Here is a 56,994-nt window from a genome sequence, read left to right on the forward strand (position 1 = left end):
GCCTTTCTCAAATATCTCTTTTCCGTTAATTTGCATTTGGGTTTCCTTTTATTGGAATGTGGGTTTGCCAGCATTATATCGTAATATATTTTTAAAATTCTCGCAGAAATTATCATTTTATAAAACTACTATTTTAAAAGCGTAATTTGTTTTAAAGCCTTTTTCGCGCACTCCCTTAGATCCTCTTCACTTAATGAATCGCCTACCGTATCATCACCCCTCAACTCTTCGTCTGGTTCGAATTCATCGATATCGGTAAGAAGCCTGTTTAGTGGCTCATAATATTCATCAGGGAAATTTTTATCATTCATAAATTTATCCCAATATATCTTTTCGAATTCAAATACGTCGATTCTGTTTTGCAAAAAATCCTCTATTATTTTTATATATTCCTCTATCATTGACCCTCTTTCGGTATATTTTTAATCGCCCGCCGCTCTAATGCTTAGAACTGACCATAAATCACTACCTATATTCACGCCTTCGCATAAATTTTTTATAATTGTTAAGTCGTTAGAAGAAATTTTTATATCATATTCATACATTTGAACCAAAAAATCTTCCAGCGCTATACCATATTCTCCAGCCTTAACCAGCTCTTCCAAATAAATTACAAAGTCGTACCGACCGACTCCGGCAAATTTATCTTCGTAATTACAGAACAAATTTAAAAATATCGGATCGCCATATCTCATTCGCCACTTTCCTTAAATTTATTTATCACTGCTACCTCATAATCTTCTAGCTTCGAATTTCTATTTGAATATCAAGCAAGTCATCGTGATCTGGGTATTTAGCGGTTTCTGAGAGCGTAAATTGTATCACGTCTAGCAACTGCCTAGCCAGATCGCTGTATTTTTTCTTGAATGCATCAAAATGTAAGAAAATTAGCTTTAAATCGTCTCGAACGCCCTGCTTATTTTTTAACCCATATCTCGAGTTTTCTTCTTTTTCTTCGATGTATTCGCTATAGCTTTCCCATTCGTCCTTATCTTCGTATTGCTCCCATTCTTCCTCGCTGTAGTCTTTCCATTCTTTAAATCGTAGAAACCAAAAGAAGTCCGCGAATGCATCAGGGCCGATACGCAGCGGCAAGGCCAACTTTTCAGATAGATAGGAGTATAACTTATGCTCTATTTCTTTGGGGCAATAATTATGCCACTCATCAATATATCTTCTGTATTTTTGCAACTCGTCAAAGTCAATCACTACTTCTATCATTTTTCCTCACCCCAACTATGCTAACGCATATTTTCTTAAAATTCTAAAAATCAAACAAACGTAAATTAACGCAAACTCGCCTTTATTAAATTTTAGTACAAATCAGACCAAAAAGGCACATACGGGCATTTTCCGACCGGCTCAAGAGGATTTTTGCTAAATTCCCTCAAAAAGTAGTCATATAAATTTTTCCCATAATAGATGACGTCGGTATAGTATATAGATAAGACCGGTGGATCCGGTAATTTAATACACGGCATATACCTATGAGAATATATAGGTATAATCTTAGGCGCTATTTTGGCTGCTTCTAGTATAATGGCTCGCTTGCGAGATTGGTCTTCGGGCATCGGACCCCATTTTTGCGTATTCCAATAGCCCTCATTTGGAAAAATTTCATCAATAGGATCGTTTTTTAAATATTCAAAGACGTAGTTCATAGCCTGCTTTATCTCCTTTATATTTTCATCGCTAAAGTCTCTCCAATTATAAAATTCTACCGAAATAGGCAATGTATATGATAAGAAGCCTCTTAGACTTTTTGGAAATTTAAACTCATAAATTTGCTCTATTTTGTCTATTTCGCTCTCTTTCAAACCATCGCTCAATTCTATGCCGCTCTTTTCTAGCAGCTCTTTTATTTGCTTATACATATTCTATTTTATCCTTATAAGGCTTTTAGTCGTAGTTGAAGTCATCTAAATCATATCCGAAAATTTTGATTGTTTTTAAGGCCAACTCCCTGACCTCTATCCAGGACTTATTGTGATAGACCAAATATTCATAATCATCTACGTATAACGATCTATCGTCCTTAAAGTTTTTAAGAATAAGAGACTTAAGCTCTCTTAGTGCATCCCTTTCGTATGACAAGAAATAAAATTCAAATTCCTCCAATAGGGCATTAGCGCAGGAATCACATAAAAAATATACCATCTCCTTAGGATTTTCGCAATCTTCATCTGTAGTGTGCACAAGATATTTATCCTGATATTCCAAAGAAGCCATTCGCCACAGATAAAACATAAGCCCACCTTTATAGAATATCTCTTTTCCATTAATTTGCATTTGGGTTTCCTTTTATTGGGATATGGGTTTCGTCTAGCATTCTAAACTCACATATTTTAATAAAATTTTCGGTCTTATATACAGTTCTATCTGCACCATTATGTCTATAGCAAAATTTTGTCCTATTTCTATAAATTCGCCATCTTTATTTCTTCTGATGTTTAAGGACTCGATGCATTCGGCGGTAAATTCCACAGCTGTCTCCCTGCCTGCTTTTATAGTAATTTCCACCCATCCCTCGACTATACAATATGTAAATATTAGCCCGTCTATTTCGAACGTATATTTTCCAATATCGCTATCTATTTCATCCGGGTAAAAACCAAAAAAATCGCTCATCTCTACCGTATCGGGGTATGTTTTTATATATGTCATTTTATGCCCTTTCGTCTCTATCCACCGTAATTTTTGCTTTTGCTAAATTATACACCATATTTGCGAAGCAAAGATCATTTATATTAATTTTCATAGAAAAATTTGATTTTATAAAAATTCTCATCCCCCGATGCAACCGCCATCAATAGGCTTTTTATACGGCGAAATCTATCGAAAATATTCGGCTTTGTATCTTCTTGATATTTATACGTTTTAAAACATTCGCTTTTTGCGTCTATATCTACGTCGCGCCAACTTCCGTTTAGAAATATATCATTAGAGATAGAAATAATGCCTTGCATTATTTCTGGGTCCAACTCTTTGTTTTTATAATGCCGCAAAATCTTTTTTAAATCGGCTTCCAATTTCCAATATTCGTCATCGGACCATAGATTATTATCTAAAATCATACCTATGAACGAATTTGCATCATATCTATCATCAAATGCGGTATTTCGATAAAAATTTACAAGATTCATTGTATTAATCCTTTGGAACATACCAAAAACCGTTATTGTCAAGCTTTTCTTTGAATACGATGCTGTTGCATAGAACCTTTAATCTTTCAAATCTATCATATATGCTAGGCACTACGCCGTCGCTGTTTTTCGCACACAATATATTGCTTACATAAATTTCCGATTTGTCCTCCATGCCGATAACATCATTAAATATCGCTAGTATTGCGATGAAAATTTCTCTTGGAAGCGTTTTTTTATGATAAAAGCTCAAAATCTGCATTAAAGTTTTATCTAACTCCCAATAGTCGCAATCCGACCAAGATTTTTGATAGATAAACTTTCCGACAAACGAATTGATGCTAAATTTATCAGAATTCGTTGAATTTTGGTATAAAAACTCTAAGTCCATTAATCACCGTCCTTTTTCATTTATTCATTAAATTTAGCCATCTTTATGGCGAATTTGCGTTTATAAAAATCTATTATTTTCTATTTGATAGCTCTTTAGATAGAATTTCTGAATCAGGATACAATTTTTTCAAAAATTCTATCTCTTCTTGATCTAGCTCATCTAAAACCTCTTCTGTCGGTCTTTCGCTTAAAATTTTTCCATAAACCAAACTCAATCGCTTATATGCGCGCGGGTTACCATTCTTTTCAAATTGCCTTATTATAGCAATTCTGCACTCTTTTGTTATTTCGGTATCGCCCATAAAAAGATCTTTTATATCGCAAGAGGCGCTTTGCTCTTTATATAGATAAAATATCCACGCAAATAATATTATAACGGCGGCAATAAAGTAAATCTTATTTTTCATGAAAGCTCTTATTCTTTTGGTTTTTTATCCGCGTAATATAGATGCATGACTTCATCCATGTTAATCTCTTTTTCCTTTCCGATCCGCTCGGTACATAATGTGAAATTTCCCTCCCTCAAAACGCACTTTTTTAATAAACCAACTATAAAGTCGTTATTTGTGCATAGATCTAAATTCCCGGAATGAAATTTTTTAATAAAATTTAGTTCCTCTTTGTCTAATTCTTGCTGCGCCTTTTGATCTATACAATATCTATCTAAAAAATATCGCTCATAAAAATAGAAAAGTCGCCTATATGCCCCGCTGTTGCCATTATTAGCTCGTCGTATCAATTTTAATCTGCATTTTTGCTCCATACGATTGTAGTTTTGCCTCAACATATCGTTAATATCACAAGGTGAAAAACTTAGCACCGAAAGAACAATATAAATACAAAGAAATATACTAAGTATGATGAGAAAAAATTTCATTTTATATCCTTACTTATTTTTGGTTTTTTAGATATAACCGATCAATCATAGAATTTGCGATTTAATTAGTAATATAAAGTGGTGTCCTGCGTTGGATTCGAACCAACGACCCCCTCATTAAAAGTGAGATGCTCTACCTACTGAGCTAGCAAGACATCCTAAGAAGTGGCGCGACGAATGGGGCTCGAACCCACGACCTCCGCCGTGACAGGGCGGCATTCTAACCAGCTGAACTACCGTCGCACCAAAAATCACACTTGCGGTGCAAGTGCTAAAGAAGTATGAAATCCAAGGATTTCAAAATGGTGGTCGCTGTAGGGATCGAACCTGCGACATCCACCTTGTAAGGGTGGCGCTCTACCAGCTGAGCTAAGCGACCATTTGGGTTTAAAAAAGAAATGTAATTATATATCTAATACGATTAATTTTCACTTAAACAATGATGAAAAGACTGAAATTGTGCTATACTTGCGACATAAAATTTTATCAAAGGCTCGGTAAATTTAGATGAAAAAGTTGCTTTTCGCCCTGTTTTTAGCGCTTCAAGCCCCCGCTTACTCGCCGAACGAGATCGTAAACGCCATCGCCGCAGTAGCGCAAAACGAAGGGGTGAAGCCCGAGATCCTCTACACCATCGTCAAAATCGAAAGCGACTTCGAGCCCTACACGATCTCCTTTTTGACGAACAAAGCAAATGCCGATTATTTTGCGGGCCTGCGCAATCAAAATATCCGCATCAAGACGAGCAACTACAGCCTAAATTCCAGCAAATGGGTCGTTACGATCATACCGGCAAACGAAATTTACGCCGTGCAGATCGCCAAGTATCTGTACGAGGACGGCTTTAGCATCGACGTGGGGCTTGGACAGCTAAACGCCGTAAATTTTAGTCAAAATGAGATCGATTATATATTCAACCCGATGTACAACCTCACCAAATGCGCCAAAATCCTGCGCAAATGCTGGAACGCCAAAAATAAAAATATCAAAGACACGATCGAGTGCTACAACTACGGCATGCGTAAACGCTACTCAAACCCTTACTACAAGCGCTTTTACGAACATTATGAGAAATTTTTCGGTAAGCCCTATTAAGAGTTAGTAAAATTTCGCTAAAATCGCGCAAATTTTAAAAAAGGATATTTCATGATACTGATCGCAGGACCCTGCGTGATCGAAAGTCGCGAGCTGATAATGAAAGTCGCGGAAAGTTTACGCAAATTTAACGAAATGGACGGGGTGGAATTTTACTTTAAAAGCAGCTTCGATAAAGCCAACCGCACCAGCATCTCAAGCTTCCGCGGTCCGGGATTGCAGGGAGGCTGCGAAATTTTAGCCGAAGTAAAGGAAAAATTCGGCTATAAAATTTTAACCGACATCCACGAAAGCTACCAGGCAGAGCCCGTCGCGCGCGTCGCCGACGTGCTGCAAATACCCGCGTTTTTGTGCCGCCAAACCGATCTGCTCGTCGCCGCAGCTAATACACAGGCGGTAATAAATATCAAAAAAGGTCAGTTTTTATCGCCGCAGGCGATGAAACACAGCGTCGAAAAGGTGCTGCAAACCCGCAGCGCGCGGGCTTATACTCCGCAAAACGGCGCGGTATCCAACAATACAAACACCGCTCAAAACAGCGCCTGCTCCGATGATGCCGAAATTTGCGGCGCGCAAAACGGCGCTCAAAGTAATACAGATAGCGGATCTTCGGCGCTAGGCGCTCAAAATTCTTGCAGTACCGGTCAGGACGCACAAAATTTTATTCATACTTGCGGCGCTAAAAGCGGTGCCGAAAATGCCGCTAAAGGTACGGCGATGCCTTGTGCCGCACAAAGCGATAACGAAGCGCAAAGCGCCTCACAGCCAAACTTATCTCATACTTGCAACGCGCAAGACGGCTCGATAAGTGCCGCGCAAAGCGCCTCACAGCCGAGCGGCGAAGGGATGCACGATCTGGCGCGCCGTTACGGCGTCTGGCTCACCGAGCGCGGCAGCACTTTCGGCTACGGAAATTTGATCGTCGATATGCGCTCGCTGCCGATTATGCGCGAGTTTGCACCGGTCATTTTCGACGCGACGCACAGCGTGCAGATGCCTAGTATCGGCGCTAAGAGCGGCGGCGACTCGCGCTTCGTGCCGTATCTCGCGCGAGCGGCGGCGGCCGTGGGCGTGGACGGCTTTTTTTACGAAACGCACCCTGATCCCGCTAAAGCGCTTTCGGATGGGCCGAATATGCTAAATTTGCAGCAGCTAGAGCGCGTCGTAGCGCAGACGCTCGCGATTCAAAAAGCGCTCGGATTTTAGAGCGGGCGGCTATAAAAATTTCAAATTTAGGCTAGCAAGCTTAAATTTTAATTTCGCACCGTTGCGCACGCTAGCCGATTTTCGTACTTTGCGCTAATAAATTCTATATGCAAGGGCGTGCTTCAAGCGCAGCGAGTTTGTATATCGCCCGCTAAAAATTTCAAATGTATTGCGATAAAATTTAGCGTATTTATAAAATTTACCCCGCGAGCTTCACTAAGCCTCGGGGCTTCGATAAAATTTATGCAGCACAGGGCGATCGCCAGGCCGCGAGCGGGGCAGTTTCGCGCCGCTAAATTTACAATTTTAAAAGCCTTCTTTGCAGAATTTAGCTATAAATTTTGCACCGAATTTCGCAGCCGACAAAGTAAAATTTAATCTAAATTTACGCTCAAATTCCGATCGTCCAATCCGCGCCATTACACGACTCACTGTATGAAATTTAAGCCGAGATTAATGGGGGGGGGTATAATTCAAATCCTAATTTCTTTTAAAGGATATTTCATGGGTTACATAGGAGTCTAACCTTCTAAAAGGCGAAGAGATAGTTGCGAAAGCTAAAATTCACTGGGCAGTTTTCATTCCCGCTATCGTTTTTTTAATCATTGCGTTGCTTATATTTAGCAAAGGCGATCACGAAATTTTCGTCATATTATTTGGAGTTTTTATACTGGCGTTGCTTAAAGGATTGATTGTTTTTAAAACAAACGAGCTTGCCATTACAAATCAGCGTATAATCGGTAAAGCGGGCTTTGTCAGTCGCGACACCGTAGAGCTGAAATACGAGAAAATCGAGAGCCTATCTGTGGCGCAAGGCGTCCTTGGGCGAATTTTTGGCTGCGGTACCGTAGTGGTGCGAGGTACCGGCGGCACGGCGGTTAGCTTCCCGTATATCACCAATCCCGTAGCATTTAAAAACAAAGCGATGGAAAAGATAGGCTAGGCTTCACCTTGTATATAAATTCAGATAGATTATAAATCTTACATCCTAAATTTATCTCGAAAATAAGTGCGATTGACTAAAATTAAAATTACATCCATCGCACCTTTAAATTTTAATCTAAATAACGTAGTTCAATAAGCACTGTGTCGTTTTTTTAAAATTCCAAAAAATTTTACCGTCATATTAAGACACCACATTTAGTATTTTATCTAAAATTTTGTTTTTGTCGCTATAATGCGGTTCCTTGACCTTTTCGTCTAGTGGCTCAGGACGTTGCATTCTCAGTGCGAAAACGCGTGGTTCAAATCCCGCAAGGGTCGCCATTATGGACTTATACAAGCTCCCTGATTTTAAACGATAAATTTATCTATGATTTTATCATGGACTTTCATACAGCCCATCTGATTTCAAATAATAGATTTTATCCGCGATTTTATCGATGAAGTTTTTATCGTGCGAGACGATGATCTCGCTTACGTCAAGCTCCGCCAAAATCCCCGCCACACGCTCCTGCATCGCTTCATCAAGCGCCGTCGTAGGCTCGTCCAGTAGCAGTATCCTAGGCTCGCACACCAGCGCGCCCGCAAGCGCCACCAGCTTTTTCTCGCCGCCGCTTAGATGAAAGGGCACTCGCTCGCGCAGATGTTCGATTCCCAAGCGCCGTAGCGTCTCTAGCGCCTTGCGCTCGATCTGCTCTTCGCTTAAAATTTCAAGCTTTTTTAGATGGTCGTTTTTGCTGCCCTGCCTTAAAATTTCCGCCTTACGACCAAAAAATTTAGAAAAAATTCCACGCCTTTGCTCCACATTTCGTGCTCGTTTTAACCGCTCATTTTGCGCACGCAGGCTAAATGCGACGTCCTCAAACACGCTCGCGCATAAGAATTGATCGTCGCTGTTTTGAAATAAAAACCCGATCTCGTGGCGAAATTTTACAAAATCCTCCACACACTCGAGCTTCTCACCGAAAAGCTCGATTTCGCCCTCGTCCCATTGCCTTAGGCCGCCTAAAATTTGAAGCAGGCTCGTCTTGCCCTGCCCGTTCGCGCCCAAGATCGCCACTTTTTCCTTATGCCCTACGCTCAAATTTACGCCGCGAAAAATTTCTCGCTCGCCGTTTTTAGCACTTATTCCATACGCCTTAAGCGAACAGCTCATAAGATAGCTCCGATTTTAACAGATACGCACGCCAGTACGAACGCCAAAAATGAGGCCTCCGAGACGCCCAAACCATCGTGACGTTCGTAAAATAGCCTACCGCAAAAGCCTCGCGCGCTCATCACCAGGCTTAAATTTCTTGCTTGCTCAAGCGCCGAAATCGCTAAAATTCCCACTAAATTTGCATAAATTTTATAGGTGAAAATTCCGCTCGTCCCCACAAATCCGCGCATCCGCAAAAGAGCTTGCAGTCTCGCCAGATCCGAGCGTAAAAAATTTACGAATCGCCCGCAGCAATACACCAAAGAGCTTAGCTTTTCGCCGAGCCCAAGCCCGTAAAATCCGCGCGCGAAAAAATATTCATCCTTGCCGTAAAATAGCAAAATCGCAAACGCCATTATCAAATTCGCGCGCAAAAATATCACACCCGCAAGCTCGTAGTTGCCGACTATGGCGGGGCTTAACGCGCTTAAAATAGCAAAGATATTTAATACTGCAAGCCTTGTGCAGACCGCACGCGCAATCGAAATTTTAAGCGCAAAAAGAAGTAGCGGCGGGGCAAAAAACGCTGCGTAAAGCTGCCCGCTAAGTCCGACGCCGAAGCTGAATATAAAAAACGCGAGCAGTGATACGGCGGGGCTCATTTGCGCGCTCTTTTCGCTAGCCACATCAAAGCAAAAAAGCCGAAAATCAAGGCCAAACAAAGCGCGATTTTAGGCGCCTCAGCGGACTGGCTTTGAAACGCCATGCTCCTAATATCGCTCTTAGAGCTTTCTTTCGGCGAGATGCTTTGCGAGGCGGAATTTTCCAAAGGCTCGGAAGCGCTTGAAATTTTATTTTCAGGCGTACTAGCTTTCGGCGCGATATTTTCGGGCGCGCTGCCTTCGGACGCAGAATTTTTAGCGGCATTCAAATTTTGCGGCACAGGATTTTTAGAAACGTCAGAATTTTGTGGCGTGGAATTTTCAGGATCACCGGAATTCTGCGGCGTAAAGTCCTCGGCGCTAAATTCCATCTGCGCGCCGTGCCCTGCACCTCCGTAAATTTGAATAGTAAAATTTTTAGCGGGTATTCGTATACTCGCAAGTCCCTCTTTATCGGTCCTAGTGCGCAAAATTTCGCGCCCGTCCGCGCTAATTAAAACTTCGCAATCCATGCAGGGAGAATTTTTATAAAAATAGCTATAAATCTCCACCTTATCGCCCTCTTGAGTCGCAAAAAGATGAAGCGCATGCGAAAATGCGAAGGAGCTCAAAACCGCTAAGAAAAATAGCGTTCTCATCGTCTCTGTCCGCCGTAAAATTTCGCAATAAAGCTAAGCGCAAAAAGGGTGATGATTCCTTCCAAAACAGCTAGAATTGCGCCTTCGAGCGAGATGAGCGTCGCGATAGCAAAAAACTCCCGTCCGCTGATGAAAAGCACGAGATCAAGAAGCAGCATCGAGCAGACGATCGGCACGAAACCCGCCAAAAATAGATAAATTTTTTGCGTGCGCGCTTTTAGCTCTTGCGCTTTTGAGGCGGCGGCAAAGAGCCCGCCCAAAACCGCCGGAAAGCCGATGACTGCGGTATTTACGCCGAGCACGCTAAGCCCTCCGAAGCCGAAAAACACCCCTTGCAAAAACAGCGCGACGAAAATCGCCAAGATCGCGCGCGAGCCCAAAAATGCGCCCACGAGCCCGCTTAGCATCAGGTGCATGGAGCTGACGCCCACGGGCAGGTGCACGAAAGAGGCGACGAAAAACAGCGCGCTAAAACATGCGATCCTAGGGATCTCAGACTGCCTTACGCGCCATAAAATCGCCGCTACCGCAGGCGCCGTAACCGCCCAGCCTGCGAGTAGCACGGGCGCGCTCAAAACTCCTTCGCTAATGTGCACGGCTCGCCTCCTTTAAATCGCCCCTGTTTTTTAGACGCGCAAAAATGCAGGAGCTAGATAAATTTAAGGCATTTGCGACCTTTGCGATAATCGCTTTGATTGCTACAGATCTTGCTTTTACGGCTTTTGCCGCGGCAAAATTTGCGGCTGTAAAACTCACAGCTTGCGTCCTATCTGCGGCGGCTGTCAGCGCAAGACTCGGAGCGGTCTCAGAGCTGCTTGCGGAACCAGTAAATTTGATAAATTTTACAGCTCGCATGGCGCAAGAATTTTCGCTCGCTACTTTTGTAAGAGCGACAAGCGGATTTTGCGACGCAAAATTTAAAGCCCTGATCGATCTCGGCGCAGTGCTCGCGCGGCAAAACAGAGCTTGCGAAATTTTAAAAGGCAGGGCTTGCAAAATTTCAAAAAACGAAATTTTGCGCGCGGGTATTTTACGCTCGTAAATCCACGGATGTGAAATTTTACGACTCGAAGCTACTAAGAGCGGATTCCTACCGAGCAAAATTCCACGCAGCAGAGCTTCGTTACTTAAAATTTTACTCGGCGAAATTTTGTCATTTAAAATTTTATCCGCAAAATTCGCTGGAAATTCTACACCCAAAAGCAAAACGCGCGAAAATAAAATTTCAAAGCCCTGCTCAACCGTAAATTTAAATTTATCCGCAGCCGCGCAAATTTCGCCCGAAAAAAGAGATCTCACCGAGCCGCTCCCCTATTTTTTCAGCTCGTCTGCCTTGATCCAAAGCACGGCTCCCAGCTCATTTACGGGCTGCTCGCTTCCTTTGGCGGCTTCCTCCTCGCTAAGAGCCGCAAAGCCCCACCAGCCGGCAACCGGCATCACGAAGCTAAACTCGCCCGCGCCGTTGGTTTTAACGACCTGCGTGACATGCGCCTCGCTAGGGGCTTTGTAGCCTTTATCGTTATATAGCTCGATCTCCACGTCCGCGCCTGGGACGGGCCTTCCGTGCAATAAAAAAACTCCGCTAAATATCTCGCCCGCATACAGCGCATAAGGCCGCACTAGCGGTACGATCTCTGCCTCTAGCCCGAGCGGCTTATCCCAGCCTTCGCCCGCGCCGTAAGCATCGACGTAGGTTTTGGTGATATGGCGGATCATCTTGCGCTCAGCCGGCTCGGCATAGGGTTTCGGATCGAAATAAAACGCTAAAAGCGATGGCTTGTCAGCTTTAAATTCCGCCGTGAAATAGGAATTTTCACTCTTTTTCTGCTCTTTTAGGCTGCCTAGGAGCGATTTTTTCTCGCCGTCAATAAAAACGCCGAATTCTGCAGGCTTTTGTAGATTCATAGACTCCTGTAAAAACGGATGGGAGAATTCCAAATTTAGCTTTAAAGTAGCATCTTTTTGATCCTCTACGACATTTTTATCCGTTGTAAGAACGCCAAAATGCGCGAATGCAAGGCTCGCCGCAAAAATTCCCAAAAAAGCAAATTTTGCCTTCATGTAATACCTTTCATAATAAAATATTACGGAATTGTATCACTTTTTTTCATCCGTATTGCTTAAATGTGGGTTTATTTTGAGTATTTAAAGCAAACTTTAGTTAAAATGTCGCAATTTAAATTACCAAAAAGAGGCAGAAAATGATAAATTTAAAACTTATCGAGACGAATTTCGACGAATTTAATAAAAAACTCATCGCCAAAAAAGTCCCGCCGCAAACTCTGCAATCGCTACTGGATGCCTACAACGAGCTAAAATCCAAAAAGAGCGATCTTGAAAACCTCCAAGCCGTGCAAAATGCAAAGAGCAAGGAGCTCGGCCTCGCCGCGCGCGAGGGCAAAGACGTAGGCGCGCTAAAATCTCAGCTTGAGGAAAACAAGCAAAAGATCCAAAACCTAAGCGAGCTCGTAAATGAGCGCGAACAAAGCTTAGAAGCGATCGCCGCGTGCGTACCGAATATCATCGACGACGACGTACCGATCGGTGCGGACGAGAACGAAAACGTCTGTATCAAAAAGGTACTTGATCCGCGCACGTTCGACTTCGCGCCCAAGCAGCACTTCGAGCTCGGCGAGGGGCTGGGATGGCTTGATTTCGAGCGCGGCGTCAAACTCAGCGGTAGCCGCTTTACCGCGATCCGAGGTCTTGGCGCAAAACTGAATATGGCTCTCATCAATTACATGATTGAATTTAACAACTCGCGCGGTTTCGAGCTCGTAAATATGCCGTTTTTGGTGCGCGATCAGATCCTCTACGGCACGGGTCAGCTGCCTAAATTTAAAGACGACCTCTACCGCGTTGACGACGAGGAGCAAAACCTCTACCTCATCCCTACGAGCGAGGTTACGGCGACGAATCTCTTTAACGATGAAATTTTACGCAGCGAGGAGCTGCCGATCAAGCTCACCAGCTACAGCCACTGCTTTCGCAAGGAAGCGGGCTCGGCGGGGCGCGATACGCGCGGCATGATCCGCCAGCACCAGTTCGAAAAGGTCGAGCTCGTCGCCATCACGCGCCCCGAAGATAGCGCAAAGATGCTTGAGGAGATGATTTCATGCGCGAGCGATATGCTAAGCAGCCTTGGTCTTCCGCACAGACACATGCTGCTTTGCAGCGGCGATCTTGGCTTTAGCGCCGCAAAGACCGTGGATTTGGAGGTTTGGCTACCGGGGCAGAACCAATACCGAGAGATCAGCTCGATCAGCAACTGTCGCGATTTTCAGGCGCGCAGAGCCAAGATCCGCTTCAAAGACGGCAAGAAAAACAGCCTCGTTCACACGCTAAACGGCTCCTCGCTCGCGGTCGGTCGCACGCTGATCGCGGTGATGGAAAACTACCAGCGCAAGGACGGCAGCATCGAAATCCCGCGCGTTTTAGAAAAATATATGTAGGCGGCCCGTGCGAAAGCCCTACAAAAACTCAAATTTTAATGCCCGCTTCGCAGCTGCGGGATTTTGCGCTGCAAAATTTAAGAAACGCGGCGTTAAATTTTTCGCGCCGCAAAACGCAAGATTTTTTGCAACAAAATTTAGTAGCACGAAATTTTGCGGCGCAGAGCCCAGGGCTCACGATGCCGCGCTTCGCGGTTTTAAATTTTGCAATGAAACGCTTCTTCATACGCGACAAATTCGGCAATCACGGCACTCGCATTTTAAATTTCACGGCGCGAAATTTACGACCTACGGAACGGAATTTTTAGGGGCGAACTTTCGTGGCGCGGAATTCTGCAAATCAAAATTTATGGCACGCGGCGTCAAATTTTACAAAGCAGAATTGCGCGAGACGGATTTTTTAGCTCGCATTGCGAAATTTTATGCGGCTAAATTTCACGGCGCGAAATTTCACGAGATGAAGTTCCAGACGCCAAATTTAGAGCTTAAAATGAAATTTAACGCAGCGAAATTCGGCGAGGTAAAATTCCGCGATGGCGCGCTTTTTAAATTTATCGCCGCAAAAGGGCTGCGACGCAGTCCTAGCCTTTACGCCGCCACGCCCTTTAAATTTATCGCGCTGCAAAACGCGGGATTTTTTGCAACAAAATTCAGCGAAACGGAATTTTGCGGCGTAAAATTTCATAAAACAAGATTACGTCGCGCAAAATTTTATACCGCGGAATTTGTGGCGAAGTGCGAGAAATTTCGCGGCGCGGAGCGGCACGGAGCGGGTGCGTGAAAATCGCACTTTTCGGCGGCAGTTTCGATCCGCCGCACGCAGGACACGACGCCGCGGTGAAGGCGATCTTATCAAGTCTAAAGCCCGATTTGCTGATCATAATGCCGTCGTTTCTAAACCCGTTTAAAAAGAGCTTTTCGGCGCCGCCGCAGCTGCGGCTTAGATGGTGCCGCGCGCTGTGGAGCGATGCTCCGCACGTGGAAGTGAGCGATTATGAAATTTCGCAAAACCGCTCGGTATCCACGATACAAAGTGTGAAATTTCTGCTCGAAAAATACGACGCGAACGGCAAAATCTCGGCGGAGACGGCAAGCAGAGCGAGCGAGACCCCGGCAACCGTAACGAATAAGGCTCTACCTAACGGCGCAAATATTGCGAATAAAATTTCTGCCGGTGCTTATACTTCGGGTAGTACAGACGAAATTTTACCCGAGAAGACGGACGGGGCTTTGTCGTGCGATATATGTAAAATTCTAAGCGGCGACACCTGCTACGCCGATATTACGGGCGGGACGAGCATCCCCGCTAACGCAAAAAACGAAGCTCTGCAAGACGGAATGGCGAATCAAATTTCGGTTGGTAGCAAAAGCGAAATGGACGGAATTTCACAAAGTAACGCGGGCAGCGAGGACGGCGCGAGTAAAATCCAAAACGCAGATAAAATTTCAAATGCGAGCGAAATTTTAAACGCAAAAAACCGCGAAATTCCAAGTAGCATAGCGAGCGAGAGTTCGGATGCGGATGAAATTTCGGGCGCGAATAAAATTTCAAGTGGCGACGCAGACGACGTATGCAACGTAAGCGGTAGCGCAAATGAAACAAACGGCATGGGTAGAGCAAATAACGTAAGTAGCGCAAGTAAAGCAAATGATAACGCAAACGGCGCAAATGATACAAACGGCGCAGGCCAAGCAAACAACACAAGCGATGTGAGCGACATAAATGATACAAACGACGCGCATAGCGCAGGCGACGCAGTAAATTGCATAGGTAGCGCAAGCGGCACGGATACAACACCAAAGCTCTACATCGTCGTGGGTGCCGACAACCTATCGGAGCTTCATAAATGGCGCGATTTTAGCGAGCTGCAAAAATTAGCGGAGTTTGTCGTGCTTACGCGGCCCGGCTACGAGATCCCGCGGCAGTGGGCGAGCCTAAGGAGGATCGAGATTGCCGTAGATGCGAGCTCAAGCGGTTTTAGGCGAGATTTCAAAGACGAAATCCCGCCCAAGATCGCAGCAGAGGTCATAAAATTTTATAAAAGGAAAGATATGCAAGATCCAAAGCAAAGGGCGGAGCGGATCGCCGAAATTTTAAACGAAAAGAAAGCCGAAGACGTCCAGATCATCGATATGGAGGGGCGCGAATATATCGCGAAATTCGTAGTTATCGCCACTATGCTGACCGCCCGCCACGCAGCCTCGCTCATCGAGGAGCTAAAAAGCGTGCTTAAGCCGCTCGGCGAGGAGTTTTTGGCTATCGAAAGCGGCGATGAGTGGAGCGTCGTCGATCTCGGCGACATCATAGTCCATCTCATCAGCGAGGCTTACCGTGCCAAATACAATATCGAGGACTTCCTCGACAAGCTCAAAAAAGAGCAATTTTAAGGAGGGAGCGTGCCGAGACAGACCTGGAGCAGCAAGCTCACATATATCTTAACCGTCGCAGGCGCCACGATCGGCTTTGGTTGCACGTGGCGATTTCCGTATTTAGTCGGCGAAAATGGCGGCGGCGCCTACGTGCTCGTGTTTTGTATCGCGATGATCGTGCTTGGAATCCCGATGATCTTAGTAGAAAACGTCATCGGACGTCGCGCGCTAAGAAACTGCGTCGATGCCTTTGCAGCGCCTAAAAAGGACGGCTCACGCATAAAGCCCGCATGGAAGATCGTAGGCGTCATGGGCGTAATCGGCGCGTTTGGAATTTTAGCCTACTATATGGTTCTCGGAGGCTGGGTGCTAACCTATATCGTAAACATCGTAAGCGGCAACTTCGACCTCTCCGCGCGGATCACCGATCCCGCATTCACGCAAAAATTCTACGCAGATCACATCGAAAATAGCCCGCTCGGCGTCGGAGCTTACACGCTCGTTTTCATAGTGATCAACTGGTATATTTTGAAAAATGGCATCATCGAGGGGATCGAAAAATTCGTAAAATTTCTAATGCCCGCGCTATTTTTATGCTTCATCGCCGTAATTCTTACAAATTTAACGCTAGAAGGCGCAAAGGAGGGCGTGAAATTTTATCTCGGCGTCGATTTTGCAAAGATCACGCCCAAGCTTTTGATCGACGTTTTGGGTCAGGTCTTTTTCGCGCTCTCGCTCGGTTTCGGCGTGATGATCACGCTATCTAGCTTCCTCAATAAAGACGAGAAGCTGATGCAAACAGCCACCATCACCGCAGTCGTAAATACCCTCATCGCCGTGCTTGCGGGCTTTATGATCTTCCCGTCGCTCTTTAGCGCAGGGCTTGAGCCGAGCAGCGGCTCGTCGTTAGTTTTTAAGAGCCTGCCGATCGCGTTTTCGCACATGCCCTTCGGCAACGCCGTTGCGGTGGTCTTTCTCTCGATTTTGCTCATCGCCGCGCTTACGACGTCGATCACGATCTATCAGGTCATCATAAATTTCGTCGAGGAGCGCTTCGGCTTTTCAACGCTAAAGGCGGTAAATTTAACGCTCGGCGGCGTCTTCGTGCTCGGCAACCTGCCCTGCATACTCTCAAGCAGCGTACTTGCGGACGTTAAAATTCTAGGGCGCTCGGTTTTCGACGCTTTCGACTTCGTAAGCGCGAACGTATTTTTCGTGCTAACGGCGCTTCTGTGCTGCATCTACGTGGGCTGGGTGCTAAAAAAGGATGCGATCTACGAGCTCACCAACGAAGGCGATCTAAGCGCGCGGCTCGCAGGAGTTTGGTTTTTGTACGTCAAATTTATCCTGCCGCTCATCATCGCGGTGATCTTCGGGTACGGGATTTTCGGCTAAATTTAAAGCCGCGAGAGTTTTAAATTTTAAATTTGCCTGCGGCGGTGCGATAGAATTTTAAAATTCCATCTGCTCCGTTACATACGCTACGGCGTAAGTTTTTACTCGGTGCGACATATTGTATTGAAACTTGCGGCACGGCGGTCTTGCGACTAGGTGCGAGACACTGCACCGCAGTTATAATATAAATTCAGCGCAGGCGTAGCCTGCCCCTTGTAAAGCGTCGTCGGGAGTTAGGTGGGGTTTGGGGCGGGAAGGGGAGCGACCTCGCAATCCAAGCCCCCTTCCCGCCCCAAGAAAAGCTTGGGGGCGGCGCGGCGGAATTTTAAAATTTTATTCGCCTCAGCGCAGCGCGTTAAATTTTAGAATTTTAAAATCTATCGCAGCGGCGCCGTATCGCGAGAGATAAAATTTAAAATTTAGCTGCAATTTAGGGGTTTGCAATGCTTCTGTTTTTTCTTACGATATTCCCGATATCGCTGATGCCGGGCATCAACATGACCTACGCGCTAAATCTCGGCATCGCGCGCGGCTATCTTAAGGCGCTGCCCGCGCTGCTCGCGCAGGTGCTGGGCGTCACGCTCGTGGCGCTTGCGTGTATATTCGGCGTCGCGGGCATTCTGCTTGCGCACCCTGCGGCGCTTAGCGCGATTAAAATTTTAGGCGGCGCGTACATTTTCTATCTGGGCATCGCGACTTTTTTAGCGCGCGGAAATTTTAAGCTGCAAAAACAAAAGCGCAGCGAAAATATCTTCCTACAAGGCTTCGTAGTCGCGGTCTCAAACCCCAAGGCGTGGATATTTTTCACCGCGCTCTTTCCGCCCTTTTTAGATGCGGACAATCTTTTCGGCGCGCGTACCTTCGCTCTCGTGGCGATCTTGTGCGCCAGCGAAAGCATCTGCCTTAGCATCTACGCGCTGGGCGGAGCGGTGCTAAAAAATCTGCTAAAAACCCATCTGAAATATCTCGAAATTTTCTGCTCGGTGCTGATGTGCGCGATCGGGCTGTGGATGATTTTGGGCTAAATTTTGATTGGACTTGGCGCCCTGGTTTTAATGAAATTTTAAATTTAAAAGATAGATTGAAAAGCGGTATTGCTGCGGCTAAATCTCAAGAAAAGCCCTTAAAAATTTAGCCGCTAGCTTTGAATTAAAATTTTAAGCGATCAATCGCGTGCGCTAAACGCCGCGGCGATTATCGTCCAGGGTTAGCTTGCGGTGCGTCTAAGCGATTTGCGGGCGGCGTTCACGTCCATTGCAGCAAATCTGCGTCCATGGCGAACATGCGGCACGTTTAAGCGATTTCGGTGCTACAAATAGTGAGTGCTGTCCTATTCGCGCCGTGTATGCAGCCAATCCACAGCGAACCTACGGGCGCTTAAGAGATTTCAGCTTTGTGTACTGCGCGAGCCGTATCCGCTCTACTCGGATTATACGTTTAAACGGATTTTAGCTCTGCGGGTAGCACCGCTTCCGTTTGTGACGTGCCCGCGTAAATTTAAAATTTACGCAAGCAAAGCGCGACGGACCCAGATTTTTGTATCGGCGCGTCCGCTTAAATTTTAAAATTTAATCTCTGCCGTGAAGCTCGTCGATGTAAAATTTCACCGAGCCGAGACCCTCTTTTTTAGCCCATTCGTAGGCGCTTGAGACGAACTCCCAGTTGATGCCTGCGTAGAATTTCTCCAGATATTTTGGGCGCGCATTGTGCTCATCGATGTAATACGCGTGCTCCCAAACGTCCACGACTAGAAGCGGCACGAGCCCTTCGCTCACCGGTGTGGCGGCATTTTGGGTCGCTTTGATGCAAAGCTTGCCTGATTTCGGATTGTAAGCGAGCCACACCCAGCCAGAGCCGAAATGCGCCATAGCAGCAGCCAAAAACTCGCTTTTAAAATCCGCAAAATTTTCCGCTAGCGCCGATTTCAGCTCCGCAGACGACTCGCTAGGTTTTGCGATGCAATCCCAGTAAAAATCGTGGTTGTAAACCTGCGCTGCGTTGTTAAAAAGCCCGCCGCTAGCAGCCGTTACGATCTCGTAAAGCCCCTTGCCCGCAAACTCACCCGATTCGGTAAGTTTATTTAAATTCGCCACATAGGTCGCGTGGTGCTTGCCGTGGTGATAATCACAGGTTTGCTTGCTTACGACCGCGTTGTACGCCGCATCGAACGGCAACTCTCTAAGTTTAAACATCTTTCTCTCCTTGAAATGATTTGAAATGATTATATCCTAAAATTTCTAAATGATTAATAAAATTTATTATTTAGGATTAATTTTAAGACGAATTTCAATCTAAGCTCGCTCCTGTTATAATCGCGCTTCAAATTTAAAATTTAGGCGGTTTATGAACACCAAAGGCTTTGCTTCTGTCCTCATCTGAGCGTTTTTGAGTGCGACCGGGCGCACGGGTTTAAGCACGCTGCTAGTACGCACGAATCGCTGCTCACCGTCATCTGTGTAATTGCGAGCTTTTTATATTTATGCCTGCTTTTAAATACATAGTGCGACACCCACATACGTCCTATACACGGGCCTCGGCACGCTTTTATCGCTTCACTCTAAACGATAGTCGCACTAAAAGAGGGCTCGGAGATTAGCCTACTTCGCATATTTTTTATATTCACGCTAAGCTTATGACAGGGATCGGCACGATCGGTGCCGTGATCTTAAGCATATTCGTTCGCTGCGAGAAAATTTCGGCGCGCAAAGCGCCTACTATTTCTCATAATTTCAAGCGCCGCGATGCTGAAATTAATTTAGAATTTTGGCGAATTTAGCTAAGCTTAGCGCTAAATTTAACGCAAAGGAAAACTATGAAAATCATCGAAGGCTTGCTTGCTCTTAAGGGCAGCGAAAAGATCCTAATCATCAACGCCCGCTTCAACCACATCATCACCGATCGCCTAGTCGAGGGGGCACACGATGCGTTTTTGCGCCACGGCGGCAAGGAGGAAAATTTAAGCCTGATGCTGGTGCCGGGCGCTTTTGAGATCCCGCTCGCGCTTGAAAAGGCGTTAAGCTCCAAGCTCTACGACGCCGTCGTCTGCCTAGGTGCGGTGATCCGCGGCTCTACTCCGCATTTTGACTACGTAAGCGCCGAGGTAAGCAAAGGTATTGCAAACACCATGCTAAAATACGGCGCGCCCGTGACTTTCGGCGTACTGACTACCGATAATATTGAGCAAGCGATCGAGCGTGCAGGCTCAAAGGCCGGCAACAAGGGCTTTGAGGCGATGAGCGGCGCGATCGAGCTTCTAAGTCTATTTCGCAATATAAAGGCGTAAAATGGCCACCAGACACCAAGCCAGGCTCGCTGCGATCGCGCTGCTTTACTCCCGGGATATGAACGGCGGCGGCGAGGACTTTGCGGACGAATATCTGGAAGAAAAGCGCATTCGCAACGAGCAGCGCAACTGGACGCTGGCGCTTCTGCGCGGCGCTAGCGAAAATCTCGCCGCGGTCGATGCGCTGATAGATGAAAATTTAAAGGAATTCAAGCTCGCCGAAATTTCTGCTCTGGAGCGCGCGATACTGCGGCTCGGAGCGTATGAGCTGCGCTTTACGGACACCGACGCGGGCATCGTCATCAACGAAGCGATCAACTCCGCCAAGGAGCTTGGCATCTCGTCTAAATTTATTAACGGCGTGCTGGATGCGCTAAAAGATGGCCCCGTAAACATCGCGACAAATAAAATTTCCGAGCCGACTGCGACGGCAAGCGTAAATTCCGAGCTGTCCACAGCGACAAGCGAAAATTCCGAGCCCGCTGTGGCGAAAAACTCCGCTGTTTCGCACAGCGACGATACGGCAAAAAATTTCATCCCCGCAGGCGCGGACGGCGATACGAAAAATTTTACGAGAGCAAAGAGGAGCGGCGCGCCGAAAAATTCTACGGCGAGCAGAAGCAGGCCGTCTAAAAAGCCCGCTAATTTGAAAACTCGCAGCGCGTCTGCAAAAAAATCCACCGCGAGCAAAAAATTTAAAACGGAGAGAAATTTCAAGACCGGGGATAAATTTAAGACGGAGAAAACGGGCAAAAATTTCAAAACGGGCGAGCGAGGTAAAAATTTTAAGGCAGGCGAACGAGGCAAAGACGCCGCGCCGAAAAAAGAGGGCGCGGATAGAAATTTCAGAGTCGGCAAAAGCACAGCACCGAAAAAGGGCGCTGCGGGTAAAAATACTGCGCCGAAAAGTAGGGCTGGGCGCAAAAGCTCTATCGCGCCGAAAAAATCTGCGGACGGCAGAGGCGCTCTCTCGAAAAGACCCGCAGGCAGCAAAGGCGCAGTGCGCGGCAAGGATAAGCGGTGAAGCTCTGCGTTGCGCTTGATCTGGGCTCGAAGCAGCAGTGCTTACAGCTGGCGAGCGAGCTTGCGGGTTTAGCCGATAAAATTTGGCTAAAAGTGGGCTTGCGAGCCTATTTGCGCGACGGAGCGGGCTTTGTGGAGGAGCTAAAAAAGCTTGGAAATTTTAAAATTTTCCTCGATTTAAAGCTTTATGATATCCCAAACACGATGGCTGACGCCGCCGAGGAGATCGCTAAAATCGGCGTAGATATGATAAACGTGCACGCAAGCAGCGGCAAGCGCGCGATGGCTACCGTAATGGAGCGGCTGGACAAACTCGGTTCGCGTCCGCTAGTGCTTGCAGTTTCGGCGCTAACGAGCTTCGATCAGGCGGAATTTAACGCGGTTTACGAGCAAAATTTGGATGACGCCGTGCGAAAATTTAGCGTGATGAGCTATGAAGCAGGGCTTGACGGCATGGTCTGCTCGGCGTTCGAGAGCCGCCTGATAAAGGACGCTACGAGCGCAAATTTTATCACGCTCTGCCCTGGCGTGCGGCCGTTTGGAGAGAGTGCAGAGGATCAAAAGCGAGTGGCGGATCTGGGCGTTGCGCGCGAGGCGGGGGTGGATTTTATCGTGGTCGGTCGCCCGATCTATCAAAGTGCCGATCCGCGCGAAATTTGCGAACGAATTTTAAGGCAAATTTATGAGTTATAAAAGCAGTGCTTTAATAAAGAAAAATAAGCGCGAAAAACTTTCCGACATATTTTTAATAATATTTCTAAGTTATAAGGAGGAATTATGAAAATTTTAGATCAAATAAAATCTATTGACGAAAATATTTGTGAAAATATAGATAAAAATTCGATATTAAACGATCGTGGTTTTCTGTCGCAAAATATTCTTTCTCAACTTAGAAATTTAGTAGAGCATTGTTCAATGTATATAAATCTATGTCTTAACGGATTAGATGACAACATAATCCTAGAAGAAGCAAAGAAAAAAATACCGTCAATACCAAACAGGGTAGGAGGTATAAATAACGATTTTAGATTTATAATAAAATTTCATAATTTACTTCAGATATCAGAATCTCACTATACACATGATAAAAATAATTCAGAACGATTGATGTTAAAATATTATGAATACATGTTACGTTTAAAAAAACTTTGTATAAAAAAATTTAATTTGAAAATTCTTAGTAATTTACATAAAATTCCTTTGGAGTTGGATAAAAACTTAGATGAATATTATGAAAAAATATTATCAAAGTTAAATCAAATAGGAGATTTTAGATTAAAAAATCAAGAAGTTATAAAAAATAGATATTATGTATGGAAGGTTAAACCGATTTTTATAAAAGAAGAGATGTTTTACGAGATCACTTTGACCAACGCTACGGATAATGTTAGTAAATTTAGTCGCATAGTGGCTTTTAGTAAAACAAGCATAAATAGCAATTATGCAATAAAAGCAGTACTTGATAAAACCAATATATTTATTCAAAATAAGAGTATGCCTATTCTACTTATATCGGATATTATAGTATCGATAAGACCATGCGAATTTGAAAATTTTGCTAAGATTTTTACAAAAACGGTTAGCAATTTTGGTTCAAGCACTGAAATACAGAGGATTAATGACTATATTACAAGAAATGGCTGCAATTTACTTGATATCATTTATTTTGAAGACAGCGAATATGATAAATTTGAACAAGAAATTATTAGTGGACGTATACAGACATTTTTTCTAAATATCTTAAATAAATGTAGAGAGACTTGTTTAAACAATTTCAGAGGTTCCAATGTTTTAAGATATTTGCTCTATAAAATGAATAACAAAATTATAAAAGAACAAATTTTAAAACCAAAATATAATTACTCGACAGGCTTAATAAATGATAAGCCAAATTATATATTATCTAATTTATATTTAAAGTATGAAAGCATTCCTTTTGACGATATGCCGTTTGTTTCAAGTCTGTGCGGACACAATCTAAAAATATCGGACTTGCTTGAATGCATTGAGTATAAAAATAGAGAGCACGAGTTTCTGGCTAGGTTTATAATTCAAAATACCCAAGACAATGGAGTTTTATATACAAAAAAAGAGGAGTTAGCTCATTTTAATGATTTGGATGATTTGATTCAGAATTTTAACAACTTACTTTATGAAAAACATAAAGATCGGGAGATTTGTAGTTGGAATGGAAATTATTACATTAAAGAATACGAAGAAAATGTAATAAAAATTCTTACACAATTAAAACAGTTGACTCAAAATGGCATAATTGGCTACGATAAATTTATTGCGTCCAAGATAGAGGACTGCAAAAAATTTATAGATGACGAAGTAAAAATAGATGTCATGAATAAGATTTTTTTAAAATCAAAAGTTGCTTTTATCTATGGAGCCGCTGGAACTGGAAAATCGACTTTAATAAACTATATTTCAAATTTATATAAGTCTCAAAAGCAAATTTTTCTAGCTCAAACAAATCCAGCTATAGAAAATCTAAAAACGAAAGTCGATAATGCCGATAATGCTAATACGAGGACGATTACAAAATTTTTAGGCGATAAAAGTCAAGATATTGAATGCGAGTTACTTTTTATTGATGAGTGCAGCACCGTTAGTAATGCTGATATGGTAAAGATATTAGAAAAAGCCAAATTTAAACAACTAATTTTAGTCGGAGATACGTATCAAATAGAGGCTATACAGTATGGTACCTGGTTTAATATAGCAAGAGATTTTTTACCAAAATATTGTCTGTTTGAGCTTAAAAAGCCGTACAGAACCAATGTTGATGAGTTGTTAAAATTTTGGGAGAGTGTTAGAAATTTTAAAGATGACTACAATGAAATAACAGAATTTTGCACATGGGGAGAATATTCTTTAAACCTAGATGAAAAGAATGATGAAATTTTTAAGAAAGAACATGATGATGAAATTGTGCTTTGTTTGAATTACGATGGTCTTTATGGGGTAAATAATATTAATAAATTTTTGCAAATAGTAAATAAAAATCAATCTTTTGAAATTAGAAATTTTGAATTTAAAGTAGAAGATCCTATTTTATTTGTGGATAATAATTTTTTTATAAGCGATTTACACAATAATTTAAAGGGAAAAATAACAAAAATTATAGACAAAACAGAAGAAAATGAACTCTACTTTGAGGTAGAGGTCGATAAGATTTTTGAAGACGGTCATGTTTTTACTGCCGGCTTAGAACTTATTTCTAAAAATGATAATAAATCTATTGTTGGTTTTGGTATAGATAAAAATATAAATACAGACAATGATGGTGATATTGAAAAAATTCCATTTGTATTGGCCTATGTTATTTCTATTCATAAATCACAAGGCTTGGAGTATGATAGCGTAAAAATAGTGATTACAAGAGAGATTGAAGAAAATATCTCGCACAATATTTTTTATACAGCGATCACTAGGGCAAAAAAATATCTTAAAATTTATTGGTCACCAGAGACACAACAATACATAATAAAAAATTTTAATATAAAAAATAACAAAAATGATATTAGGATTTTAAAAACAAAGAATAACATTTAATAAATTTTAAGAATAATCATAAAAATAATCAAAAGGAAATTAATATGAAACAATATATGTTATTGGATCAATAGATCTCGTCGTTGGACTATGCTAGCTCAGAAGACTAGCAATTTTGGAACAGAGAATGGCATTCTAAAAAATATTTTGGGTAAAGCCTTATAATTTGACAAACTGTTAAAAGTCCAGGCATGAATCGAATAATAACATCAAGTTTAGAGAGGGGTTGGCGGCATTGTCTGCTGGCGCTCGGACGCGGCAGCGACAGGTGCATCCTCTACGTTTACCGAGGCCAGCTACTACGCCAGCACGTCCCGTCTTGACAAAGCCAAGCTGAAATGGTGGCTTTGGAAGGATTAAATTTACGAATTTGACCCGCACGAGCCGTTTAAATTTGAGCGGATTTGCTAGCGACCGGCGCGGCTGTATCTGCAGCACGAAACGGTGCCTCACGGAAGTGCAAGCTAGCAAACGCAACGAATGGCGCAAATTTTATGCGCGAGCTTTGCGAACACAATGCGATAAAGCGACGCGAAGAGCGTAAATTTTATAGGCGCGGCGTAGCGGATGGCGCAAAGTACAAACATAGCCGCAATATGAAATTTTGATTTTATTCACAGGCGCGCTTTACGATGAAGCAGCCTGCACGAAATATAAAATCGCTCCGATTTCTGGCAAGCACGCGCCGAGCCGTATATGCGTCGTAAATATAAAAGCGGCGACAGTCGGCGTCTTTAGGCGCACACGGCGCGGCCTTTCACGACGGCAAGGAGCGGCGGCTGATATTTAATAATCACGCTATGGAGAAAATGAAATAGGCGGCGCGAGTTTTACGAGCACAATGCGATAAAGCGACGCAAAGAGCATAAATTTAACGGGCGCCGTATAATGGGGTGCTGTGAAGCGGAAGGACGGTAGGGATGAAATTTTTTGCTACTTTGATTTTGTGCGCGAGCACGCTTTTGGGCGAGACGATCAGCGCGAAATATGAGATTTCGTTCGGCGTTTTCGGCGCGGTCGGCAGCGCAAATACGCGGCTCGTGCGGCAGGGCGATCGCTACGAGATCGTCATGGATGCCGTCGCGCAGGGCGTCGCGGGCAGCCTAAGCGGGCAAAGGCGCGAGAGCTTCCGCTCAAAGGGGCGCGTCGTGGCGGGGCTTTTGATGCCCGATCTCTACGTCCACGAGGTCTCGCGCAAAAAGGGCAAAACGACGAAAAATGAGCGCAAAACCTACGCTTTCGACTACGCGCGCAAAACGATAAAATTTCAAAAGTTCAAGGGCACGGGCGGCGAGCTACAGCTCGTAAGCGACGAAATTTTGCCCTACTTCGCGACGAACGACCTGCTGAGTTTGTTTTTCAATTTCTCTAAAATCCCGCACTCGGGCGATAAATTTTTCGTCCGAGCCGCGGGCGCAAAAGGCGCCGACGGAAGGATCGACATCGAAAGGCCGCGCGGAAGCGCCGCCGCAGATATCGCGAGCGAGCTTGGCGTCGCGCCACCTAGCGATGCGGATACCGACTCCAGCGCAACGGCAAGCGCAAGCTCTAGCGGAGCAGATACGAAAACCGGCGCAACGGACGCAAATTTTAAAGGGCGCGGCGCGGGCGCGGATAAGCAGGCTGCGGCGATCTACGTAGTTTTCATCAACCAGCCGATATTTTCGAGCAGCCGAGGCGAGCTGCACCTAAGCCTAAACGAGCGCGGTTACGCCGATCGCGCCATTTTGAAGGACGTGCTGCTCTTCGGCGACATCCGCGCGCGGCTTGTGGAATGAGACTTCGTAAATTCGAAAAATGCCTGAGTTAAAAATTTTTAACTCTTAAAAGATAATTTGGCGCGTCTAGGTCTTTATTAAATTTTAATTTCATATATTTTTTAAGCTCGTTATATTCTTTATTAGTGGGTATAAATATAAAAAATTTATTGTAAAGCGCGTCTATAATTAAAGCATCGACAAACCTACATGAAAATAATCCGCCCTTAAACAGATGAAAAATCATTTGCGGTATAAAAAGAAAGATAATCGCTCCCATGCAGCAAAATAACATTATAAAGACTATCATAGAGTCATCAAATATCGCACCATAAATATAAGCGATTACGTATATGGCGAGGCAGGTTTTTCCTATAATTCTTTCCGTTTCCGTGTATTTTCGTGTTTCGCTTTCATAAACAAGCGCGAAAGTCTTTTTAAAATATAAAATATCATCAAATTTCATTACGAGCTGCTCGCCCAATTTTATACATTTTATGCTTGAGTTTAAAAATATAAATTTTCTTCCGTAATGCTGCGAAAAGCCCTTAAGAGCCCTAGCAACTAAAGGTACAGTGAGCAGAATATTCGCAACTTTTCTATCATAGGGGATGTTGGATACTAAATTTATAAACATAGCAAAACAAAGCAACGCTATTATAGCTATAATATTTACGATCGGCATATAGTCTTTGATGACTAGCGGCTCTTTGTCGTAATCACGAGTTTTAACACCTCGCGATGAAACACCGCCTGAGTTTAAATTTTGAAATTTTACCTCGTCTTTTGAGTTTAAATTCGCGCCGTTTAAATTTCTATCTCGGAAATTTGCGCCGCAAAGATGATCGGGTTGCGATTCGGGGTCTGTTTGATTAAAATTCGCATTTTTAAAGCTTTTGCTAATCAAATTTGTATCGTTTAAATTTAATGAGCTGAGATCCGTTGCATCGCTTAAATCCGCATCGTCAAAAATTTCGGCGCTAGCGCCTTTTCGCAGCTTTTGCTTTAAGTTCCGGCGCCCTTCGTTTAGAGGCTTTTTAGGTTCCTCAAACCGCACTTTATTCAAAAAATATCCTTAAGCTTAAATCGCTCGTATTTTATAACTTCAGGCTTAAATCGCAATAAATCGCGCCCATTTCGCGCGTTTTTGATTTTATTTAAAATGTGTTTTGCATCGCGCCGCATGCAGCGCAATTACGACAGCAAGGCGCGCGACAAAAGAAACGGACCGCATTTTCGGATCGATTCATTTCTTAAATTTTCTTATGAAATCGCTCGCGTCCCGCGCCGTCATCGCCGAGCTCATAACGGCGATCCTGTCGGCTCCCGCGCGTAGGACGGAGGCGAAATTGCGCGGCGTTATGCCGCCCAGCGCATAGATTTCGCCCGCGAAAAACTCCCGCACGGCGCGGATCAAATTTAGCCCCCTCGGCGCGAGCCCTGCCTTGCAATCGGTCGTGAAGATGTGGCTTAGGCAGATCGCGCCGGCGCCCAGCTCCAGCGCCTCGCGCGCTTCCGCCTCGCTGTGGCAGGAAGCGACCAGTTTTTTGAAATTTGCACGCAAGAACTCTGCGCCGTGCGCCGCGCTAAAGTTCCGCAAAACCCCGAGCGGCAGCCATAAATTTCTCTCGCCTGCCCGCAGCGCAAAATCTGCAAAATTATGCACAAAGATCGCGGGCGGGCGCCTTGCCCTCTCTGCGCTCTGCGCGCCCTTCGCATTCTCCGAGTTTTCCGCCCCTTTCACGCTCTGTGAATTTTCTACGCCCTCTATACTTTCCGAGCTTTCCGTGTACTGCGCGCTCTGCGAGTTCCACGCATTTTTTGCACTATGCACATCATTCGCATTTTCTGTACTTTGCGCACCCTGCATACTTTCCACATTTTCTGCGCCCCGTACGCCTTCTGTCGCGAGTTTTGTTTCGCTTGCAGCGCCGCGAAGCGAAATCTCGCCCGGCGCGCTATCATTCGCGCAATTTGCAGTGCCTGTAAAATTTTCAGACAAAATTTCATCTAAAACACGAGTGGAATTTTTAGACCGTATCTCATCTGTAGCGACACCGTGCTTGCGGGCCGCATCCGCGCAAAGCTCGCTCCTACCGCCGCCTGAATGGAGCTTTTTTCGAGAAACTTCATCTGCGTTGCGCTCGCAGAGCAAAATTTTATCCGCGTAGGCCGCGCTCGCGTCTAATCCGCCCGCGAAAGCCTGGGTTTCGCTAAATTTAGCGGCACAGGCTGTATCCGCACAGAGCCCGCTCTTGCAGGCGCGTAAAATTTTACCAAACAGCGCCGCATATGCCGCTTCGTCTAAGTCCTTCTCGCGCACGATGATCTCGCCTACGCCCGCCGCGGCAAAATCCGCTATACGCGCGAGCAGCGCCGCCTCACCGCCGCAGAGCGAGCGATTTGTGATGATCGTAATGCGCGAAGCAAGCCCTAAATCCCGCATCTGCCCGCTCCTTTAAGCCCAAAATCCGCGCCCGTGGACGGCACAGCACTGAGGCTTAAAATTTTACCCGCAGCATTTGGTTTTGAAATTTCACCTGCAGCGCTAGGGTTTAAAATTTTATTCGCCAGGCTTGAAGCCAAAATTCCCGCCTCCGCGCTAGAGCTTAAAATTCTCGCAGCGCTGCTAGAGATAAAATTCTTCGCCACCGCATCGAAAACTAAATCCATAGCAGAGATGCCAGAGCTTAAAATTCTGCCCGCCCAGATGGAGGCTAAAATTTTGTTCGCGCCGCTAGAGTTCAAAGCATTCGCCAAGGTCCTCGATTTCAGCGACTTTGCGTTACCGCCGCATAAGAACCCGAAGCTCGCGCCGTTTTTAAATTTAAAATTTATGCCGCCTGCGGGCTTGGAATTTGCGCCACCTTTAAATTTTAAATCCACATATGTATTCAGAGGTTTTAAATTTGGGCACTCATTTTGTAGCTCAAAATTTCCTGCGCCCGCTGATGACACGATGTCGAAAATTTTATCATCCGCCATAGCACCATAAATTTTATCGCCGTGTGCGGCGCCGCAAAATTCGGCGCCGTATTTTACGCTACAAATTTTACGTTGCCGAGTAGCGCGAAATCCGCCCTCGAGCCCGACGCTATAAATCTCGCGTCCGGCACAGCAAATTTCATCTACGCACGCGGTAAAATTTCGCGCCTCACACATAGATATACTCGCTCATCAGCGGCTGCAGCCCGACTGCGCGGATCGCCTCGCAGACCTCGCTTACGCTGCGCGCGTCGCTGATCTCAAACTGCTCGTCGCCCCTCTGCTCGCTGTGCCCGCCGATACCCACACTTACGCCAGCCGAAATTTTGCTCGCTGCGATCCTGATCGCGTTATCGCGGAAGCCCGCCCTCTCGCGTGTGGATATCGTGATCTGCGCACTTGGTAGCAGCAGTCGATATGCGCACATGACCTGCAGCAGCTCGCGCTCGCCGACGTCCTTCGGATTTATTTTGTCGTTGTTGATGATCGGGCGCAGGCGCGGCACCGAGAAAGAGATCTCGGCGCGCGGGTACTTGCGCTGAAGCAGCCACGCGTGCACGCCCGTGGCAAAGGCATCGCGGCGGAAGTCTCCGAGGCCCAAAAGCGCCGCAAAGCCCACGCCGCGCATACCGCCTCTGATCGCGCGCTCTTGAGCTGCGAAGCGATACGCAAAAACGCGCTTGTTGCCCGCAAGATGCAGCTGCGCGTAGCGCGCGGGATCGTAGGTCTCTTGAAAAACGGTGACGAAATCGACGCCGCAAGCGTGCAGATAGGCGTAATCGGCGGAGTTTAGCGGATAAATTTCAACGCCGATTACCTTAAAATACTGCCGCGCGAGCTCGCAGGCGCGCCCGATGTAGCGCACGGGGCTATTTTTCTCGCTCTCGCCCGTGAGGATCAAAATTTCCTCCAGCCCGCTCGCCGCTATCGCCTCAAACTCCGCCTTTAGCTGCGCCTCATCAAGCCTTGCGCGCGCGATTTTGTTTTTGCAGTTAAAGCCGCAGTAAACGCACAGATTGTCGCAGTAGTTGGAGATGTAAATCGGTGTAAAAACGGCGATGTTGCTGCCGAAATGCGCGGCCTTCTCGCGCGCTGCGGCTTGCGCGATCTGCTCCAGATACTCGCCCGCGCGCACGCTTAGTAACGCTGCAAAATCGCGTAGAGTTCTATTTTTCGCGCCGATCGCCCTTTGCACGTCCGCCTCGCTCGCCTCCTCGCAAAAGCCCTCGCGCAGAGCAAGCGTACGCTCCATCATCTCGCTTCCGATATCCTCCATGCCCGCTAGATAGCCGGTTCCCATCATCTTTAAAATTTTCCTTTTAAATTTTCATTTAAATTCCACGCGGCACGCTTTTGCGTGTAAATTCTTGCCGCGCAAATTTCTCATCATTTGGTCTAAAGGTGCATTTTAGCAGGATTTCGGTAAAAAATTTTAAAACGGAGCGCCCCGTTCGCATTTTAAATTTTAGTGATTATTAAAAGACGAAAGAATATACTTTTGCAAAATTTTAAGGAGAAGTAATGAAAAAAATCATCTTGGGTTTAGCTCTGTTGGGATCTTTGGCTTTTGGCATAACTTTTAGCAAAGAGCAAGTTAAACAATTTGAGCAAAATTGCGAAGCGGGTGATTTTGAGGCTTGCAGTTACGCCGGTGCTCTTTATAAAGATCCGACTGAATTTGGCAGAAACGCATCCGATAGGGACTATAAAAAAGTGCTTTATTATTACAAAAAAGCTTGCGACGGAAACGATTATGCTGCTTGCTCGGATTTGGGAGCAATGTATTTTAGCGGCAAAGGAGTAAAAAAAGATTATAAAAAGGCTGTCGAGCTATTCGATAAAGCTTGCAATGGCGGACTTGCGAACGGCTGCAACAATTTAGGTCATATGTATGCGCATGGCAAAGGGGTAAAAAGAGATATGACACGGGCTATGGAATATACCGGAAGAGCTTGCGATGCGGGGAGCTGGGTAGCGTGCGGGAATTTTGCTTCAGGTCTTCAAGCCAATGGCGACAAAGCAAGAGCGGTGCAATACTATCAAAAAGCCTGCGAAATGGGCAAAAAGGACCCGGTGCTATTAGACTATGAAAAAGACTATTTACGAAAATACTGCGACAAATACAACATACTAAAATAGCCCGCCGATCGATCCAGCTTCTCTTAATCGAGCTGCTTTCAGCCCGATTAAATTTTAAAATTTGATCGCCGAGCTTGTCGTGCGTTGCACTGCTGTCAAACTACTTTTTGCCTCAGCACTTTAAGACGCCTAGCGAAGTGTGGATTTACGTCGTTCGGCATAGGGCTTGACAATACGCGCCGTTTAACTCACATGGCGCAAAAACCTTGCGAGATTGTATCTATACAAACCCGAGAAAGGCAAATTCGGCGCAAAAAAAACACGGCTCGCGCAACCAAGCGCATTTAAAATTTTAACCGCTAGCGCAAAAATCCCGTTAGCGGCGAGCTTGCGCAGGCCGTTTTACAAACGGCGCCGAGCCCCGCCAGATAGGCATCGCGCCCCGCCTGCACGCCGAGCGCAAACGCCCGCGCCATCAGCGCCAGATCCCCGCTCGTGGCGATCGCCGTATTTACCATCACCGCAGCGCAGCCCATCTGCATCGCCTCGCAGGCCTCGCTAGGCGCGCCGAGCCCCGCATCTACGATGATCGGCACATCGATTTCGTCTAGCAAAATTTCGATCATCCCGCGCATCATCAGCCCGCGGTTGGAGCCGATCGGCGCTGCAAGCGGCATCACGGCGGCGGCCCCCGCGCTTACCAGATCGCGCGCAACGCTCAGATCGGCGTGCATGTAGGCAAGCGGCACGAAATCCTCGCGCGCCAGGGCCTCGCAGGCTTTGATCGTCTCGGCGTTGTCGGGCAGAAGGTATTTACTGTCGCCTATGATCTCGATCTTTACGAAGTCGCCGCAGCCCAGCTCGCGCGCGAGCCGTGCGATCCGCAGCGCCTCGGCGGCATTTCGTGCGCCGCTGGTGTTTGGCAGCAGCGTGACGCCGCGAGGGATGAAATCCAAGATATTGCGGCTCTTGCTTTCGTTCACGCGGCGCAGCGCAAGCGTGACGATCTCGCAGCCCGCATGCCGCACGCAGGCGTCGATCATCGCGTGATCAAACTTGCCCGAGCCCATTATCAGGCGCGAACTAAACTCCCTGCCGCCTAAGATCAGTTTATCGTCCATTCTATCCTCTTTAGTTTAAATTTTCGTTTTTATGCGCGGCGCTAAATGGCGCATATCAGCGCACGGCGTATTATACACAGCGCGAGATTGCGGCACAGATTATGCGCCTTGCTTCTATCGTTATTTTACGTGCGGCACGACGCCGCACCCGAACTTTAAAATTTCTCGTCAAAATTTTATGCCATGACACAAAATTTTAAAATTTCACGTGCAGACTGCGGCCCGCTTTGCTGCGCGGAATTTTAAATCCTACGTTCAAAAGCAGCTCGCTCGCGCCGAATAAATTTTAAAATTCTACCTGCCCACAAGCTCCGCACGGCAAATAGTTTAAATTTCGTCGTTTAAATTTAGATCTCGTGGTTAAAATTTACGCGGCGCGGTAAATTTCACACTACTTTTAAACGCGCTGTATGCCGCCGAAACGCTCGCCTGCTTCTCAAAACAATCGCGCGAGGCTTAAATTTAGCGGCAATACACAAGGCGCGTAAATTAAAAACGCCGAAGCGCACGATTAGCGCCAAGCTAGCTCTCCTCGCCCAAAATCAGTCTAAGTGCGACGTTTGCCTGATGTGCGGCGCAGATCGCCACGCGCGGCGCAAGCAACCCCACGCCTTGAGCCGCGGCGCTTTTACGGTCGCCGCAGACGAAAACGTTTTTGCCGAGCCGCGTCGTGCGGATCTCGTTGGCGCCGCCGCTGCCCGCCATGCCGCTAGCACAGATCAAAAAGCGATCCGTGCCGCCGAGCGCGTCGAAAAGCATCGCTTTTGCCGCCGCGTCGTCGAAGCACTCGCAAATTATACGCTCGTTTTTTAAAATTTCGGCTACGTTTTGCGCGGTAAGTCGCTCGTTTAAGGTTCGCACGCGCACGAACGGGTTTATGCGCGCGATTTTTTCGCGCAGAGCGGCCGTTTTGGGCTTGTAAAGATCGCCGATCTCGTACTGTTGGCGGTTTAGGTTGGTCGGCTCGACGACGTCGAAGTCGATCAAAAAGAGCTCGCCCACGCCCGCGCGCGCAAGCAGGATCGCGACGTTGGAACCGAGCCCTCCGAGCCCGCAGATCGCCACGCGCGAGCCTTGCAGCGCCTCGTTTACGGCGGGGGCGTTGCGAGCAAGCATCAGCACGCGAAGCTCCTGCGGCGCCAGCTCTGCACCGCGCGCGAGCAAAAAGAGCTCATCGCCCGCCTTCAGCTCGCAATTTTGCGTGCTCGCATAGCCGTTTATCACGGCGATCTCGCCGCTAAATTTAACCTCGCGCTTCAGCCCCTCAAGATCGCTCGCGTCCGTTTCGTAAGCTTTGCCGTTTAATTTTATCTGCATTTTGATCCTAAATTTTATCTTTTTGCCGTTTAAATTTATCGCGCAAATTCGGATTTGCGCGCGGCGCCTTGCATCTGCGCGAACATAGCGCGCATTGATGCGGTATTGCGGCGCGGTTGCGACAGATATCTACGCAGCTGCGGCGCACCGCGCAAACGTTTGGCACGAGCTGCGATGCACGCGGGGCGCACCGAGCGCATCGCACGCGATTTTGATCTAAAAATTTCATCCTGCTTTTACGCGTAATGTTTCAAGCCTACTGCGCGCATTGCGTTCAGCTAATACGGCGCACACAGAACAAGCCAAATCCGCTAAATTTAGCGCGCTAATCCTACACTTGTCGGTTAAATTTAAAGTCGAGAAGCGCTAGAGCGATCCGCCGAATTTAAAAGCTACTAAACGCCCAAACAAATCCGCGCTGCGGACAAATTTAAAATTTCAAGCCGAACCGACGAAAAAGCGGTACGTCGTAGCATGCGTCTTAGCGTGCACGATATGGCAGAGATCTCGGAATAAATTTTAAAACCCCGCGCTCAAAGCCCGTAACTTCGGCATAAATTTTAAAGCCATGCGCTCAAGCTTGCGGCGGCGGCGCAGTTTTAAAGCTTACGGTCTACCACCACGACTGGCGACAAAAATTAACGTTCCGCTGCTGCAATAAAATTTAAACTCTATCGCCGCGGAGCGAATTTTAAAACTCCTACGTCCTGCCGCCGCGGCCTAGCTCGCATTCAAAATTTAAAAGCTCGCCGCAAGCGCCAAACCGCCCTGTCCTTCTAATAAATTTAAAAACCCAAACGCTGCCCTGTCGCTACGCCATGTCGCCGTATCGCTTAAAATTTTAACGACACGCATGCAAATTTAAGCCCAAGCCGCTGTGTCGCTAAGCCGATTAAAATTTAGCGGCCTCCGCGCGGATTTAAACCTCGGTCGCCGCAATTTTAACATAACCCAAAGCTCCGACCTCAGCCGCCGCCTACGAACTCGACGATCTCATATTTTTTGCCGCTTGAGATCTGCGTGCGCTCCCACTCCTGCTTTTTTAAAATTTCGCCGTCGCGCTCAAGCGCTACCAGGCGCAGATCGTGTCCGCGCAGGCGCAAAAACTCGCTCACGCTCATATCCTGCACCAGTTGCAGCGGCTCGCCGTTTACGCAGATCTCAATCATCGCTCGCTCCCAAGCTCTCGCGATACTCCTCGTAAGTACCCCTAAAATCGATGATTTCGGCGTCTCCTTTGAGGTGTAAAATTCTATTTGCAAACGCGTCGATAAGCTCGCGGTCGTGACTCACGCAGATCGCGCAGCCCGTGAAGTTATACAGCGCCTCTCCCAGAGCGATGATCGCCTCAAGATCAAGGTGGTTGTTAGGCTCATCTAGCACCAGCAGGTTCGGGCGTTGCAGCATTAGCTTGCTTAGCATCACGCGGTGTTTCTCGCCGCCGCTTAGGCTGCCCACGCTTTTCTCCTGCTCCGCGCCGCTAAAAAGCATACGTCCAAGGCATTTGCGAATTTCATCCAGATCCCTATTCTGGGGGCTTTGTAGATATTCGTAGAGCTTGAGCTCGCCTGAAATTTTATTATTCGTATCCTGCGCGAAGTACCCAGGCTCGATCGTGGCGCCCATATGCACCTTGCCGCGCTGCGGCGCTAGCTCGCCCATGATGATCTTGCAAAGCGTGCTTTTGCCTACGCCGTTTCGACCGATGATCGCGATCTTATCGCCGTGAGCGAGCTTGAGATTGAAATTTTTTAAAATTTTAATCTCGCCGAAACTCATATCCACGCCGCTTAGCTCCAAAATTTCATTACCGATCTCGCGGGCAGGCTTAAATAAAATGCTAGGCTCCCTGCGCGAAGAGGTCGCAAGCTCGCTAAGATCGAGCTTGTCGAGCTGTTTTTGACGGCTCGTGGCCTGCTTTGCCTTGCTTGCGTTGGCGCTGAAACGAGCGATAAATTTTTCAAGCTCAGCCTTTTCTTTGAGCTTTTTCTCGCGCTCGAACTGCGCCTGCTTGGCGATGAGATTGGACGCGATGAACCAGTCGTCGTAATTGCCGCTAAATTCGCGCACTCGTCTAAAATCGACGTCGAGGATGTCCGTGCAGACGCGGTTTAAAAAGTGGCGGTCGTGGCTGATGACTACGAGCGTGCCCGTGTGGCGATTTAGCTCAAACTCGAGCCACGAAATGGCGTCGATATCGAGATTGTTCGTAGGCTCGTCCAAAAACAGCACGTCGGGGCGCGGGAAGAGCACCTGCGCGAGAAGGACCTTAAATTTATCGCTCGTCTCGATCTCGCTCATCTTTTTATCGAAGTCGTTCAGCCCCAGCGAACTTAAAATTTTCTCGATCCGCGTTTCGTACTCGTAGGCGGGATCCTCCTCCGCACAGATCATCTCAAGCTCGCCGAGGCGCTCGTTTATCTCGTCGTTAAACTCGCCCGCTTCGTAAAGCTGCGTCTTTTCGCGCACGGCGTCATAAAGGCGCTTGTTGCCGTAGAGCACGGCGTCTTTGACGCTGAAGCTTTCAAAAGCGAATTGATCCTGCCCCAAAACGCCGATTTTAAGCCCGCTTTCGATCAAAATTTCGCCGCTGCTTGCTTCGATCTGCCCGCTTAAAATTTTAAGCAGCGTCGATTTACCCGCGCCGTTTGCGCCGATGAGGCCGTAGCGCCTGCCCTTATCGAGGCTTAAATTTACGTTTTCAAAAAGTAGCTGTTTGCCGAAGCGCATCGTAAGATCTTTGATTTCAACCATATTTTTCCTTTTAAATTTCTATTTGCATTGCCTTGCGCGCGGGCTTCTGCCAGGTTTTGCGTGCAAATTTCATCTCGCGGTTTATTGCGGCTTTTGCGCCGCGCGGAGCTGCGATAAATTTCTCCTATTGTAGCTTAAAATTCTGAAATTTCGCCGAAGAGGTGCGAGCCGGCGCGATTAAATTTAAATCGCTAGAGCAATTTAAATTTTAACCGCTGTAATCGCTATCGCGAGTGATGATGAGCGTATAGTTCGGATACGCCGCGCGCACCTGTTTGCAGACCGCGCGAAACGTCGCCTCCATATCGGGCGCTGCGAAATCGACGATAACGTCGAAGCTGATCGAGCGCTTTTCCTCGTCGAGATAAAATCCGTGTATCTGCGAGACGAACTCATGCGAAAACGCCATCTGCTTGATATGCTCGTAGATCTCGGCGGCGCGCGGATCGTTTTTATTAAACGCGTAAATTCCTACGGTATCTAGGATGATATTAAATTTCGCAAAAACGGCGTTTTGGATGCGGCGCGTAAGAGCGTCGATCTGCGCCGCGGTCGTGTCACTCGCGACCTCGATATGCACCGAACCTACCATTTTATCGGGCCCGTAGTCATGAAACATCAGATCGTATGCGCCGATGACGCCCTCAAAGCCGCGCACGACGTCGTAAATTTCATTCGTCAGCTCCAGGCTCGGACGCGAGCCCAAAAGCTTGCTGATCGTATCGCGTAGAATTTCATACGCCGTTTTGATCAGAAGAGCCGAAATTATCGCGCCCAGATACGCCTCCAAGCTCAGCCTGAAAATAAGCGAAATCAAAGCCGCTACGAGAGTGGCTAGCGATACGAGCGCATCGTATTTGGCGTCCACGCCGCTTGCGATGAGCGAGTCCGAGTTCACGCGCTCGCCCGTCTTTTGCGTGTAGAGCCCCAGGCTAAATTTCGCCGCGACCGCCACGGCGATGATGGCGAGCGAAACCGCATTATAATTCGCCGCTTGCGGATGAATGATCTTTTTTATCGATTCAACGAGCGAGACGCCGCCGGTGTAGAGGATGATGACGGCGATTACGATCGCGCTTAGATACTCGATCCTGCCGTGCCCGAAGGGGTGCGCGCGATCGGGCTGCTTGCTAGCAAGATGTACGCCCACGATCGTAATTACGGACGAAAGTGCGTCGCTTAGGTTATTTACGGCATCAAGCACGATCGCGATAGAGCCAGAGATCAGCCCCACGACGCCCTTAAATGCTGCTAAAATTACATTTGAAACGATACCGATCGCACCGGTGCGAATGATGATTTTATCTCTGCTATACGCCGCTTGAGGCACTTCCATTATCTCTCCTTTGAAATTTTACTCTAAGCCGCAATCGCTGCGCGTGTAGGTCAGATCGGCGATTTTTTCGCCGCTTTGCAGAAATTCTCGTACGCCTATGCGATTTAGACCGCCCGCTTTCATCATCGCGCAGACGTCCTTTTGCCTGTTGGCGCGCAAAATGCTTTCAAAATTTTGCTTGATCTTGGGATCTACTTTGTCCCAAATTTCATTTTTTAGAATCGTGGGAATTACAAATTTATCGCCCTCGCATGTAGCCGCGCTCAACTCTATATTTTTAGTCGCGGGGTGACTGTGCCCATTTACGGCATCCGCCAAAGCTTTGCAGCGCTCGACATCGGCATCTCCCGCAAGCGCTGCGCTGCAGATAAATACGCCAAATACGGCGGGTATAAATTTTTTCATTTTTATCTCCTTATTTTTATTTGAAATCTATCATATTAAAATTTTAAATTCAATCTATTTTTGAAATTCAAAGACCTATTTGCGCGGCGCAAATCCGCGAGCCGCCAAAATTCCTTGCGTTAAATTAGTGGCATAAATTCAGCAAATCACCGCTAGAAATTTCTAAATCGCGACAAAAATTCTTTAAATTCCGCGTGAAATTCTATGAGCGGAAATTTTTGCGACGGATCATATGCGCTCGCTCAAAGCGGCGTGCGGCGAGATCGTCCGTATCTTTTTTAACTCGCCTTTAAGTTATAGATTTAACGCAGCTTTGAAAAGCTCCAGCCAATCCGCGCCCGCCGTTTAAATTTATAAATTTAATGCAGTTCCGCGTTGAGTTTGATCGCACGCTTGCTAATGCTTGCCGTAATCTGCCCGCTTTGGCTATTTTGTCGGAAGTGCAGACCGCTAAGCCCGGCAAGCTCAAGCCCTTTATAAATTTCACGATCGAACGCAAAGCCCGCATTTAGCGCTGCTAGCGCTTCGCGATCCTTTTGCGCGATGAAAACCTTCGTGCCCTCAAGTACCGCAATACCGGCATCCACGATGCAGCGGTCGCCTAGCGGAATGCCCGTTACGGAGTTTGCGCCCAGCAAGCAGTGCTTGCCGATGCTCACGGCATTGCCGTTGGTGCCGCTTAGCACGCCCAAAATCGATGCGCCACCGCCTATGTCGCTGCCCTCGCCCACGACGACCGAGCTGCTGACGCGCCCCTCGATCATAACGCTACCGGTCGTACCTGCGTTGAAATTTACATACGCAGCGCCCGGCATCACGGTCGTACCCGCAGCGATATGCGCACCCAAACGCACCTTTGCGTCATCTAAAATCCGAACGTTTTGCGGCGGTACGACGTGGCTTAGGTAGCGCGGAAATTTATCGACGCTGATGATGCGCGGATAGCGGCCCTGCATTTTTAAAGAGATTTCGTTTTCTCGCAGCCACCAAAGCTCGATCGGACGGGCGTTTTCGTCCCACGCGACATTCGGAAGCACGCTAAATGCGCCATCTAGATTGAGCGTGCGCGGCTCGCAGAGATTTAGCGAAAGTGCGTAAAGCTTGAGATAGATGCTCTCGACGCTTTTTGGCGCGGCATCCTCGAAGATGAAGCTAGCGCAAAAGCTTGCGTGCTCGTCCGATTTCATCGCCTCTTTAACCGCAAGCAGCACCTGTAGATTTTTGTGTGCGCCCTCTTTGGCGTCTGGCTGTAGAAATTTTAAAACCTCGATCGCCTTTTTTAGGGCTTTATGCGTTAGCGTAAAAATACACTCGCTACCGCTAAAATCCACGACCTCGCCGCATTCGGCTAGAGCATGGATTAGCACTGCTGCGCTTACTAGCCCGTCTTTAAAATTTACGTGTGCGTAATTTACGCTTAGACTTTTATGCTCCTCCGCACGCCCCTTAAATATGCGCCCGACCGCCCACATGATCGGATCGCGATAACCCTTTTTGGCGCGAACTTTATCTGCAAAAGCCTGAAGCTCGCTTAGGCTTTTAATCTCTTTCATATTTAATCCTTAATCGCAAAATTGCGCGGGAGTATAGCTAAATTTAATTTAAAAGGGGATTTGAAAGTTGCATATATTTTCTAGTTGATTTATATTTTTAAGCTTAATTATGCAAATTATTTACTATACTTTAATGATATTTAATGATATTAGGATAAAAAAATATTTTGATTTTGGAGATTACGATGCCTATAAGATTTGAAAATTTAAAATCGTTACTCAGAGATATGGAAAATAGGAATTTAGTAATAGCTTCTTTTCGATTCCAATACAATATAAATACAGCAGTAATACTTAAACGATACCGAGACGGACAAACAAAACCTAATGAATATGCTAAGGTGTGGTTGAAATTTATAGATTGGGAAGACACAAATAATACTATAGAAGCATACGCTGATTTTTTTGAAGTTTATTTTAGAACTACTGAAGAATTTATAGAATTTTTTAATATACAAAATAGAGGTGCTATGAGAAATATATTCTTAGATTTTTCCAATCATTTTGCCAAATTTATTCCAACAAAATGGAGTCGACCAAATAATGATATCGAAAGGCATTTATTGGGCGGATACGCAGAGGGAAATAATCCAAACGCCATTTATTGTTTTGATGTAAGAAGAAATGGCATTGATAGGAATGGGAACCCTAACACAAGAAGTATTGAAAATAGCAATAAAGCTTACATTTTAAGACCAAATTTATATGTCCTATATAAAGATGATACAAATTTAAGTTTCTTTTTTTCAGACAATATTGAAGATGAAAAACAGGACAGGGAAATAATTAGAATGGTTGCCAATAGAAACTAACTATCATATCGGCTAGGTTTTAGAGGCAAAACATTGACTAACTGTAAAATATATGCAATTCTGAAAGTAAATTTCATCCTACCTAAACACATCATCCATCGGCGTGCTTTCGCATTTCTTGCGGTCCGCTTCTACCGAGAGTAGGCGAGCTTTACTGTCGTCTAAAATTTTTGGTGTAATAACAAGCCCCGGCAGATCTAAGGAATTTACGGCGTGCTTGCCGGCAAATGCCCCCAGGCCTCTGCCAAATATCCCGTTTACGCGCCCGTTCATATCATAAATCTCGCTGCCGTCGCAGTGAAAGACATTGCCCGATATGCACTCGCATTTAAGTCCATCCGCAGCCTCTGTGTATCTGTAGTCCTCGACGTAAAGCGCACCGCTTACGCCACGGACGCTACTAATGGGGTTGTAAATTAACACGGCTAGAATTTCATTCTTTTGCGGATTTGAGATCTCCCACTCCACGGCGCGATATGAGCTAAGCAGCAGCACTATGGGCTTAGCGGATTTGGCTAAATTTAGCTTGACGCGATTATTCATCTGCGCGCTTTCGTAGATCGCGCCCAGCCACAGGTCGTAGTCCTTATCCGCAGGGATCTTGGCTACGGCGTCTTTTTGACGATAAAAGGGCTCTACGTCTTTAAAATCCACGAAAAGCTCGCTGGAATGCGCGTCATTTAAAAACCACGCTTCGATCTTATGCTTGCCCTTGCTAAATTTATACGTAAGCGGGCGCTTTTGATTGCTAGATGTCCCACCTAGCACATCCGTGCCGTCCACGGCGATTACCAGCGTGGACCAGCCGTAATCTCCTAGCACCATTTTTTCGACATCTACGTCGAAATTAAACTCGCCAACCCAATACGCCATAAGATTTGGAGATGGAATTTCATGGAAGGAATTTCCTTCATAATTGACGCTGATGCGATCGACATTTTCAGAGAAAATCACCTTCTTGGGCTCATCTTTATTCAGATAAAACGCCAAAAACTTATCCTGCGGGATCTGCGCGTCCGCGGTAATCTCTTTCGCCCATTTTTGCATATTGCTCTCTTGCGCGAACGCCGCAAATGCAAGCACCAAAATAATCAAAAACCTCATTACCGACCTTTCTTATTTCGTATAAAAGTAAAATCCCTAAACCTAAAAGCCCTAGGCTTAGGGATTTTGCCGCCTTGACTCCACAGCTTATACGAATAAAATTCCAACTGCTTAAATTTCAGCTGCGCGAGAAATTTACTTCCGCAATCACTACAGATAAAATTCCATCCCAAATAAACTCTACAGAGGCTTTCGCAGATAAACTCCACCGCCATAAGGCCCGGCGAAATAAAATTTAAACCAGTGCAATGCTACGGCTACTGCTAAAAAGCTAGGCGCGATAAAATTTCAAGCCTAAAATTCATATTTTAAAGCCATATCTTGAAATTTCAAAATAGAGCTTTAGCGATAAAATTTCACGTTTTAAAATTCTGCGGCAAAGCTTTATGCTTAAAATTTTACATTTAAAACTCCAAGGCGGAATTCTACGGCAAATTTTACCTCGCTGAATTGCGCGTTTGGAATTTAATTTTCGCCGTAAAATTCTGCGCTTAGAATTTTATCTAAACCCTCACGCAACGGAGCTTGGACAAAATTTAGATCGAAATTTCAAACTACGAAATTTCGTCTGCCCAAATTTTGCGAGCGCTATAAAATTGCTCAAAATCAAAGCGGAATTTTAAGCTTAAAATTTAGTATAAAAACTCGCGCTACGAAACTCCGCACGAAATTCTATACACAAAAATTTTACTGACGCCGTAAAATTACTTCAAAATTTCGTGGCGAAATTTTAACGCAGAATTTCGAGCTGCGAAACCCGCGTGAAATTTTGCCCGCGAAATTTACGGGCAAAATTTTATGACGGATTTGCATACCGAAATTTTGCGAGTATTATAAAATTTGCAGCGAAATTAGGCGTGAAATTTCAAACTATTAAATTCCGCGTTGAATTTCAATATGCAAAATTCACGAGAAATTCCACGCGAAATTTGACACCCTGCCCGCGCCCGCCAAAGTCCTAATTCGAGCAGGCGCTCTTGCCGTCCATCACCGGCTGGATCGCGGAGTTGTCCGCGAGCTCCTCGCGGTCGATCTTCTCGATCTTCTCCCACAGCTTGCGCGCGGCATCTTCGTAGCGCTTCGCGCTCAAAGAATCGGGCGCATAGAAGCTTACCGGCTTGCCGCTGTCGCCGCCCTCGCGGATAGCGATCTCGATCGGGATCTCGCCGATTACTTCGGTGTTGTATCGCTGCGCCAGCTTTTGCGCGCCGCCGCGACCGAAGATATCATACTCCTTGCCGTTATCTGGGCAGATGAAGCCGCTCATATTCTCGATAAGGCCTGCGATCGGGATGTGGAGCTTCTCAAACATATCAAGCCCGCGTGCGCTATCGTCCAGCGCGACCGTCTGCGGCGTCGTGACGCACACGCCCGCCGTCACCGGCACGCTCTGAGCCAAGGTAAGCTGCGCGTCGCCCGTGCCCGGAGGCATATCCAAAAACAGTACGTCCAGATCGCTCCACGCCACGTCTTTTAGCAGCTGCTCGATCGCCTTCATTATCATCGAGCCGCGCCAGATGAGGCTCGCGCCCTCCTCCATCAGCACGCCCATGCTCATCATCTCCACGCCGTGGCTTAAGATCGGCTTTAGCTTCTGCCCGACGACGCTTGCTTGCGTCTTATCCTCTCCTAGCATTCGCGGCAAATTCGGCCCGTAAATATCGGCATCCAAAATCCCCACTCTCTTGCCTAGCTTTGCCGTGCTGATGGCTAAATTTAGCGTCGTCGTGCTCTTGCCTACGCCGCCCTTGCCGCTGCTGATCATCACGAAATGCTTGATCTGCGGCGCGATATTTTTGCCGCTGCGAGAGTTGCTCTTTTCCTCGGCGATCTTGGGCTGTTTGATTAAAATTTCGGCGTCCGCGCCGAGCGCCTTTTGTACCGCCGATCTGAGCTCTGCTGCGATCTCTGGCTTGGCGCTGGGGATTTCGATCCCTACGAAAATTCTATCGCCGATCTCGACCTCTTTTACAAATCCAAAATCCACGATGCTTTTAGAAAAGCCCGGATAGATCACGCTTCTAAGCAAATTTAAGACTTCGTCTTTACTCATTCTTTCTCCTTATTTTCGGTTAAATTTCTACTGATTTTATATGCGCAAAATTTCGGCCCGCACATCGAGCAAAACTCCGCGCCCTTGTAAATTTCATCACCCAGGCTCTCGTCGTGCAGCTCGCGCGCATGATCTGGATCGAAGCTAAGCTCAAACTGCCTGTTCCAATCAAAACCATACCTCGCGTCGCTCATCGCGTGATCGCGCTCTATCGCGCCCGCTTTGCCTAGCGCGACGTCCGCGGCGTGAGCGGCGATTTTATGCGCGATGATACCCTCTCTGACGTCGCTTGCATTGGGAAGGCCTAGATGCTCCTTGGGCGTTACGTAGCAGAGCATGCTAGCGCCGCAATACGCAGCCATCGTCCCGCCGATAGCCGAGCTGATATGATCGTAGCCCGCGCCGATGTCGGTCGGAAGCGGCCCCAGCACGTAAAACGGCGCATCGCGGCAGATCTTGCGCTCTAGCTGCATATTTAGCTCGATCTCGTTAAACGGAATGTGCCCCGGCCCCTCGATCATCACCTGCACGTTTTTTTCATTCGCGCGCAGGGCTAGCTCGCCTAAAATTTCAAGCTCGCTAAGCTGCGCCCTATCGGTCGCATCGTATAAGCAGCCGGGGCGCAAGCCGTCGCCCAGCGAGAGCGATACGTCGTAAGCGGCGCAGATATCGCAAATTTCATCAAACGCTTCGTAGAAGGGATTTTGCTTATGAAATTTCATCATCCACGACGCTATCAGCGAGCCGCCTCTGCTTACGATACCCATCTTGCGACGGGACAGCAGCGGCATAAACTCTAGCTTAAAGCCCGCATGGATCGTGAAATAATCCACCCCCTGCCGCGCCTGCTTCTCGATCGTGCTAAGAATAGCGCTCGTTTTTAAATTTTTGATATCGCCCAGCTCATGGACCATCTGATAGATCGGCACCGTGCCTATGGGTACAGGCGAGCGCTCGATTATGGCAGCGCGGATCTCATCCAAATCGCCGCCCGTGCTTAGATCCATCACCGTATCGGTGCCGTACTTTAAGCACGCTTCAAGCTTTTCCAGCTCGCCCTTGATATCGCTCGTCGTGCCCGAAGAGCCGATGTTTGCGTTGATCTTGCACCGCAGCGCGCGTCCGATGCCGATGGGCTTTAAACTTTTGTGATTAACGTTTGCGGGGATGATCGCTCTTCCTTGCGCGATAAGATCACACAAGGCCCGCACGTCCATGCGCTCGCTTTGCGCGACCTCTCTCATCTGCGGCGTCACTTCGCCTCTTTTTGCAAAATAGATCTGCGTTACGCAGCTTTCGGTCATTTTCGCCTCGCTTACTTAAAAATGCGCGTATAATATAACAAATTTCATTAATCCTTACTTTTCTTTTGCCGTTTATTTTCGTAACGTAAGCTGAAATTTCGCCGCCACGCCGCGTAAATTTACGCCTAAACTCAAGATATTTTAGCTCGCAAGCCGCGATTAATTTTGCTTTCATTTTTAATACGTATAATTTCGTAACAAAATTTCAAGGATAAAATTTGAAAGATATATCGCTGATTTTGCTCGCCGCGGGCGATTCGAGCAGGTTTGGTCTCCCCGTCAAAAAGCAGTGGCTGCGCGTGGGCGAGCTGCCGCTTTGGCAATACGTCGCGCAGAGCATTGCGCGGGCGCACCCATTTAAAAAAATCATAATCGCCGTGAACGAGGAGGACGTGGGCTATTGCGAGCGCCTCTATGCGTGCAGCCTAGCCTCGGCGCGCGGAGAAAACTCGGAGTGCGGCGCGAGCGAGTATAACTTTCAAAGAAAGCAGGGCGAGATCGAATGCGGTGCAGATGAATGCGGCTCTTCAAATTTAAAATTTCACTTCACCCCCGGCGGCGCAAATCGCCAAAGCTCGCTAAAAAACGCGCTGCGGCTCGTAGAGAGCGAGCTCGTGCTCGTAAGCGACGTAGCCCGCGCGCAAATTTCGCCAGGGCTAATCTCCTCGCTGATACGAAATTTAGGCGACGCAGACTGTATCAGCCCCTATCTTGGCGTAAACGACACGACCTATCTCGGCGAGGCCGTGGTGAATAGGGAGGAGCTGCGTCTCATCCAAACGCCGCAGCTTTCGCGCACGGCGCTACTTAAAAAGGCGCTTGATGGAAGCGAAATTTTTACCGACGACAGCGCGGCGATCGGCAGCGCAGGCGGGCGGTTGGAATTTATAAAAGGCGAAGCGGGCGCGCTTAAGATCACGCGCGCAAGCGATCTGGCGGCGCTAAATTTAAAACCCTGCTCGCGCGATATCTTTTGCGGCACGGGTTACGACGTGCACGCGCTTGAAAAAGGCGCGGGTATCGTGCTCGGCGGCGTGCAGATCCCATGCGAGTTCGCGCTGATCGCACACAGCGACGGCGACGTAGCGATCCACGCCCTAATCGACGCTATTTGCGGCGCGGCGATGCTGGGCGACATCGGCGAGCTTTTCCCCGACAGCGACGCTAAGCTTAAAGGCGCGGATAGCAAGGAGCTGTTACGAAAGGTAATGCGGCGCGTCAGAGGCTACGGCTACGAGCTCGTAAACGCCGATATTACGATCATCGCGCAACGCCCGAAGATCGGCGCTTACAAAGCGCAGATGCAAGAGGTTTTGAGCGAAATTTTAAACTGCGCGCGCGTCAATGTTAAAGCGACCACGACCGAAGGGCTGGGATTTACGGGCAGAAGCGAGGGTATCGCCGCACAGGCTGCGGTAAGCTTAAAATTTTACGACTGGCAAAAACACGCAGCAAAGGTGCGGGGCGCATGAAAATTTTAATAATCGAGAGCGAAAGTTATCTCGCCCAAAGTATAGCAAACAAGCTAGGTGCGCTGGGGCATGAATGCACTAACGCGGCGAGTTTGGCGGCCGCGGCAGCTCTTGCGGAGGAGTTTGAGGCGGTGTTACTTTCTACAAGCTGGAGCGGCGCGAGCTTTTATCCGCTGATCGAGAAATTTAGGCGCTCGATCATAATTTTGATGGTCGCCTACGTCGATAGCGAAACGGTGCTAAACCCCGTAAAAGCGGGCGCGACGGACTATATCCAAAAGCCATTTATGATAGAGGAGCTCATCAAAAAGATCGAGCATTACGCGCAGTTTCGCTCGCTAAAATCGCAAAACGAAGCCTACGAGGCGCTGCTTAAAGAGGCCTCCATTTCGTGCGAGATACCGCACACGCGTTTAGCGCAGATAAAATTTCCGCTTCTTTTGCGCGGCGATGCGGCAGCGCGGGCTGCGGCGGTATTTAAGATCGCGCTTGCGCTAAAATCGCGCCTTAAAATTCTATCCGCGCAAAGCCCTGAACTGCTAGAACGCGGCGCAGAGATTTTTTACGCACCAGATTTTGATAGCCTAAGCGGCGCGCAGAAGGAAAAATTTCTAAGCAAAACCAAATCCATGCGTGTAATCGTCGGATCCATCGGCGCGCAAAAAGGCTTTAGCGACGAAATTGCGCTTGACAGCAGCAAAGAACGCAGTGAAATTTTAAGCATTGAAGAATACGTAAAGCTCACGATCGTAGCGCACCAAGACGAGTATTTCGACTCCGATCTGGCGGCAGCACTTGGGATTTCTCGAAAATCGCTTTGGGAGAAAAGGAAAAAATATGGCATCGCAAGAAAAAAATAGCCGCGCGCGCTCGGTATGGATCGCAGACGGAACAGAAATTTCACGCGATACCGGCAATTTAAACGAAATAAAACCGCTTGAAAGTGAAGGAATTTTAAGCGGCACAAAACCTCTAAACATCGCAAAAGCTTCGAGCGACGCGGCGCTAAATTTAAAGGCAAAGCAAAATTTAAAAGCATCACGGAACTCAAAAGCAAGACAAAATTCAAAAGCAAAGCGCGATTTAAAAACGGTGCGGAATTTAGAAGCGTCAAGGGCTGGCGATGCTAGAAAAGACGAGGCGCGAGCTAAGGACGCGGCAAGAAATTTAAAAGCAGAGCAAGCCGGAAGCGAGAGCAAAGGCGCAAATAATAGCGCAACGCAAATCCGCAAGATAGTGATCTCGCGCTCCGACCTAAACGTCTTGAGCCTGCTCGCAAACGGCGCTTTTGGCAAGAGCTGCGAGCTACTGCGCCCAAGCAAGCTAAGTGTATGCGGCATAAATTTCGTTTTTTCCTGCGCGGATGCAAAAAAGGGCGATATTTTAGAGCTTTATCTCCGCAAGGACGGCATAGCTGAACGCGCCAAAAATTCGCTTAGCGGCGAAAGTGGTGCGTATTTGCTAGCTAAAGAATCACGCAACTTGCAGGATGGAGTTTCTGCCGCGGCACAAAACGAGCATAATTTTGCGAAAAGCGGCGCAGGTTTCGCGCGCACTGCAAGTACTCAAAGCACTATAAACGCCGCGAGCGAGGACTTAGACCATATAGAAAGCCTTGCTGCGAGCTATGATCAAATTTTTACTTGCAGCACAGATGCAAAATCTGAGAAAAACACTACTTTGGATTCAGCTAAAAGCTCTATTGAAAATTCTGCGGTAAATTCCGCGCAGAGCTTTACCGAAAATTCCGCACTCAATCGCGTTTGCAGCGCAGATGCAAAATCCGTAGCAAATTCGGCGGGAAATTTTATTTCAAATTCCACCGAAAATTTCATCAAAAATCCCGCTGCAAATCCCGCCTATTGTGAGCTTGTCGCGCGCATAGACGTTAGCGACGTTTATGCCCCAAGCGCAAGCGAGGTAGCAGACTCAGTATTTCAAAACGCGTACGCAGAGCAAACTGCAGTGCAGGGGCGCATCACGCTGCTAAAAAATGAGCTTGCAGAGCAAATCGCGCGCATAAAAAAAGTCGCAAGCTCGCTTGCCGCGCCTAAAATTTCAGCGTTTTTTACCTGCGCCGATCCGATCCACCGCGTGCATGAGCGGCTGATTAGGCATATGATCGACAAGGCGGATTTCGTGGTGATTTTTTTAACCGGCACGAATAGCACGGATGCCCTGCCCTACGAGCTACGCAAAAAAACGCTAAGCTATTTGCTGCAAAATTTTTTGGTTGCGCAACGCGCCATGATGATCGATCTGGGCTCGCTTGCGATTTTTGACGACAAGCCCGCCCTGCAGTGCGCGATCGCAAAAAATTTAGGTATAAACAAAATAATTTTCGGGCAAAATCATGCGAATATGGAGCTATTTTTCGATGGAGGCGGCGTGCATTCGGTGCTAGACGAGTATCAAAAGCGCGGCGAAATCGAGATTTTGCTGATGCCCGAATACGTCTATTGCGAGAAGTGTAAGGTGCTCGTAAGCACCAAAAACTGCCCTCACGGCGCTCATCATCACGTGCATTACCGCACTCAAAATCTAAAAGCACTGCTGCGCGCGGGGATCTTGCCACCCGCGATTTTTATGCGTAAAGAGATCTCGGCGATGATTTTAAGCGAGCTCTTTCCCGCGCGGTTTTCAGATCTGCAAAAGCTCTACGACGAGCTTTTTCCAAACAGCGGGATCTTACAGAGCCACGGCGAGAGCGAGTTTTACGAGCAGCTGATGCAGCTGTATCAAACCAGCGCGCTAAAGACGTAGCGTTTGAGGGCGCAACGCAAAAAATGACGTGGAATTTGCGGAAGCTAGGCAGAGGGTAAAATTTCGCGGCGTTAGAATTTACGGCGGCTAGACGTAAAGTAAAATTTCATAGTGCGGAAAGAAAGGACTGCGCGGAATTTTGTAGAATAAAGAGCGACGGACGCAGATTTGGCGTAAAATTTTGTGGCGTAATGAAGCTAAATTTTTAAAACAAGCGGTGCGGTAAAACGAGCTTTAAATTTTAAAGCTTCGGCTACGTAGCAAATTTATAACGACGCAATAAAATCGTGCGACGAAGCGGATTTAAAATTTTAAGGTGCGATGTATATGTAAGGCAGCACGGCAAATCTAAATTTTAAGCTTTCGGCAAGCGAACCTAAAATTTTAAAATTAAGCAGTTGCTGCGAGTTACAGCGCAAAACTCGGATGCAGCGCAACGACTGCTCGCCCACGCAAAATGCCGTGCGTTTGCGGACGGGTTTGAAAACTCCGCGTGGAGCGAGCAAAATTTTAAAATTTTTACGCAAATGAGTAGAAATTTAAAATTCCTACATTAGCGAGCGAAATTTTGTGACGAGCGAGTAGAACTGATTTCGTGTAGGCGGACAAATTAATTCTACATGCACGAACGAAATTTAAAATTTTCGCACGCGAGCAGATGCCCTAATTAAAATAAGCGGTAAAATTTTAAAAAGCAAAATTTAAAAGGACAATTATGGATAAAATTTTCGTTACATTTTTCGGCGCGGGGCTACTAAAGCCCGCACCGGGCACCTGGGGCAGCATCGCAGGCTGGATAGTGGGGCTTGCAATCTTGATGCTAGCGGGCGAGGTGACGCTGTTTTTGTGCGCCGGTCTCGTCTTTTTCGTCTCGCTTAAGATCGTAAGCGATTACGAAAGGCGGGTAGGCGCGCACGATAACAGCGAGATCGTCATCGACGAAGTCGTGGGGGTCTGGATTGCGATGTGCGTCGCCGCGCCCGTAGGCGAAATCTTTTCGCTGCCGCTGCGGGAGCTGATCGCGGGCTTTGAGAGCAGCAGGATATCGATCGTCGCGATGATTTTAGCGCTGCTGTTTTTCAGGGCGTTTGACATCCGCAAGCCATCGATCATCGGGCGCGTGGATCGCGACGTACCAGGCGGGCTCGGCGTGATGCTGGATGACGTGCTGGCGGGCTTTTTCGCGGGGCTTGGGGTTTTGATAGTTATCTCTTTAGGGGTCAAGTTCGGCGCCGCGGGATTGATTTTTTAAGCTTTTTGGATGTGCTCATGGCAAACACAGCGCGATTACGAGCACTATCAAGCACCGAAATTTTAAAAACCGTATCCTGAGCGCGGCTTATGAAATTAGTGCAAATTTTAACTTCTGAGGCGTGAGCCCGCTTGAAATTTAAAATTTAAGCGGTGTTTATTCGCGTAGCCTGCAAATAAAGCAAACGTAAAATTTTAAAATTTTGCACGAGTCGCGATAAAATTTGCGTGGCCTTAAATTTTAAATTTCGCAGCTTGCAGAATTCTACGGCGTAAAAATTTTAAGACGCAAATTTTAGGGCATGCGCAGTTGCGATACAGAATTTCGTAGCAAGAATTTTTACAGTCTGACGGCGCAAAATTTCTACGATATAGAATTTTAAAACAAAGCGACAGGCGCAGCTCGCGCGTAAAATTTTAAAATTTATCGCTAATCGCAGGCAGTCTAGCAGGGCGTACTATTAAATTTTCAGCAATATTTATGGTTTTTCTTGTAGCATTGCCGCAAATGCGGGTATCGGCGCAAAAATTTAAAGGAACGAAAAATGCAAAAGAGCGCGATTGAGATACGTGGCGTTCCCGCCGCCGTTTGGAGGAACCGCTCGGAAAAGGTTTATATCTACGCTCACGGGCAATGCGGAAGCAAAGATGATGCGGAGCTTTTGGCTTCCGTCGTTTGCGAGCAAGGCCGGCAGGTTATTAGCTTTGACCTGCCCGGGCACGGACAGAGGCGGCACGAGCCCGCTTCTTGCGAGTCTATTTTTTATGATCCGAGGCACACTATTTTTGAATTTCACGAAATTTTATCGTATGCAAAGAAGCGCTGGGACGAGATCGCGCTGTTTGCCGTTAGCCTAGGGGCATGGCTCGACCTGCAAAGCTTTCGCGACAAAAAGCTTAGCGACTGCCTCTTCGTCTCGCCGATACTTGATATGAAATACGTTATTTCAAATATAATGCGCAGGGCTGGCGTTAGCGAGGAGCGATTGAAGCAAGAGCGGATGATTTTGACCCCTGTCGGGCAACCGCTTTTTTGGGAATATTGGAGTTTTGTTTTGAACAATCCGATCACAAAATGGAAAACGCCCAGTAGAATTCTATACGCAGAAAACGACGATATGATGCCTCTTTGTATCGTTAGAAATTTCGCGCAGAAGTTCGACTGCGACTTAAGCGTTATGAAAAACGGCGAGCATTGGTTCCATACGCCGCAGCAGTTAGATTATTTACGCAGATGGATCAAATCGGCGGTTGAGAATCGGCGATAAAATTCTATGAGAGATTTTAAAACTCACACCCAAGCCCGCGCCGATGAAATTTCGCGCATTTTCGGGGTGCGAATTTCATAAATTTAAGATAATCTTGATATTTTGCTTTAATACGCTTGTTTTATAAGGCGCTTTTGCAGATCCAGCCACAGCTCTCATCGCTGTCACGCGAGGGGCATAGCTTCAAAGCACCCATCTCATAAATTTAACCGCAATGGCATAAATCACGACCGATATGAATTGCAAACTAAAATATGATTAAAATTTAACCGATAGGCTGTCAATACAAATGCGAAAATGCCGATTTTAAAGCTAAATTTTAAAAAAATACCTATAAAGATGAATTCTTGAGACTTAGCATGTTTTTGGCACGAGGTGCGAGCCGACGCACGGCTACGCACTTCACTAGTACTATCGCGCTTATGCTGCACGGATGCTTTACGAATCCATAGCAGTAGCGCGATTAAATTTTAAAAATTATTTGCCTATCCTAAAGCCATTTAGCTTCATATAGGTCGTATCTTTATGAAATGCTTCGCAGCGCTCCCTGTTGCGGTTGATGTTTTCGGTTGTGAAGAAATAGCCATCACTATCTTGACGCAAGGTGATCGTCGCGCAAAAGATCATATCGTTTTTGAGTTTCGGTCCTACGCCATAGGTAAAGCTTTGATTGACTGCTAAGCTACGTGCCAGATCGCTATCACTAAACTGCCTGGAGCCCGTCATACTCTTTAGCTCGCGAAAATTTCCTTGATTTAAGTAGTCGCGTTGTATATCTTTAAATACACCTTCAAGCTCGACTGCATAAGCTTTTACTAAAACCTCATCCTTAGCACCATTTAATTTAGGATATATTATTTTTACTATCACGAAGATTATAATAGCTAAAAATATTATCCCACTTACGCCGCCGCCTACTGCCGCACCTTTTCTCATTTTCATCATTTTACTCCTTCGTCGATGTCCTTTACCAAGGCATCTATTTTTTTATTAAGCATAAAATTTTCATAGCTTTTTTGGATATAGGCTTCAAGCAGTTCGCCCGCATCCAAATGATCGCTGCCGCGAGTTAAAATCCGCCAGTCCCTGCCGAAGACCTTCGCAAAGTCATCATCCAGGCTTATCGCGTATTTTTTCGTCAAAGACTTACTCGTCAGCTGAACTGAAATTTCTTTCATTTCTCGCCTAAATTATCGCCTGCCAAAATATCGTCGATCTGCTTGCTTAGATCCTCATCACTCATCTTGCGATACGCCAGATCGTTTTCAAGCGTGCCAAGCTGCATTCCCAAAGCCTCGTTTTGCGCCTTGACCGTCGCTAGCTCGGTGCGTAGCTTTTCGTTTTCGTCTCTAGCCTCGCTATAACGTCTAATCAGCTCAGCTACTTTATTGCTTAAGCCCTCGACCTTTTTCTCTTCGTCAAAGATTGATTCCATTATTTCGCCTTTTCTGATATAATTTAAATGAAGATATTACCCAATTTTGGCTTTAAAAAAGGAAAAATTTTGCAAAATTTTAAAATCGAGAGCAAATTCTCTCCGAGCGAGGATCAAGAAAAAGCGATCGAAGGCATCGTCGCGGGCTTTCAAAGCGGCAACAAATACCAAACTCTTCTCGGCGTTACCGGCTCGGGTAAAACATTTACTATGGCAAATATCATCAAGCGCCTTGGAATTCCCGCACTCGTAATGACGCATAACAAATCCCTCGCGGCGCAGCTTTATAGCGAATTTAAGGGATTTTTCCCGCAAAATCACGTCGAGTATTTCATCAGCTACTACGATTATTATCAGCCCGAGGCCTACATCCCCAGGCAGGATCTTTTCATCGAAAAGGACAGCGACGTAAATGCTGAGCTCGAGCGCTTACGGCTAAGCGCCACTGCAAGCCTGCTAAGCTTTGATGATGTCATCACCGTGGCGTCGGTTTCGGCAAACTACGGCCTGGGCGATCCCGCCGAATACAAAGGCATGGTGCTGTTTTTCGAGATCGGATCAAAATTTAGCACTAAATTTTTACTTCGTAAGCTCGTCGATATGGGCTACAAACGCAACGACGATTTTTTTGATCGCGGGAATTTTCGCGTAAACGGCGACGTGATCGACATCTATCCCGCGTATTTTAACGACGAGGCGTTTAGGATCGAGTTTTTCGGCGACGAGATAGAGGCGATGTATCATCTGGACGTGCTCGAAAACAAAAAGACGCAAAGCGTCAAAAAATTTATTCTCTACCCGACGAGCCAGTTCATCGTGGGCGAGCAGCGCCTAAAATCGACGATCAAAGGAATCGAGGAGGAGCTTGAGCAGAGACTAAAATTTTTCGAGGACGCGGGCAAGCTCGTAGAGGCGCAGCGGCTGAAAGGGCGAGTGGAATTTGACCTTGAGATGCTAGGCGCTACGGGGATGTGCAAGGGGATTGAAAACTACGCGCGCTATCTGACCGGCCAAAAGCCAGGCGAGACGCCCTATTCGCTCTTTGATTACTACGAGAGCAAGGGCAAGGACTACCTCGTCATCGTCGATGAAAGCCACGTGAGCTTGCCGCAGTTTCGCGGGATGTTCGCAGGAGATCGCAGCCGCAAAGAAACGCTCGTAGAATACGGCTTTCGCCTGCCTAGTGCACTTGATAATCGTCCGCTGATGTTTGATGAGTTTATCAATAAAAAAGCTAAATTTCTATTCGTCTCCGCAACGCCAAATGATTACGAGCTGAATCTTAGCCGCGGAGCGGTATATGAGCAGATACTGCGCCCGACGGGACTACTCGATCCGCAGATTATCTTAAAAGACAGCGACAACCAGGTCGAAATTTTACACGATATGGCAAAGGAGGTCATCGCACGCGGTGAGCGAATCTTAGTGACCGTGCTAACCAAAAAGATGGCGGAGGAGTTGAGCAAATACTATTTGGAGCTTGGGCTTAAGGTCAAATATATGCACTCGGACATCGATGCGATCGAGCGCAACGAGCTGATCCGCGGCCTTCGCAGCGGCGAATACGATATGCTAATCGGTATAAATCTGCTCCGCGAGGGGCTCGATCTGCCCGAAGTAAGCCTTATCGCGATCATGGATGCCGATAAGGAGGGCTTTTTGCGCTCGCGCACGAGCCTCATTCAGACGATGGGGCGAGCCGCGCGAAATGTGCACGGGCAGGTCGTGATGTTTTGCAAAAAGATCACCGCCTCGATGCAAGAGGCGATCGACATCACCCAAAAACGCCGCAAATTTCAAGATGAATACAACCGCGCCCACGGCATAACCCCGCATTCTGCGAGCCGCAATATCGAAGAGAGCCTAAAGATCGAGGACGGCACCGAAATTTTAAGAAAGGGCGCAAATTTAGAGAAGATGCCCGCCGCCGAGCGCGCTAAGATCGTAAAGGAGCTTCGCAAGCAGATGCTCGATGCCGCGGCGGCGCTGGAGTTTGAAAAGGCCGCTGCGCTGCGCGATGAGATCGCGAAGCTTAGGAAGCTGTAAATCGCGAGACTAGAAACGCCCTGAAATTTCGTCGTGAAATTTGCGCGTTAAATTCCACTTGGCGGAGCATGAAATTCGCGCGCCAAATACAGAGCGAAATTTACGCTCTAAATACCGTCAGACAGAGCATGAAATTTACGTGATCTGCGCGCTAAATGTCGCAAAACGAAGCGTAAATTTTGGCGCGAAATTCTACGAGAGCGGTTTTAAAATTTGCTCGTTAAATTTAAGATGGCTTGCACGCGAAATTTATAGATCGATTCTCTCGCTAAATTTGCACTCCGCGCCCCTGCTGCGCCGAACGCGCGATCCGTAAATCTACGCACCGAGCTTTTTGCTCTCGCCAGATTTCTTATCCGTAAATTTATACAAGAAATTTGCGCGCCGAGCTTTTGATTTCAACTCGCTTTCGACCCGCAACTTGCGAGCTCGATTTGCGGCAGCCCGCACTACCCTACTCTATACCGCCGCACGCCTTTACGCTTTTTTCTCGCTTTTTTGCATCTCTCCGCACCTATCTTCGACTTTTTCCCGCGCGCGCCCTGCGTTTAAATTCTGTAGCTTCGCTCACTCAATCCGTAGCGGCTATGAGCGGATATGCGCCCAGACGCCGAGTTTGTGCGCGCTTTTTACGCGTCATTGTGCGCGGATACTTTCAAAACTTTACGTAGAATTCCAGCCTACCCGCACCTACATTCGCACTGCAGTCATAAGCGCTCGCTTTTAAGGGTACGAACGAAGTATTTGCGCGACACGGCGTGGGAAATGAAATTTAGACGCCGCCTTGTCAAAGCGTGTCTTCGCCGCTGCAGTGCGCCACAAAATTTCAAAACGACAACGAGCCGCGATTAAATTTATCCACAGGAGCGCGCCATAGTGTGCCGCTATACGCGCTGCGTAAATTTTAAAATCGCCTCTAAATTTAAAATTTTATCCGCGGTTAATACTCCCCGCAAAGCTCTAAATTTTCCACGCGCAGCGGTCTTTCGCCCTCGAAAATC

55 protein-coding genes, 4 tRNA genes and 3 pseudogenes (1 of these 62 only partly in view) are annotated in these 56,994 nt (G+C 46.8%); 24 read left to right on the forward strand and 38 right to left on the reverse strand.

The window, feature by feature from the left end:
- Positions 1-128: 128 nt before the first annotated feature.
- The 13 genes from Q0323_RS07075 to Q0323_RS07135 all read right to left on the reverse strand — a co-directional run bounded on the left by Q0323_RS07075 (position 129) and on the right by Q0323_RS07135 (position 4,792).
- Positions 129-401 (reverse strand): colicin immunity domain-containing protein, encoded by a 273-nt coding sequence (locus Q0323_RS07075; RefSeq protein WP_297922149.1) that lies wholly within the window; start codon positions 399-401, stop codon positions 129-131.
- A 21-nt stretch (positions 402-422) separates the two neighbouring features.
- Positions 423-695, reverse strand: coding sequence for a hypothetical protein (locus Q0323_RS07080; RefSeq protein WP_298052983.1), 273 nt, complete (start codon positions 693-695; stop codon positions 423-425).
- 46 nt (positions 696-741) lie between these two features.
- Complete coding sequence (locus Q0323_RS07085) at positions 742-1,221, reverse strand: hypothetical protein (protein WP_298052986.1); 480 nt, start codon at positions 1,219-1,221, stop codon at positions 742-744.
- Between the two features lie 92 nt (positions 1,222-1,313).
- Positions 1,314-1,874, reverse strand: a complete 561-nt coding sequence (locus Q0323_RS07090; RefSeq protein ID WP_298052988.1) for a hypothetical protein — start codon at positions 1,872-1,874, stop codon at positions 1,314-1,316.
- Positions 1,875-1,899: 25 nt separating this feature from the next.
- Positions 1,900-2,196 (reverse strand): phytanoyl-CoA dioxygenase, encoded by a 297-nt coding sequence (locus tag Q0323_RS07095; protein ID WP_298052989.1) that lies wholly within the window; start codon positions 2,194-2,196, stop codon positions 1,900-1,902.
- Between the two features lie 126 nt (positions 2,197-2,322).
- On the reverse strand, positions 2,323-2,664 hold the full coding sequence (locus tag Q0323_RS07100) for a hypothetical protein (protein ID WP_298052991.1): 342 nt from the start codon (positions 2,662-2,664) through the stop codon (positions 2,323-2,325).
- Between the two features lie 83 nt (positions 2,665-2,747).
- Positions 2,748-3,143: an Imm41 family immunity protein gene (locus Q0323_RS07105; RefSeq protein WP_298052993.1), complete on the reverse strand. Its 396-nt coding sequence runs from the start codon at positions 3,141-3,143 to the stop codon at positions 2,748-2,750.
- A gap of 4 nt (positions 3,144-3,147) precedes the next feature.
- Positions 3,148-3,534: an Imm41 family immunity protein gene (locus Q0323_RS07110; protein ID WP_298052995.1), complete on the reverse strand. Its 387-nt coding sequence runs from the start codon at positions 3,532-3,534 to the stop codon at positions 3,148-3,150.
- 73 nt (positions 3,535-3,607) lie between these two features.
- Positions 3,608-3,943, reverse strand: coding sequence for a hypothetical protein (locus tag Q0323_RS07115; protein ID WP_298052997.1), 336 nt, complete (start codon positions 3,941-3,943; stop codon positions 3,608-3,610).
- Positions 3,944-3,951: 8 nt separating this feature from the next.
- Positions 3,952-4,413 (reverse strand): hypothetical protein, encoded by a 462-nt coding sequence (locus tag Q0323_RS07120; RefSeq protein ID WP_298052999.1) that lies wholly within the window; start codon positions 4,411-4,413, stop codon positions 3,952-3,954.
- Between the two features lie 79 nt (positions 4,414-4,492).
- Positions 4,493-4,568: transfer RNA gene (locus Q0323_RS07125), tRNA-Lys, on the reverse strand.
- A gap of 11 nt (positions 4,569-4,579) precedes the next feature.
- Positions 4,580-4,656 (reverse strand) — tRNA-Asp (locus Q0323_RS07130).
- 60 nt (positions 4,657-4,716) lie between these two features.
- Positions 4,717-4,792: transfer RNA gene (locus Q0323_RS07135), tRNA-Val, on the reverse strand.
- Positions 4,793-4,920: 128 nt separating this feature from the next.
- Between Q0323_RS07135 and Q0323_RS07140 the strand changes: the two genes are divergently transcribed.
- From Q0323_RS07140 to Q0323_RS07160, 5 genes and pseudogenes are all read left to right on the forward strand, one after another.
- The gene (locus Q0323_RS07140) at positions 4,921-5,508 is read left to right on the forward strand and encodes a transglycosylase SLT domain-containing protein (RefSeq protein ID WP_298053000.1); all 588 of its coding nucleotides are present in this window, start codon (positions 4,921-4,923) and stop codon (positions 5,506-5,508) included.
- Positions 5,509-5,559: 51 nt separating this feature from the next.
- A pseudogene (locus Q0323_RS07145) lies at positions 5,560-5,982 on the forward strand (3-deoxy-8-phosphooctulonate synthase); the annotation flags it as partial.
- Between the two features lie 243 nt (positions 5,983-6,225).
- The gene (locus Q0323_RS07150) at positions 6,226-6,714 is read left to right on the forward strand and encodes a hypothetical protein (RefSeq protein WP_298053164.1); all 489 of its coding nucleotides are present in this window, start codon (positions 6,226-6,228) and stop codon (positions 6,712-6,714) included.
- 610 nt (positions 6,715-7,324) lie between these two features.
- Positions 7,325-7,657, forward strand: coding sequence for a PH domain-containing protein (locus Q0323_RS07155; RefSeq protein WP_298053002.1), 333 nt, complete (start codon positions 7,325-7,327; stop codon positions 7,655-7,657).
- A gap of 246 nt (positions 7,658-7,903) precedes the next feature.
- A tRNA-Glu gene (locus Q0323_RS07160) sits at positions 7,904-7,980 on the forward strand.
- Positions 7,981-8,035: 55 nt separating this feature from the next.
- Here Q0323_RS07160 and Q0323_RS07165 read toward each other — a convergent pair.
- The 6 genes from Q0323_RS07165 to Q0323_RS07190 are packed head-to-tail and all read right to left on the reverse strand — an operon-like array spanning position 8,036 to position 12,155.
- Positions 8,036-8,812, reverse strand: coding sequence for an ABC transporter ATP-binding protein (locus Q0323_RS07165; protein WP_298053006.1), 777 nt, complete (start codon positions 8,810-8,812; stop codon positions 8,036-8,038).
- A complete protein-coding gene (locus Q0323_RS07170; protein WP_298053008.1) occupies positions 8,809-9,456 on the reverse strand; it encodes an energy-coupling factor transporter transmembrane component T in 648 nt (215 codons plus the stop codon). The genes Q0323_RS07165 and Q0323_RS07170 overlap by 4 nt, the downstream gene beginning before the upstream one ends.
- Positions 9,453-10,094, reverse strand: coding sequence for a hypothetical protein (locus Q0323_RS07175; RefSeq protein ID WP_298053009.1), 642 nt, complete (start codon positions 10,092-10,094; stop codon positions 9,453-9,455). The genes Q0323_RS07170 and Q0323_RS07175 overlap by 4 nt, the downstream gene beginning before the upstream one ends.
- On the reverse strand, positions 10,091-10,690 hold the full coding sequence (cbiM, locus tag Q0323_RS07180) for a cobalt transporter CbiM (RefSeq protein ID WP_297882115.1): 600 nt from the start codon (positions 10,688-10,690) through the stop codon (positions 10,091-10,093). Before cbiM ends, Q0323_RS07175 begins: the two co-directional genes overlap by 4 nt.
- Positions 10,680-11,393 (reverse strand): hypothetical protein, encoded by a 714-nt coding sequence (locus tag Q0323_RS07185; RefSeq protein WP_298053010.1) that lies wholly within the window; start codon positions 11,391-11,393, stop codon positions 10,680-10,682. The genes cbiM and Q0323_RS07185 overlap by 11 nt, the downstream gene beginning before the upstream one ends.
- A 12-nt stretch (positions 11,394-11,405) precedes the next feature.
- The gene (locus Q0323_RS07190; RefSeq protein WP_298053013.1) at positions 11,406-12,155 is read right to left on the reverse strand and encodes a DUF4198 domain-containing protein; all 750 of its coding nucleotides are present in this window, start codon (positions 12,153-12,155) and stop codon (positions 11,406-11,408) included.
- 140 nt (positions 12,156-12,295) lie between these two features.
- On the opposite strand from Q0323_RS07190, the gene serS reads away from it, so the two are divergent.
- The 5 genes from serS to Q0323_RS07215 all read left to right on the forward strand — a co-directional run bounded on the left by serS (position 12,296) and on the right by Q0323_RS07215 (position 18,336).
- On the forward strand, positions 12,296-13,546 hold the full coding sequence (gene serS, locus Q0323_RS07195; protein ID WP_298053014.1) for a serine--tRNA ligase: 1,251 nt from the start codon (positions 12,296-12,298) through the stop codon (positions 13,544-13,546).
- Positions 13,547-13,553: 7 nt separating this feature from the next.
- The gene (locus Q0323_RS07200; protein WP_298053015.1) at positions 13,554-14,327 is read left to right on the forward strand and encodes a hypothetical protein; all 774 of its coding nucleotides are present in this window, start codon (positions 13,554-13,556) and stop codon (positions 14,325-14,327) included.
- The gene (gene rsfS / locus Q0323_RS07205) at positions 14,324-15,934 is read left to right on the forward strand and encodes a ribosome silencing factor (RefSeq protein ID WP_298053016.1); all 1,611 of its coding nucleotides are present in this window, start codon (positions 14,324-14,326) and stop codon (positions 15,932-15,934) included. The genes Q0323_RS07200 and rsfS overlap by 4 nt, the downstream gene beginning before the upstream one ends.
- 9 nt (positions 15,935-15,943) lie before the next feature.
- Complete coding sequence (locus tag Q0323_RS07210) at positions 15,944-17,311, forward strand: sodium-dependent transporter (protein WP_298053018.1); 1,368 nt, start codon at positions 15,944-15,946, stop codon at positions 17,309-17,311.
- 443 nt (positions 17,312-17,754) lie between these two features.
- The gene (locus Q0323_RS07215) at positions 17,755-18,336 is read left to right on the forward strand and encodes a LysE family translocator (protein ID WP_298053021.1); all 582 of its coding nucleotides are present in this window, start codon (positions 17,755-17,757) and stop codon (positions 18,334-18,336) included.
- Between the two features lie 543 nt (positions 18,337-18,879).
- On the opposite strand, the gene Q0323_RS07220 is transcribed toward Q0323_RS07215, so the two are convergent.
- Positions 18,880-19,503, reverse strand: coding sequence for a superoxide dismutase (locus Q0323_RS07220; protein ID WP_298053023.1), 624 nt, complete (start codon positions 19,501-19,503; stop codon positions 18,880-18,882).
- Positions 19,504-20,123: 620 nt separating this feature from the next.
- Here Q0323_RS07220 and ribH point away from each other — a divergent pair.
- The 6 genes and pseudogenes from ribH (at position 20,124) to Q0323_RS07245 (ending at position 26,956) form a co-directional block, all read left to right on the forward strand.
- On the forward strand, positions 20,124-20,594 hold the full coding sequence (ribH, locus tag Q0323_RS07225; RefSeq protein ID WP_005871379.1) for a 6,7-dimethyl-8-ribityllumazine synthase: 471 nt from the start codon (positions 20,124-20,126) through the stop codon (positions 20,592-20,594).
- A gap of 1 nt (position 20,595) precedes the next feature.
- Positions 20,596-20,970, forward strand: a pseudogene (gene nusB / locus Q0323_RS07230) (transcription antitermination factor NusB); the annotation flags it as partial.
- A gap of 644 nt (positions 20,971-21,614) precedes the next feature.
- The gene (gene pyrF, locus Q0323_RS07235) at positions 21,615-22,310 is read left to right on the forward strand and encodes an orotidine-5'-phosphate decarboxylase (protein WP_298053026.1); all 696 of its coding nucleotides are present in this window, start codon (positions 21,615-21,617) and stop codon (positions 22,308-22,310) included.
- Between the two features lie 84 nt (positions 22,311-22,394).
- The gene (locus Q0323_RS07240; protein ID WP_298053027.1) at positions 22,395-25,178 is read left to right on the forward strand and encodes an ATP-dependent RecD-like DNA helicase; all 2,784 of its coding nucleotides are present in this window, start codon (positions 22,395-22,397) and stop codon (positions 25,176-25,178) included.
- Between the two features lie 245 nt (positions 25,179-25,423).
- A pseudogene (locus tag Q0323_RS11270) lies at positions 25,424-25,538 on the forward strand (helix-hairpin-helix domain-containing protein); the annotation flags it as partial.
- Between the two features lie 560 nt (positions 25,539-26,098).
- The gene (locus Q0323_RS07245) at positions 26,099-26,956 is read left to right on the forward strand and encodes a DUF3108 domain-containing protein (protein ID WP_298053028.1); all 858 of its coding nucleotides are present in this window, start codon (positions 26,099-26,101) and stop codon (positions 26,954-26,956) included.
- A 28-nt stretch (positions 26,957-26,984) separates the two neighbouring features.
- Here Q0323_RS07245 and Q0323_RS07250 read toward each other — a convergent pair whose 3' ends face one another.
- From Q0323_RS07250 to thiH, 4 genes are all read right to left on the reverse strand, one after another.
- Positions 26,985-28,001 carry a hypothetical protein gene (locus Q0323_RS07250; RefSeq protein WP_298053031.1) on the reverse strand — a complete coding sequence of 339 codons (1,017 nt, stop codon included), beginning with the start codon at positions 27,999-28,001 and terminating at the stop codon, positions 26,985-26,987.
- 180 nt (positions 28,002-28,181) lie between these two features.
- Positions 28,182-29,381, reverse strand: a complete 1,200-nt coding sequence (locus Q0323_RS07255) for a thiamine phosphate synthase (protein ID WP_298053034.1) — start codon at positions 29,379-29,381, stop codon at positions 28,182-28,184.
- Positions 29,369-30,097: a hypothetical protein gene (locus Q0323_RS07260; RefSeq protein ID WP_298053036.1), complete on the reverse strand. Its 729-nt coding sequence runs from the start codon at positions 30,095-30,097 to the stop codon at positions 29,369-29,371. The genes Q0323_RS07255 and Q0323_RS07260 overlap by 13 nt, the downstream gene beginning before the upstream one ends.
- Positions 30,090-31,223 carry a 2-iminoacetate synthase ThiH gene (gene thiH, locus Q0323_RS07265; protein ID WP_366939562.1) on the reverse strand — a complete coding sequence of 378 codons (1,134 nt, stop codon included), beginning with the start codon at positions 31,221-31,223 and terminating at the stop codon, positions 30,090-30,092. The genes Q0323_RS07260 and thiH overlap by 8 nt, the downstream gene beginning before the upstream one ends.
- 218 nt (positions 31,224-31,441) lie before the next feature.
- On the opposite strand from thiH, the gene Q0323_RS07270 reads away from it, so the two are divergent.
- Complete coding sequence (locus Q0323_RS07270) at positions 31,442-32,059, forward strand: tetratricopeptide repeat protein (RefSeq protein WP_298053037.1); 618 nt, start codon at positions 31,442-31,444, stop codon at positions 32,057-32,059.
- Positions 32,060-32,358: 299 nt separating this feature from the next.
- Here the strand turns inward: Q0323_RS07270 and Q0323_RS07275 are convergent, their stop codons facing one another.
- The 7 genes from Q0323_RS07275 to Q0323_RS07305 all read right to left on the reverse strand — a co-directional run bounded on the left by Q0323_RS07275 (position 32,359) and on the right by Q0323_RS07305 (position 40,485).
- Positions 32,359-33,120, reverse strand: coding sequence for a thiazole synthase (locus Q0323_RS07275; RefSeq protein ID WP_298053039.1), 762 nt, complete (start codon positions 33,118-33,120; stop codon positions 32,359-32,361).
- Between the two features lie 522 nt (positions 33,121-33,642).
- Positions 33,643-34,437 (reverse strand): sulfur carrier protein ThiS adenylyltransferase ThiF, encoded by a 795-nt coding sequence (gene thiF, locus Q0323_RS07280; RefSeq protein ID WP_298053041.1) that lies wholly within the window; start codon positions 34,435-34,437, stop codon positions 33,643-33,645.
- Positions 34,438-35,402: 965 nt separating this feature from the next.
- Positions 35,403-35,606, reverse strand: a complete 204-nt coding sequence (gene thiS, locus Q0323_RS07285; protein ID WP_298053044.1) for a sulfur carrier protein ThiS — start codon at positions 35,604-35,606, stop codon at positions 35,403-35,405.
- Positions 35,599-37,191, reverse strand: coding sequence for an ABC-F family ATP-binding cassette domain-containing protein (locus Q0323_RS07290; RefSeq protein ID WP_298053045.1), 1,593 nt, complete (start codon positions 37,189-37,191; stop codon positions 35,599-35,601). The genes thiS and Q0323_RS07290 overlap by 8 nt, the downstream gene beginning before the upstream one ends.
- A 208-nt stretch (positions 37,192-37,399) precedes the next feature.
- Positions 37,400-38,527: a cation diffusion facilitator family transporter gene (locus tag Q0323_RS07295; RefSeq protein WP_298053049.1), complete on the reverse strand. Its 1,128-nt coding sequence runs from the start codon at positions 38,525-38,527 to the stop codon at positions 37,400-37,402.
- 18 nt (positions 38,528-38,545) lie between these two features.
- The gene (locus Q0323_RS07300) at positions 38,546-38,932 is read right to left on the reverse strand and encodes a hypothetical protein (RefSeq protein WP_298053051.1); all 387 of its coding nucleotides are present in this window, start codon (positions 38,930-38,932) and stop codon (positions 38,546-38,548) included.
- 359 nt (positions 38,933-39,291) lie between these two features.
- Entirely contained in the window at positions 39,292-40,485 is a 1,194-nt protein-coding gene (locus Q0323_RS07305) for a tetrahydrodipicolinate N-succinyltransferase N-terminal domain-containing protein (protein ID WP_298053052.1), read from the reverse strand.
- 185 nt (positions 40,486-40,670) lie between these two features.
- Here Q0323_RS07305 and Q0323_RS07310 point away from each other — a divergent pair, with 185 nt between their 5' ends.
- Entirely contained in the window at positions 40,671-41,297 is a 627-nt protein-coding gene (locus Q0323_RS07310; RefSeq protein WP_298053053.1) for a DUF6037 family protein, read from the forward strand.
- A 78-nt stretch (positions 41,298-41,375) separates the two neighbouring features.
- On the opposite strand, the gene Q0323_RS07315 is transcribed toward Q0323_RS07310, so the two are convergent.
- The 3 genes from Q0323_RS07315 to thiC all read right to left on the reverse strand — a co-directional run bounded on the left by Q0323_RS07315 (position 41,376) and on the right by thiC (position 45,758).
- A complete protein-coding gene (locus Q0323_RS07315; RefSeq protein ID WP_298053055.1) occupies positions 41,376-42,401 on the reverse strand; it encodes a hypothetical protein in 1,026 nt (341 codons plus the stop codon).
- 958 nt (positions 42,402-43,359) lie between these two features.
- Positions 43,360-44,454 carry an Mrp/NBP35 family ATP-binding protein gene (locus Q0323_RS07320; protein WP_298053056.1) on the reverse strand — a complete coding sequence of 365 codons (1,095 nt, stop codon included), beginning with the start codon at positions 44,452-44,454 and terminating at the stop codon, positions 43,360-43,362.
- Positions 44,451-45,758: a phosphomethylpyrimidine synthase ThiC gene (gene thiC, locus Q0323_RS07325; protein ID WP_298053059.1), complete on the reverse strand. Its 1,308-nt coding sequence runs from the start codon at positions 45,756-45,758 to the stop codon at positions 44,451-44,453. The genes Q0323_RS07320 and thiC overlap by 4 nt, the downstream gene beginning before the upstream one ends.
- Positions 45,759-45,976: 218 nt before the next feature.
- Between thiC and ispF the strand changes: the two genes are divergently transcribed.
- From ispF to Q0323_RS07350, 5 genes are all read left to right on the forward strand, one after another.
- A complete protein-coding gene (gene ispF, locus Q0323_RS07330; protein ID WP_298053062.1) occupies positions 45,977-47,230 on the forward strand; it encodes a 2-C-methyl-D-erythritol 2,4-cyclodiphosphate synthase in 1,254 nt (417 codons plus the stop codon).
- Positions 47,227-48,090 (forward strand): response regulator, encoded by an 864-nt coding sequence (locus Q0323_RS07335; protein WP_298053064.1) that lies wholly within the window; start codon positions 47,227-47,229, stop codon positions 48,088-48,090. Before ispF ends, Q0323_RS07335 begins: the two co-directional genes overlap by 4 nt.
- Positions 48,068-49,993, forward strand: a complete 1,926-nt coding sequence (locus tag Q0323_RS07340) for a hypothetical protein (protein ID WP_298053067.1) — start codon at positions 48,068-48,070, stop codon at positions 49,991-49,993. The genes Q0323_RS07335 and Q0323_RS07340 overlap by 23 nt, the downstream gene beginning before the upstream one ends.
- 715 nt (positions 49,994-50,708) lie before the next feature.
- Positions 50,709-51,245: a phosphatidylglycerophosphatase A gene (locus Q0323_RS07345; RefSeq protein WP_298053070.1), complete on the forward strand. Its 537-nt coding sequence runs from the start codon at positions 50,709-50,711 to the stop codon at positions 51,243-51,245.
- A 544-nt stretch (positions 51,246-51,789) separates the two neighbouring features.
- On the forward strand, positions 51,790-52,512 hold the full coding sequence (locus Q0323_RS07350) for an alpha/beta hydrolase (RefSeq protein ID WP_298053073.1): 723 nt from the start codon (positions 51,790-51,792) through the stop codon (positions 52,510-52,512).
- Positions 52,513-52,989: 477 nt separating this feature from the next.
- Here the strand turns inward: Q0323_RS07350 and Q0323_RS07355 are convergent, their stop codons facing one another.
- The 3 genes from Q0323_RS07355 to Q0323_RS07365 are packed head-to-tail and all read right to left on the reverse strand — an operon-like array spanning position 52,990 to position 53,947.
- Positions 52,990-53,457: a hypothetical protein gene (locus tag Q0323_RS07355; RefSeq protein ID WP_298053076.1), complete on the reverse strand. Its 468-nt coding sequence runs from the start codon at positions 53,455-53,457 to the stop codon at positions 52,990-52,992.
- Positions 53,454-53,690, reverse strand: a complete 237-nt coding sequence (locus tag Q0323_RS07360; protein ID WP_005871317.1) for a hypothetical protein — start codon at positions 53,688-53,690, stop codon at positions 53,454-53,456. Before Q0323_RS07360 ends, Q0323_RS07355 begins: the two co-directional genes overlap by 4 nt.
- Positions 53,687-53,947 (reverse strand): hypothetical protein, encoded by a 261-nt coding sequence (locus Q0323_RS07365; protein ID WP_177388007.1) that lies wholly within the window; start codon positions 53,945-53,947, stop codon positions 53,687-53,689. The genes Q0323_RS07360 and Q0323_RS07365 overlap by 4 nt, the downstream gene beginning before the upstream one ends.
- Positions 53,948-53,974: 27 nt before the next feature.
- On the opposite strand from Q0323_RS07365, the gene uvrB reads away from it, so the two are divergent.
- Positions 53,975-55,993: an excinuclease ABC subunit UvrB gene (gene uvrB / locus Q0323_RS07370; RefSeq protein WP_298053079.1), complete on the forward strand. Its 2,019-nt coding sequence runs from the start codon at positions 53,975-53,977 to the stop codon at positions 55,991-55,993.
- A gap of 940 nt (positions 55,994-56,933) precedes the next feature.
- Here the strand turns inward: uvrB and Q0323_RS07375 are convergent.
- A protein-coding gene (locus tag Q0323_RS07375) for a hypothetical protein (RefSeq protein ID WP_298053081.1) crosses the window boundary here: on the reverse strand, positions 56,934-56,994 show its 3' end. The gene runs 392 nt beyond the window's last position; only the last 61 of its 453 coding nucleotides appear in the window; the start codon falls outside the window, past its right edge; its stop codon occupies positions 56,934-56,936.

This window comes from uncultured Campylobacter sp., assembly GCF_938030145.1.
In the GTDB taxonomy this organism is placed as follows: domain Bacteria; phylum Campylobacterota; class Campylobacteria; order Campylobacterales; family Campylobacteraceae; genus Campylobacter_B.

Coding starts and splice junctions, on each gene's coding strand:
- Q0323_RS07075 (WP_297922149.1), bottom strand. CDS start 401: ATGATAGAGGAATATATAAAAATAATAGAGGATTTTTTGCAAAACAGA.
- Q0323_RS07080 (WP_298052983.1), bottom strand. CDS start 695: ATGAGATATGGCGATCCGATATTTTTAAATTTGTTCTGTAATTACGAA.
- Q0323_RS07085 (WP_298052986.1), bottom strand. CDS start 1,221: ATGATAGAAGTAGTGATTGACTTTGACGAGTTGCAAAAATACAGAAGA.
- Q0323_RS07090 (WP_298052988.1), bottom strand. CDS start 1,874: ATGTATAAGCAAATAAAAGAGCTGCTAGAAAAGAGCGGCATAGAATTG.
- Q0323_RS07100 (WP_298052991.1), bottom strand. CDS start 2,664: ATGACATATATAAAAACATACCCCGATACGGTAGAGATGAGCGATTTT.
- Q0323_RS07105 (WP_298052993.1), bottom strand. CDS start 3,143: ATGAATCTTGTAAATTTTTATCGAAATACCGCATTTGATGATAGATAT.
- Q0323_RS07110 (WP_298052995.1), bottom strand. CDS start 3,534: ATGGACTTAGAGTTTTTATACCAAAATTCAACGAATTCTGATAAATTT.
- Q0323_RS07115 (WP_298052997.1), bottom strand. CDS start 3,943: ATGAAAAATAAGATTTACTTTATTGCCGCCGTTATAATATTATTTGCG.
- Q0323_RS07120 (WP_298052999.1), bottom strand. CDS start 4,413: ATGAAATTTTTTCTCATCATACTTAGTATATTTCTTTGTATTTATATT.
- Q0323_RS07140 (WP_298053000.1), top strand. CDS start 4,921: ATGAAAAAGTTGCTTTTCGCCCTGTTTTTAGCGCTTCAAGCCCCCGCT.
- Q0323_RS07150 (WP_298053164.1), top strand. CDS start 6,226: ATGCCTTGTGCCGCACAAAGCGATAACGAAGCGCAAAGCGCCTCACAG.
- Q0323_RS07165 (WP_298053006.1), bottom strand. CDS start 8,812: ATGAGCTGTTCGCTTAAGGCGTATGGAATAAGTGCTAAAAACGGCGAG.
- Q0323_RS07170 (WP_298053008.1), bottom strand. CDS start 9,456: ATGAGCCCCGCCGTATCACTGCTCGCGTTTTTTATATTCAGCTTCGGC.
- Q0323_RS07175 (WP_298053009.1), bottom strand. CDS start 10,094: ATGAGAACGCTATTTTTCTTAGCGGTTTTGAGCTCCTTCGCATTTTCG.
- Q0323_RS07190 (WP_298053013.1), bottom strand. CDS start 12,155: ATGAAGGCAAAATTTGCTTTTTTGGGAATTTTTGCGGCGAGCCTTGCA.
- serS (WP_298053014.1), top strand. CDS start 12,296: ATGATAAATTTAAAACTTATCGAGACGAATTTCGACGAATTTAATAAA.
- Q0323_RS07215 (WP_298053021.1), top strand. CDS start 17,755: ATGCTTCTGTTTTTTCTTACGATATTCCCGATATCGCTGATGCCGGGC.
- Q0323_RS07220 (WP_298053023.1), bottom strand. CDS start 19,503: ATGTTTAAACTTAGAGAGTTGCCGTTCGATGCGGCGTACAACGCGGTC.
- ribH (WP_005871379.1), top strand. CDS start 20,124: ATGAAAATCATCGAAGGCTTGCTTGCTCTTAAGGGCAGCGAAAAGATC.
- Q0323_RS07240 (WP_298053027.1), top strand. CDS start 22,395: ATGAAAATTTTAGATCAAATAAAATCTATTGACGAAAATATTTGTGAA.
- Q0323_RS07245 (WP_298053028.1), top strand. CDS start 26,099: ATGAAATTTTTTGCTACTTTGATTTTGTGCGCGAGCACGCTTTTGGGC.
- Q0323_RS07255 (WP_298053034.1), bottom strand. CDS start 29,381: ATGCGGGATTTAGGGCTTGCTTCGCGCATTACGATCATCACAAATCGC.
- Q0323_RS07260 (WP_298053036.1), bottom strand. CDS start 30,097: ATGTGTGAGGCGCGAAATTTTACCGCGTGCGTAGATGAAATTTGCTGT.
- thiH (WP_366939562.1), bottom strand. CDS start 31,223: ATGATGGGAACCGGCTATCTAGCGGGCATGGAGGATATCGGAAGCGAG.
- Q0323_RS07270 (WP_298053037.1), top strand. CDS start 31,442: ATGAAAAAAATCATCTTGGGTTTAGCTCTGTTGGGATCTTTGGCTTTT.
- Q0323_RS07275 (WP_298053039.1), bottom strand. CDS start 33,120: ATGGACGATAAACTGATCTTAGGCGGCAGGGAGTTTAGTTCGCGCCTG.
- thiF (WP_298053041.1), bottom strand. CDS start 34,437: ATGCAGATAAAATTAAACGGCAAAGCTTACGAAACGGACGCGAGCGAT.
- thiS (WP_298053044.1), bottom strand. CDS start 35,606: ATGATTGAGATCTGCGTAAACGGCGAGCCGCTGCAACTGGTGCAGGAT.
- Q0323_RS07290 (WP_298053045.1), bottom strand. CDS start 37,191: ATGGTTGAAATCAAAGATCTTACGATGCGCTTCGGCAAACAGCTACTT.
- Q0323_RS07295 (WP_298053049.1), bottom strand. CDS start 38,527: ATGGAAGTGCCTCAAGCGGCGTATAGCAGAGATAAAATCATCATTCGC.
- Q0323_RS07300 (WP_298053051.1), bottom strand. CDS start 38,932: ATGAAAAAATTTATACCCGCCGTATTTGGCGTATTTATCTGCAGCGCA.
- Q0323_RS07305 (WP_298053052.1), bottom strand. CDS start 40,485: ATGAAAGAGATTAAAAGCCTAAGCGAGCTTCAGGCTTTTGCAGATAAA.
- Q0323_RS07310 (WP_298053053.1), top strand. CDS start 40,671: ATGCCTATAAGATTTGAAAATTTAAAATCGTTACTCAGAGATATGGAA.
- Q0323_RS07315 (WP_298053055.1), bottom strand. CDS start 42,401: ATGAGGTTTTTGATTATTTTGGTGCTTGCATTTGCGGCGTTCGCGCAA.
- Q0323_RS07320 (WP_298053056.1), bottom strand. CDS start 44,454: ATGAGTAAAGACGAAGTCTTAAATTTGCTTAGAAGCGTGATCTATCCG.
- thiC (WP_298053059.1), bottom strand. CDS start 45,758: ATGACCGAAAGCTGCGTAACGCAGATCTATTTTGCAAAAAGAGGCGAA.
- Q0323_RS07335 (WP_298053064.1), top strand. CDS start 47,227: ATGAAAATTTTAATAATCGAGAGCGAAAGTTATCTCGCCCAAAGTATA.
- Q0323_RS07340 (WP_298053067.1), top strand. CDS start 48,068: ATGGCATCGCAAGAAAAAAATAGCCGCGCGCGCTCGGTATGGATCGCA.
- Q0323_RS07345 (WP_298053070.1), top strand. CDS start 50,709: ATGGATAAAATTTTCGTTACATTTTTCGGCGCGGGGCTACTAAAGCCC.
- Q0323_RS07350 (WP_298053073.1), top strand. CDS start 51,790: ATGCAAAAGAGCGCGATTGAGATACGTGGCGTTCCCGCCGCCGTTTGG.
- Q0323_RS07355 (WP_298053076.1), bottom strand. CDS start 53,457: ATGATGAAAATGAGAAAAGGTGCGGCAGTAGGCGGCGGCGTAAGTGGG.
- Q0323_RS07360 (WP_005871317.1), bottom strand. CDS start 53,690: ATGAAAGAAATTTCAGTTCAGCTGACGAGTAAGTCTTTGACGAAAAAA.
- Q0323_RS07365 (WP_177388007.1), bottom strand. CDS start 53,947: ATGGAATCAATCTTTGACGAAGAGAAAAAGGTCGAGGGCTTAAGCAAT.
- uvrB (WP_298053079.1), top strand. CDS start 53,975: ATGAAGATATTACCCAATTTTGGCTTTAAAAAAGGAAAAATTTTGCAA.